The sequence below is a fragment of the Weissella minor genome (genome assembly GCF_001437425.1).
GTDB lineage: Bacteria > Bacillota > Bacilli > Lactobacillales > Lactobacillaceae > Weissella > Weissella minor.
The window spans coordinates 219,863-277,533 of the sequence record NZ_JQCD01000024.1; the positions used below are offsets into that span (position 1 = coordinate 219,863).

Consider the following 57,671-nt stretch of genomic DNA (forward strand, 5'->3'; position numbering starts at 1 on the left):
AAGCAGACGACACCTGTTAAGCCAGTGCAACAGCAAAAGCAAGTGAAGCCAGCACCAAAGAAGCAGACAACACCTGTTAAGCCAGTGCAACAAAAGCAAGTGAAGCCAGCTGCAAACCAAGTCGTACTCGCATCATTAGCTAAGCCAGTACAACAAGAGCAAGTGAAGTCAGCTGACTTCCAGGCAGAACAAGTGCAAGCAACAGCGGTGAAGCCAGTTGATTCAAAGGTACAAACATCAACGACACCGAAGTTTATGAAGGTCAATGCAACTGTTGCATCACAGCCTGAAGTTGTGACCAACGAGGCAGCCGATTTCAATACTGTAAATCAAGCGGCAGTGCAAACTTCAGCGCTTCCATTGAATTCATCAATTAGTTATTCATATACAGATCAACAAATTGCAAATGCACAGTTTATTTACAATTATTTCTTGTCACTTGGTTGGACACCAAATGCAATTGCTGGTCTTTTGGCTAATATGATGGCGGCAAGCTATTTGAACCCAGTCTTTACTGATGGCGTTGGTTATGGTCTATTGCAATGGACGTCTACAGATGATTTGATTGCTTGGACGCAAGCTAAGGGATATGATTATCAAACCCTTTCAGGTCAATGTGCCTATATTCAACATATGATGACGACTAAGGTAACATCATTTGAGAATGAAAATGAAAAAATGAGTAGTGTTGATTACACTGAATCAAAGCAGTCACCTGCTGAATTAGCCGTTATTTTTAGAAATAATTATGATGGTCTAAAAAGCACAGATGATGCACAACTTAGTGCAGATGCTGATTACTGGTATCAACTATTCGCAATTTAAGTAACAGGAATAATCATTCAATTTTGGATGATTATTTTTGCGATATTGCATTATTTAGTAACATGAGATCAAAGGTCTAATGTTTAGGGGCGAATTTGTAAGCGAAAAACGCGACTGATTGATAGAAAATTTGATTTTGATAGCAGGATAAAAGCATTCACGTTTAAGTGGATGCTTTTTATTATGTTAAAATCTATGGGTGCTTTTTTAAAAAATTAAAACAAGGTATAATGATAGTATGTTATGCAGATAGGGGAATTTAAAGTGTCAGAAATATTTGAAGCAGGGCAAAGTGTTACACTAAATCAGATTTTAGAAAACAAAGAGTGGCGTGTGTACCAACAAAACAAATTGGAACAACAATTTCCAAATAAAACGATTGTCAGTGTAAAGTTAAATATTCCTGGTGAAATTAAGCAGAGCCCAGCGATTGAGCTCATATTTAAAACGGGAGTGAATATTCTTGATAGAGTGTATGATGATGTCACATTAGCTAAAGAAAGCTATATCACGCGCATAACAGGTCCAGAAACTTTTTATGTGATTGACGCATCATTACGGGATACTAAAACATTAGCAATTGAATTTGAAGAGGCTAGTAAATTAGGGCGTTTGTTTGATGTAGATGTGATGTCAACAGAAGACCAAGGGCACCAATTATCGCGAACCGAGTTGGGATTTGATGTTCGACGCTGCTTTGTTTGTGGGGAACCCGCAAAAGTATGTGCTCGGACACAAAAACATGCTAAAGCTGAAATGATTGATACTTTGAATACACTTTACGATGAGATTGAGGCAAGTAATTGATGGGACAAGTTGATTTGGTACAAGTGGCACAAAAAGCGTTACTTTATGAAGTAACGGTGAATCCTAAGCCAGGATTGGTAGATCCGCAGAGTCAAGGTGCGCACACGGACATGGATGTCTTTACTTTTATAGACAGTTCAGTCAGTCTTTTACCTTATTTTCAAGAAGCTGTACAATTAGGTGAAACATTTAACGATAAGGGTGATTTAACACAGCTCTTTGATGTATTGCGATTAGCCGGGCAACAAGCTGAAAATGATATGTTTAATGCGACAAATGGGGTAAATACGCATAAAGGTGCGATTTTTTCATTAGGTATTTTAGTTTGTGCGACAGCGTATTTACAAGCACAGTCAATACCAGTCACAACAGATCAATTGCGGATGACCGTACAGGCGATGTTAGTTGGCATGAGCGATCATGATTTTGCAAAAATTAAGCAAAAGCCAGTGGATCAGCTAACTGCTGGTGAACGACAATTTTTAAAATATGGCGCGACCGGAATTAGAGGCCAAGCAGAAGCCGGATTCCCAATTGTCATGACATTAGCTGTACCGTTCTATCAGAAAACAAGTGGACCTTTGAATGAGCGCCTTTTAGATACTTTGATGATGCTATCAAGCGAGACGGAAGATTCTAATTTAATTAAACGTGCGGGAAGCTTGGATATATTACCTTGGTGGAAAGAGCAAGTTGCACAGTATTTTAAATTGGGTGGAAGCCAGACAGCTGAAGGTATGGATTTTCTAAGAAAGTTAGATGAGATTTGTATCGCTAAAAATTTGAGTTTAGGTGGATCAGCAGATTTATTGATATTGACTATCTTTGTCGCTAATGTGTTAACGAAATAAATAAAAAAGTCACGATTGTTTGCTTAGCGTAACAAACAATCGTGACTTTTTATTATTTAATATTTTGAATTAATAAATGAGCCACTTCGCGGGGTGAAAATGGATTCTGACCTGTAATTAATTGTCCATCTTGAATGGCAAATGGCTTATAAGCACGTTTCTTTAGGAAATTAGCACCACGTTGTTGAGCCAGTGTTTCGTTCATGAACGGTACTTTTTTAACCTTACCGCTCAAATATTCTTCAGCTGTTGTGAAACCAGTAATCTTTTTTCCAGCAATCAAAGGTTTACGATTATCATCTTGTAAAAAGAATAGGCCGGCAATTCCGTGACACACTGAAGTAATGTAACCACCATTTTTATAAATGGCCTCACTAATACGCTGTAAGTAAGGATTGTTTGGAAAATCCCACATAACTCCGTGACCACCTGTGTAATAAATGGCACTGTAATCATCTGGATTAATTTCTTTGGCTGGGATAGAATGCATTAATGCCCGTTCTTGGAAGTCTGAATCTTTATAGTAGCTTGTAATATTTTCATCAAGATAATTTAAACTTCTCGGATCGATCGGAACGTATCCACCATTGGGGCTTGTATAATCGACTTCAATGCCAACTTTAAATAACTCATCAATAAATTCAGTTGCTTCACCTAACCAGAGACCAGTGGCATCGTTTGTTTGACCATAAGTGGCAACATTAGTAAGGACAATTAGTACTTTTTTATTATTTGACATGGAAAATTCCTTTCAAAGTTAATCATGATGAAGAGTAGATTAGCCATTTGATGCTTCAACGGCATCAATAACTGCGGCACGGAACGCGTGTTGTTCTAGAGCGACAACACCCCGAATTGTTGAACCACCTGGTGTCGTTACTTGGTCTTTAAGCACATCGGGAGCGATGTTGGTTTCTTGCATTAAGCTGGCACTACCTTTAACCATGCTGGCGGCCGCTTGGTAAGCTAATTCGCGATTAAGACCGTTTTTGACTGCAGCATCACCTAATGCTGCCATGAAAACATCGACAAAGGCTGGTCCACAACCTGTCACTGTCCCGAAGATACCAAATTCACGTTCTGAAGTGATAAAGACATCACCAAGTTGTTGTAAGAAACTTTCAATTGGTTCTGAATCTGTAATGTATTCATTTAGTGCAACACCTAAAGTTCCGTGATTAACTGCAACTGGTGTGTTTGGCATGAGTAAGGCAACTGGTTGTTCAGGCAAAATGGCATTAATTTCAGCAAGTGAAATACCAGCAGCTGCTGAAAGAATAACCGTTTGAGCCGATAATGTTTTGAATTCTTGCATAACCGCTAGTGTAACCGGCGCTGGAGTTGTAAAAATGACAAAGTCTGGATTTGCATTAATGACGCTTTGATTGTCAGTGACCACTTCAATTTGATGTTCTTCTTGATAGGTAGTCATTGCATCATTTATACGATGATTACTAAGAATTAACTCTTCAGACTTCATTGTGTTTAAAAGACCATCAATAATGGCTTGGCCCATGTGACCAATTCCGATAATTCCAACTTTCATGCGTTAAATTCCTCCGTTAATAGGTTGATTATTAACTCATTGTAGCACAAGTATAGGGGATAGAATGGTGATGATTCTTGTTTGTGAGCGGCTTATTTTACAAGATTTCATATGTATTAAATATAAATAGCAAAAAATTTCAATTTGTCATTTAAAAGCCGAAATGTCGAAATAACGACATGTTGTTACGTATGCTTAATTTAACTGTTAACCATTACCATTATTCATAAGAAGATGGATGCTAAACTAGTTAGTGAATTAAAATACGAAAGAAATGGAGCGTAACGACAGCATGAATTTAATGGTCACTTTGGGGATGATGATTGTTTTACTTTCAGTAATGGGATTAAGTTTAATCAAAAAGTATAACCAGCAACATAAGCAACCAAAAATAAAAATTAACAATGGTGGCATTACACTTCATCAATTATTTAAGAAGTATCATTTTACAAATGAGATAGATTTAGCAAAATTGGACTTATTTATTTTAGAAATTGAACAAAACGATTTAAGCGGTGTGGTTGGCGATTTGAAAAGTAAAGCTACCGCAATTCAACAACAGGGGCAGGATGCTGATAAAATTGATCAAAAAGATTATTTAGATTTTGTACACAGCTACAATCATAAGAAAATTCAATTTGAGCGTGCACTCGATGTTCAAAAATCTGAAACAATAGATATTAAAAAATATTTGTTGGTCGGATTGTCATGTGGTATCTTACTGATTTCATTGTCAGCATTATCACGGATGTATGTTTTGGCCAGTGCTTGGATGCATATATAGAAGGAACGTAGGAAAGATGGCCTATGTTCTTTTTTTGTGGCCTTAAAAATGATGTACAATATAGACAGAATATATTTGAAATGAGGAAAGGTTATGGCATATTTGAGTACGAATGATCATGTACGTTTGTATTACGAAGATAATGAAGTTGCATCAGAACATGCGATAATTCTCATGCACGGATTTGGCGGCAATCATGCAGAGTTTATTAATCAGGTTGCGAATCTAACCGAATCAGGTTATCGGGTTATTAGTTACGACCATCGTAATCATGGTTTATCAGATCGAACCTTTCAAGGGTTGCGAGTGAGTCGCTTAGCCACGGATTTAAATAATTTAATCAATGAATTGCAACTAAAGTCAGTTGATTTAATCGGTCATTCGATGGGGGCTTCTGTAATTTGGGCATATTTGTCCTTGTTTGGTGCTGAAAAAATTCAACATATTGTCACGATTGACCAATCACCCAAAGCTTTAAATACGGACGATTGGGCATTTGGTTTATTAGATGATACTTGGGCTAATGTGGCTTTTACGGCACGCAATGTGGAACATACCAAAATGACAGTTAAACGCTTGCCAGACAATGCTTATCAGGCAATTAGAGCGGTTCAAGCTGATCATGCTTTTAATTATGATCAAAATGAACCATTACTTTTGAATCATTTAGTGCAAGACTGGCGTGACGTGATCCATACTTACGCAGACGTGCCACAATTGTTTATAGCAGGTGGGGAGTCCCCGCTTTGGTCATGTGATTATGCGAAGACGTGTCAATATATCGCAAATGACCAAGCTGCAGTTACTGTGATTCCACATACAGGTCATTTACCACATGTTGAAGATCCAGATGCGGTTAATGCAGCATTAGCGACATTTTTATAATCTAGAAGTCAGCTGAATGAACAGCTGACTTTTTTTGTTTATTAACGTGAATCATTACACATTTTCTTTAATTCCCCAATTTAATCTTCTTTTTTTATAAAAAAAACTGGAAATCGATTTCATTAAAATGGAGAAAATGAAATTTATTGGACATGCATATAAGGTATTTAAATGTTTGTATTTGATTCTTTTGTGATTGTTTTTATAATAAAAAACATTGCCAATCGGTACCAATAAAAAGCTTGCATTATAAAAACAACGCGTTACAATATTAATTGTGAATAAGTTAACTAACTCGCTCAAGGAATTAATTATTTTATTCAATGATTAAACCAAATCAGAAAAAAAGCTTGTAAAAATCTTTTGAATAAAATCAAAATGGACACTTGAATTTTTAAAAATTTGGCTTATCATATTAATTGTAAACGTTTTCATAAAAACACTGATTATGTTGATTGGTGCCTATGAATTTTTGAAATATCATGGAGGATATATTTATGCGTGCTTTAGTATTAAATGGATTGAAGAAGTTAGACGTTGAAGATATTGAAAAGCCAGCCTTGGGTGCTGACGAAGTGCGAGTAGATACTGCTTATGCGGGTATCTGTGGAACTGACAAGGCTTTGTATGCTGGACTTCCAGGATCAGCTGATGCTGTGCCACCAATTGTGTTGGGACACGAAAATTCAGGTGTTATTTCAGAAGTTGGTGCCAATGTAACCGATTTCCAAGTTGGTGACCGTGTCACAGTTGACCCTAACATCTATGATGGTACTTGTGAATACTGTCGTACGGGTCGTCCAGAATTGTGTGACAACTTGTCAGCCGTTGGTGTCACACGTGATGGTGGTTTTGAAGAAAGCTTCACAGCACCTGTTTCAGTTGTTTACCACGTACCTGAGAATGTTTCACTACGTGCCGCAACTGTTACTGAACCAATTTCATGTGCCGTACACGGAATGAAGCTATTGAAGTTCACACCATACCAAAAGGCTTTGGTTATCGGTGATGGATTCATGGGTGAGCTATTTGTTCAATTGCTACAAGCCTATGGTGTTCACCAAGTTGACTTGGCTGGAATTGTTCAAGAAAAGCTTGACTTTAACAAGGAAAAGTTTGGTGTAACAAACACATTTAACACTGCAAATGGTGAAGAAATTCCTGCTGATTACGATGTTGTTATCGAAGCCGTTGGCTTGCCACAAACACAAGAACAAGCAATTGAAGCAACTAAGAAGGGTGCTCAAGTTATGATGTTCGGTGTTGGAGAACCAGACCAAAAGTTCTCAATGAACACATACGAAGTCTTCAAGAAGCAATTGACGATCCAAGGATCATTCATTAACCCACACGCATTTGAAGATTCATTAGCATTGCTTTCATCAGGTAAGTTGGATGTTGAACCATTGATTTCACATGAATTAGATTTGTCAGAAATCCAAAGCTATCTTGATGGTGAAATTTCAGGTGTATCAAAGGCGATTGCTAAGGTAAGTGGAGCTAAGTAATGACAGTAGAACAAGATGATACGAAGATATCAATGTCACAGTCAATCATGTACTTTGTGTTGTCCCTTGTGATTAACGCTTTAGGAAATGTATTGACAATTGTGACAAGTGCGCACGTACATCCCGGATTCTTAGGATCTGCGTATTGGACTGCTGCACAAACAAATTTGGGGAATGCCTTGGGTGTTAACTTATTCTGGACTTTCTTAGTATTTGGAATGTTAGTTTCATTATTGAATGCTGCTTTGGTTGGTAAGTTTAATCTCAAGCGTATTTTAGGTAACTTGATTTTCATGGTGCCGTTCTCAGCGTTGATTCAAGTGTTTGCTGATTTCTTCAATCCGCTTATGCCTGAAGCAACAACTTGGCCAATGATTACGCTATACATTATCGTCAATTTCTTTGGGGTATTTTGTATTGGTATTGCCATCTCAATCTATCAGCGTGTCAACTTAGTTTTGCACCCAGCGGATGATTTAATGCAAATCCTTCGTTTTAAGTATTGTAACGGTAATGCTGGTGTCGCGATGTGGATGTCATATATTCCACCTACCATTATGGCGATCGTTGCATTCTTCATTAATCACAAGTTTCAAAACTTTGGTTTGGGAACCGTCTTTGCCTTCTTGTTCCAAGGTGGCATTACCGGATGGGGTGATACCCATATTTTCCCTAACCTAAAGCATCAACGATTAGAAGTGGGAGATAATTAAAAATGGACGCAGTCGAAAAGTATACAACTGGTTTGCAACACGTTGGAATTCCAACACGTGATATGGCCGCAACAACTGAATTCTGGACTAAGCTTGGCTTTAACCTTAAGGGTGAGTTCAAAAACGGCGAAGCAACTGTTAAGTTCTTCGAATACAAAGGGCTTGTCATTGAAACATGGGAAGGTAGCGAAGAAGAAGCTAACCAAACCGTTGGTGCAATCAACCATATTTCATTGGACACAACTGATGCAGATGCTTTGTTCGCTGAATTCCAAAATGCTGACTTCAACTTATTAAATGATGAAGTACAACATCTACCATTCTGGGATAACGGTATTAAGTTCTTCAATATCCAAGGACCTAATCAAGAAGTTGTTGAGTTCTGTGAAATTGTTAAATAAGTGATATTAAACGCCGATTCATTTGAATTGGTGTTTTTTTTAACCATTTCCCTAATTTAATTTGTAATCATTCTAAATTAGAGTTAGAATAGAAATCAAATAAAGGAAGTCAAAGGGGAGGCACTTATGAAATTAACTGTAGAAAACTTGCAGATGAAATATGATCAAACGACTTTATTTGATAATGTGTCATTTAGCGTTCAAGATGATGATTGGTTAACGATTACTGGTGAGTCAGGAAGTGGAAAGAGCACGCTTTTGAAGATTATTGCGGGTTTGGTTGACGCTACTGCTGGAACGGTTAAATTAAATGATAAAGCGCAATGGGATTACGAAATTAGTGATTACCGGCAGCAAGTATCATATGCTGTTCAATCGGCACAATTGTTTGGGGAAACAATCAGAGACAATTTGGATTTGCCTTTTGTGGTGCGTGATCAAGAACCTGATGTTGAACGCCAGTTAACGCTCATGCACGCCATGGAGTTACCTGAAGATTATTTAGATAAGGATATTCATGAATTGTCTGGTGGTCAGAAGCAACGTGTGGGTGTGGCTCGAAATTTGATTTTTCCGCCTAAAGTATTGTTACTAGATGAAATTATGACTGGACTTGATGGCGCGACAAAAACAACGATTTGGGCCTTGATTAAGCAGATGCAAGAAAAGTATCATTTTGCAGTATTGTCAGTCACGCATGATAGCGATGAAATCAATCAAGCGCAGTGGATGATGCATGTGAATGATGGAAAGGTGGTTCTCGATGAGCACTAATATTGATGTCAGTAATTTATCATTAGTTTTATCTTTTGGTCTCGTTTTTATTTCTTTGGCGATTAGTTATCAACAAAAACTGAATCTCGAAAAGGAAACAATTATCTCAGTTGCCCGTTCGATTATTCAATTAATCATTGTTGGTTTCTTGTTAAAGTTTGTTTTTCAAGTTGACAATGTGTGGTTAACCTTATTGATGTCAGCTGTGATTATTTTCAATGCAGCACGTAATGCCAAATATCGTAGTCAAGGGATTCCAGGAGCATTTCAAATTGCCGCTGTTGGTTTAACGATTTCAACGGTCATTACAGTTGGTATTTTAGTCATGACGAAAGTGATTGAATTTGAACCCTATCAATTAATCCCAGTTACCGGAATGGTTGCTGGAAACTCAATGACCGCGATGGGATTAGTCTTCCGTAATTTAAATCAACAATTTAATGATCAACAGACGATTGTACAAGAGCGTCTTGCGTTAGGGGCAACACCAAAGTTAGCAACGGGTTCAATTGCTAAGGAAGCAATTCGAACGGGCATGCAACCAACAATTGATTCAGTTCGAACTTATGGATTAGTTTCGTTACCCGGCATGATGACTGGATTGATTATGGCTGGTGTTGATCCGATTCATGCGATTAAGTATCAAATTGTGGTTGTCTTTATGCTCCTTTCGGCAACTGGGATTGCATCTGTCTATGCGAGCTATTTAGCAACACGTAAGTTCTATAACCAACATTGGCAATTAGTATTACCCAATCAAAAGTAAGTATGGTATATTTTGATAAGCAATAGCTTGATTGCAGCAAGGAGGTACCATTGTGGCAACAAATGAAATTGAGCATGCAGTGGAACACATGCGAGAAGCTGGTTATAAAGTAACACCACAGCGTAAAGAAATTTTGTCATATTTAATTGGACATGAAACACATCCAACGGCTGAAATGATTTATCAAGATTTACAAGCCCAAGATAAGAACATTAGTTTAGCAACGGTTTATAATACGATTGAAATGCTATTGAAGACCCGCTTGGTTTTGGCCATCGATAGTGAAACCGATGGTAAAAGACATTATGATTATTTTGGACATCCACATTATCATGCTATCTGTACTAATTGTGGACGTATCGTGGATGGAACTGAATTTGATTTAAGTAATTTACCAAATATTGCGGCTAATGAAACCGGTTATTTAGTTAAGGCGTATGAAGTAACAGTTAAAGGGCTTTGCCCTGAATGTCAGTTAAAATTGGCAGAAAACGGTGAATTATAAGAAAAGCAACTGATTTTAAAATCAGTTGCTTTTTTAGTAGAATTTGGGAGTAGAAAAGTACGAACGCATTTACTTAGAAACAATGATGAAGGTGATACAAAAATGAATAAGTACATAACTGATGACGTTAGAGGTGACTGTTTGGTTTATTTGAAACCGATTTTGATATGGCGGAGATATTTTTCCATGCTATAACATGTCTGTTTTGTGCAAATATATTTTTATTTTATTTTCTATAAATTTGATATTGTTATTTATACATTGTTCTTCTTCATGTAATTTATCTAGTTGGTTAAATAGTAATTGAAGTCGTTTAGGTATAGTTGCATCCCCCTGATACCGAAGTACAGTATATTCACGCATATGTTTTATATCCATACCTGTTTTTTTTAATTTTATAATGAATTCAATCCACTCTAAATCTTTGTCTGTGTAGTATCTTTGATTGGAATCATTTCGTGCTGGAAAAATAAGTTTCTCTTTCTCATAAAATCTTAGGGTATCGATGCTTAAACCAGTTTTTTTGGAAAACACACCTATTGAATAAATTTGATTTGTCATGCAAATAAAACTCCTTTTCAAAAGTTTTTCTTTACCTTGAGTATACTCCAGGTTTTACAATCAGAATATCATGAAATATGAATGATTTACGAAGGATTTACAAGAAATGGAGAATGCTATGGAACGTAAGGAACAAACAGAACGGTTTAAAAAAGGTTCAGCTAATTTAGCGAAAATTGATGGTGTTGGCGGTCAAGCTGTAATTGATTCATTAGCGGGAGTTGGTGAAGACGTTGGAAAATATATTATTGAATTTGCTTTTGGAGATATTTATGGTCGTGATGCACTGAATTTTCAACAAAGAGAAATGATCACGATTACCAGTTTATTATCTCAAGGGGACACAGAACCGCAATTAGAAGTGCATATTAATGCCGCTTTAAATGTGGGATTAACGCAATCGGAAATTGTTGAAATATTTATTCAATGTATTCCATATGTAGGTTTCCCTAAAGTGTTAAACGCATTATTTGTTGCCCAAAAAGTATTTGATAAGCAAGATAATTAAGTATAAGAAAAGCAACTGATTTTAAAATCAGTTGCTTTTTTAGTAGTATTTGGGACATTAATATCAGTCTTTAATTTAGTTTCATTCTAATTTATGCTATAATAAAGATGTATTTTAATATTAACCCAAATGAAATAGACTTACTATTTGTATGTTAAAGCATGAAGTCTATTAATTGCCAAACAGTATGGGAGGACACGATTATGGTAGAAATAAATCCAGCAAAAGCACAAGATGTCTGGAAGGACATTGGACAACATGTTTCATTTGTAGTGTTGTCATTAACGCGGGAAAATCAAGCAGCTGCACAAGCCGGCATTCAAGAATTTGCAGATCGGTCACAAGCAATCATTCGGTCATTACGCATTCGCGCAGCTGATGATAGTTTAAAGGTTTCTATTGGCTTTAGTAACGAAGCTTGGGAATATTTGTTCCCAAATGCAGCGAAGCCTAAAGAACTTGAGACTTTTACGGGTGTGACGAGTCCAGAGTATAGCATGCCAGCAACTGCGGGAGATATATTCTTACATATTCGTGCCAAAACGGAAGCAACGGTGTATGAGGTGGTAACACAATATCGTAGATTCTTAAAAGATTTTACGACTGTTGTAGATGAAACTAAAGGTTTCCGTTATTTTGAAGGACGAGCAATTATTGGCTTCATTGATGGGACTGAGGCACCTGAAGTTCAGGATGCAGCTGAATATGCCATCATTGGGGATGAAGACCCTGATTTTGTGAACGGTTCATACGCCTTCGCTCAAAAATGGCAGCATGATATGGACTTTTGGAATCAACAAAAGACTGAAACACAAGAAAAAGCAGTTGGTCGTGAAAAGTTTACTGATTTAGAATTAGAAGATGAAGATAAATTTGCGAATGCGCATAATGAAGCCTCAAAATTTGAGCCAGATGGCGTCGAACAAAAAATTGTACGAATGAATGTACCTTTTTCAGATCCAGCTCAAGATGTAACCGGGACTTATTTTATAGGTTATGCGCGTTCATGGAATGTAACGAAGAATATGCTACAAAATATGGTTGATAACAGTGATTTTTTGTTAACTTTTTCAACATTATTAACTGGACAGCTTTACTTTATCCCATCGCGTGACTTATTGGATGCGATTGCTGAGGGTGAGTTAAACTAAAACAATTTAAGTATAAGAAACGAGATACATAATCTGTGATTATGTATCTTTTTTATATGAAAAAAATCTTGCACAAGTTAATGAAAACGGTTACACTTATTTTAGTGATTATTTGAAATAATAGTAGGAGACAGCAATATGATTACAAATATTTTAATTTTTCTTATCGCAATGCTGGCTGGAATGGAATCGGTTTTGGACGCTTGGGGCTTTAACCAACCGATTATTGCAGCTAGTTTGATTGGAATTGTGACTGGGCATCCAGTGGAAGGGCTAATGTTGGGTGGTTCACTTCAATTAGTTACTTTGGGTTGGATGAACGTTGGGGCCGCGATGGCGCCTGATGCGGCATTGGCTGCGGTTGCTGCCGGTATTTTGGTTACTGGTCCAACACAATTACCTGTGATGCAAGGAATTGCGCTAGCGATTCCTTTGGCTGTGGCGGGTCAAATGTTGACAATCTTTGTCCGTACATTGATGGTTTCATTTACCCATATGGCTGATGCGTATGCCGCCAAAGGGCAGGCACGTAAAATTGAAATTTTACATTTCACAGGCTTGTTCATTCAAGGATTACGTGTTGCAATCCCAGCGATGCTCATCTTAGCGTTGCCAGCTGAAACAATTACACAAGCAATTAATGCAATTCCATCTGTGATTACGAATGGTTTGCAAGTGGCTGGTGGATTCATTGTGATTGTTGGGTATGCCATGGTAGTTAATATGATGGCATCTAAAACACTTTGGCCTTATCTATTCTTGGGTTTTGGACTTTCAGCCATTACTTCTTTGAATTTGACGGCGATGGGTATTATTGGTGCCGCAATTGCCTTAATTATTGTGCAATTGACAAAGTTCAATACAACTGAAGTTGAAGAGCAGGCATCAATGGTGCCTGAGGATCAAATTGATCAGCCATTATTAACGAAGAGTGATCAATTGCATACATTCTTCCGTCAAGGTTTCTTGTTGGGATCATTCAACTATGAGCGTATGCAAAACATGGGTGTTGCTTACATTATGATGCCAACATTACGTCGTTTGTATAAGGACCAACCAGATGAATTCGCGGCTGGATTAAAGCGTCATTTGGAGTTCTTTAATACACATCCATATCTAGCTGCACCGATTATTGGTGTGACGATGGCGATGGAAGAGCAAAAGGCTAAGGGTGCACCAATCGATAATGCGACAATCAGCTCAGTTAAGGTTGGAATGATGGGACCAGTTGCTGGTGTCGGAGATCCACTATATTGGGGAACGCTACGACCAGTTATTGGTGCCTTAGCAGCTTCATTTGCGGCGCAAGGTTCAATGATTGGACCAATCTTATTCTTCGTTGCATGGAATATCATTCGTTTGGCAACCCTATGGTTTGGTCAAAAGTTTGGTTATCAACAAGGAACTAACATTGGGATGAACTTGTCTGGTGGCCTTATGCAAAAGGTTACACAAGGAGCCTCAATCATGGGTATGTTCATGATGGGAGTCTTGGTGCCACGTTGGACAACAATGAATTTTCCATTGGTCATTTCAAAAATCAAGAATGACCCACGAAATGTGATTAGCATGGATAGTGTGAACAATGTGCTCCAAAGTAACCATTTGACAGGTGATGACATTGTTAAACTATCACAACAATTAACGAGTGGAAAAGTTTTTGGTAATTTCCAAGTAACTACTTTAAATGATGTCTTTAATCAATTGATTCCTGGCTTAATGCCATTGCTTTCATTGTTTATTGTTATCTGGTTGCTCCGTAAGAATGTTTCACCAATTACGATTATCTTTGGTATTTTCGCGATTGGGATTCTGGGTTACGCCGTTGGTATATTCGGTGTTTAATCGGTCGCAACAAGTGTGTATATGATAGCTAAAATTAGAAAAACTTTGTGTAAGGCTGGCAGGTCCTTTACACAGAGTTTTTTTATTAGCCAATTAAGGTTTTGAGATTATAGTGTGAGTTGACAAAAAAGACATGTTAAAATAATTAGGAAAATAAGAACTGAACGGAGCAAAAGAACAAATGGCCAAGGTATATATTGTGGGTGCAAAACGCACGCCAATTGGAAAATTTGGTGGGAGTTTGGCGAGTGTGTCAGCTCAAAAATTAGGGGCGCTTGCAATCGACGCCGCCATTACGGAAGCTGATGCAACAAAACAGCTACCAATTGACCAAGTGTTGATGGGAAATGTGTTACAAGCTGGGCTAGGTCAAAATCCAGCCCGCCAAGCAAGTCAACTTGCTGGGCTGGGGGATGCTGTTCCGGCGATGACGTTAAATGACGTTTGTGGATCAGGCTTATCGGCTATAAATACAGCGGTTGCACTCATTAATGCAGGACAAGCTGACATCATGGTGGCAGGTGGTATGGAAAGTATGTCAAATGCACCATATGTACTAGATAAAGCTCGTTTTGGTTATCGCATGGGGGATGGTCAGTTAAAAGATACATTGCTTTCAGATGCATTAACTGATGCTGAAGGTGGTTTCCATATGGGAATCACAGCTGAAAATATTGCACGTGAGTATACGGTTAGTCGTGAAGATATGGATGAATTTGCATATCAGAGTCATCAAAAAGCTTTACAAGCAATCGAGACAGGGCATTTTGATCAGGAAATTACACCTGTGACAATTAAAACGAAAAAAGGTGAAGTGGTTGTTAATCAAGATGAAGGCCCACGTGCTGACACATCGATTGAAAAGTTACAGAAGTTACGTCCAACATTTGAAGATGATGGCACGGTGACTGCCGGGAATGCTTCCGGGATTAATGATGGGGCTGCAGCCGTTGTATTGGCAAGTGCCGCAGCCGTTGAAAAATATGATTTAACCCCCCTTGCAGAATGGGTTGATGCTAGTTTAGTTGGTTTGGATCCTATGCGAATGGGCGTGGGTCCGTATTATGCGATTCAAGCTTTAATGCAAAAACAACCGCATTTGGCGTTGTCCGATATTGATACTTTCGAATTAAATGAAGCTTTTGCAGCACAAGCATTGGCAACAAATCGCTTGTTAAAACTAGATGCATCACATGTAAATCCTCATGGTGGGGCTTTAGCATTGGGGCATCCAGTTGGTGCATCGGGTGCACGTGTTTTGGTAACATTGATTAATGAATTGAAGGCTGATTCATATGGGATTGCTGCCTTGTGTATTGGCGGTGGTATGGGCGTTTCAACGCTGGTTAAAAAGGTAAAATAATTTAATTGGTTGATGGTTAAAAGCAAGAAATCTGATCAAGATTTCTTGCTTTTTTAGAATCATTTAAGTTTTCCCCTTTAGTATATTTCTTATAAATAGTAAATGATTTAAACTTTTATGTGAAAAAACTAACAATAAATGGAGGCTTTTAACTTATGAAGGTTGCAGTAATCGGTGGAACTCACGCAGGTGTCTTTTCAGCTAAGCAAATTGTGGCAGAAGTACCGGGCGCAGAAGTGCATGTATTTGAAAAGAACGATACGGTATCATACCTATCATGTGGAACGGCATTATGGATTGGGGATAATGTTTCATCACCAGATCGTATGTTTTATGAATCACCTGAATCAATGAAAGAACAAGGGATTCATATGCATATGAATACTGAAGTGACGGCCGTTGATTTACAAGCAAAGTCACTTGAAATCAAGTCATTGGCTGATGATTCAACGCGTCAAGATACATTTGATAAGATTGTGATTACAACAGGATCAAAGACGCTAGTACCGCCAATTCCAGGTATTGACAGTGAAAAGATTTATATGAGTAAGAGCTGGAATGATGCGAAGCGTTTGAAGGAACGCACAGCTGATATCAAGAGTGCCATCGTAATCGGAGCTGGTTATATTGGTGCCGAATTAGCAGAACAATTGTCAATTAATGATAAAGAAGTGACAATGATCGATGCAGCTGAACGTGTTCTTGCGAATAATGTCTCACCAAAGTTATCTGGCATTGTGGCTCAAAAGTATGAAGATCATGGTGTGAAGTTGGTGATGAATGAAAAGGTTGTTGGCTTTGAAGACACAGCTGATGGCATTATCGTTAAAACTGATGCCGGAAGTTACGAAGCTGAATTAGCGATTTTGGGAATTGGTTTCCGTCCTAACACTGACCTAGTGGCTGATCAATTAGACACGATGGATAATGGGGCAATTAAGACCAACGAATATATGCAAACTTCAGTTGAAGATGTTTATGCTGCTGGTGATTCAACAGCTGTCTTCTATAACCCAACGCAAGCGTATGATTATATTCCGCTAGCAACTAATGCGGTCCGTCAAGGAATGTTAGTTGGACGTAATATTGAAAAGCCAACAATTGCTTACCAAGGAACACAAGCAAGTTCAGCAGTTGAATTGTATGAAACTGCAATTGGAACAACTGGAATTACAAGTGTTGAAGGTGCAACGGCCAAGGGCATTGATGCCGACTCAATCTCAATTGAAGAAGATTACCGTCCTGACTTTATGCTATCAACGACTGAAGTTGTTGCTTCATTGGTTTGGGAAAAGGGAACTCGTCGTATTATTGGAGCTGAATTCTTGTCAGCGCATGACGTAACGCAAGCGGCCAATGTTATCTCATTAGCAATTGAAAACAAGATGACAATTGATCAACTGGCCATGAGTGACTTCTTCTTCCAACCTAACTTTAGCCAACCGATTAACTATATTTCTTCAGTAGCTATGGCTGCTGTTGCCAAAGTTTAATTTTTTTCGGAAAACTGCCTCTTGGGCAGTTTTTTTTGTTATGATAATAAGAGTTATTTATATATATAGAGAAAAGGGAGTCATATTAATATGCAAACAGTAACAAGAGCGGAGATAAAAGCTGAAGCTAAAGGCTTTTTGATGAAATTTTATGTGTATAATTTGCAATTATTCTTAATTCCAATCTTAACGATGTTTTTGATGAACGTTTCAACTGATACAAATAGATGGGGCGTTGCGTTAGTTGGATTTCTGATTACGGTAGTTAATTTTATTACAACTAAAAGTATGCAATATGTGACATTGGATAATTTACGTGCTGGTCAACCAACTGGTGCGCCTATTTCACAACAAATGGAAATGACCAAGAAAAAGTATTTTTTTGGTGTTTTGATGATTAGCTTGCTGTCATATATCTATTTGTTTTTTTGGACCTTATTGTTGGTGATACCAGGTATCGTTAAGTCATTCTCTTATTCACAAGCATTGAATTTGTACAAGGATTCAGTAGATGCTGGTCAACCTTTAGGCTATAACGAAGCGATTACGAAAAGTCGTGAGTTGATGAACGGACATAAAGTAGACATGTTGGTTTTGTATCTAAGTTTTATTTTATGGGGGCTAGCAGTTCTCTTTACACTTGGTCTAGCTATGTTCTTTGTTTATCCTTATTACACAATCACTGTGCAAAACTTCTATTTGCATCTTTTGAGAGAGAAAAATTTTGAACCAACAACAAGGATTGTTGATGTTCAAGTTTTAGGTGATGATACGAATGAATTTGAATAATAAAAGTGACTTGTCCGAGGACAAGTCTTTTTTTTATTACAGAAAAAATTTTACTTTACGGATTGATTACATTTTTATGGTTGGTTTAACTTAAAAGAAAAAAAGAATCATGAATAGTGAAAGTGGTTCATAGTTGCTATAGACAGTTGTACGCACGATTAAACGAAATTATATTTTAAACGAAATATGACTAAAAGAACTTTTAATTATATGTATATTAAATACAAATTATTTTTATTAGAATTTTAAAAATATTTATTTGTGTGTATTTGTTTGAAATCCGAACGTGAGTTTGTTAACATATATAGCCATACAGTAAATTAAACAACCATTACGCTTAAACGATGATTTGGCGGAGATGGAAAGGGGTTTGTATTGTTATGAAGGAACAGAAGAAAATAGGACTGTTTCAGATCGTCATGCTCGCGCTTGGCGCTTTGATTGGATCAGGTTGGTTATTTGGTTCATGGGAGGCAACGAAGGTTGCTGGTCCAGCTGCAATTATTTCATGGGTAATTGGAGCGATTGTTATTGGTGTCATTGCCTATAATTATGTTGAATTAGGGACAATGTTCCCACAATCGGGTGGGATGAGTAAATATGCCCAGATTACACACGGTTCGTTATTAGGATTTATGGCTGCTTGGGCTAATTGGGTTTCTTTGATTGCTTTAATTCCGATTGAAGCAATTGCAGCTGTTCAATATATGAGTTCATGGCCGTGGAGCTGGGCTTCTTGGACGCATGGATTCTTTAGTAACACGAAATTAACATTGACTGGTTATGTTGCGGTGATTATCTTTATTTTGATTTTTACATTGCTTAACTACTGGTCAGTTAATTTATTAACACGTTTCACAAGTTTTATCTCAGTGTTTAAGATTGGAATTCCAGTCTTAGTTATTGTCATGTTCACAATGAGTGGTTTCCATCCAGAAAACTATGGACAATCAATTTCAGAGTTCATGCCATATGGAACGGCACCGATTTTCGCGGCCACAACCGTAGCTGGAATTATTTTCTCATTCAATGCTTTCCAGACAGTGATTAACATGGGAAGCGAAATTAAAAAGCCTGAACGTAACATTGGTTTAGGAATTGCCATCTCACTTGGAATTACCACGGTGTTGTATGTCGTTTTGCAAAGTACGTATATTACATCATTGGATCCAGCATTCATCGCCGAGCATGGTTGGCACGGCATCAATTTCCAATCACCATTTGCTGATTTAGCAACATTATTGGGATTGCACTGGTTGTCAGTCTTGCTATACATGGACGCATTTGTCTCACCATTTGGAACAGGGGTTTCATTTGCTGCGACAGCGAGCCGTACTTTAGCAGCGATGGTTTCTAATAACCATATGCCAAAGTTCTTAGGTAAGATTAATGACCAATATGGTATTCCACGAATTGCGATGGCCGTTAATGCCATCTTAAGTGTCATCTTAGTTTTGATTTTCCCATCATGGACAGCTTTGGCTAGTGTGATTTCAACATCAACCTTAATTGCTTACCTAACTGGTCCGGTTTCAGTTATGAGTTTGCGTAAGGATGGTAAGGATTTGCGTCGTCCATTTAAGGGTAAGTTGATGCCAGTAATGGCACCATTGGCCTTTATCTTGGCTTCACTTGCAACGTACTGGGCAATGTTCCCAACGACACTTGAAGTGATTGTCGTGATTATTTTAGGACTACCATTCTATTTCTTCTATGAAAAGAAATTGGGTTATCCAAATACAAAGAAGGCATTCAAGAGTAGTGCTTGGATGTTAGCATATCTACCATTTATTTCATTGATTTCATACATCGGTTCACATGAATTTAACGGATTGAATTGGATTCATTATCCATGGGATTTTGTTGTGATTATTATTGCATCATTATTCTTCTATAACTGGGGTGTTCGTACATCATTCCAAGGCCGTTATTTCAATGAAGCGGTTGAATTAAACAAAACAGTTGTCCTTGAAGACGACTAAAAAAAGAACTCTGTTCAGAAATTGAACAGAGTTCTTTTTTATTTATTGGACTTGAGTGATACGACCATCAACGAGTTCGTAGATATGATCGGCGTATTCCTTTAAACGGACATCATGTGTCACTGTTACAACGGCACGTTGCTGCTTTTTAGCGATATCTTGGAATAATTGACCAACTTGCATCACACGATCACTATCAAGTGCAGCCGTGGGTTCATCGGCAAGTAAAACACTTGGATTTGCATACAGGGCGCGAGCAATTGCCACACGTTGTGCTTGTCCACCAGATAATTCTTTAGGATATTGATACATTAAATCTTGAATCCCTAATTCAGCAATAACTGATTCAAAATCATCTTTGCTGATATTATCCTTGGGCTTTACTTGGTCAACTAATGTAAATTGGTCGGCCACGGTTAGATAGGGGACCAAATTGTAAGATTGTAAAACGAAGCCAATTTCATTCAAACGTAAGTTTTCGCGTTTTTTCTTTGAAAGGTCTTGAATGTTTTGGTTATTGATTTGAACTTGACCACTCGTGGGTGTTTGTAAACCACCTAAAATCGTTAAGAGCGTGCTTTTACCAGAACCTGATGGACCTAGAATCAAATTAAATTCGCCGGCGGCAGTTGAAAAATTAATATCTTGTAAGGCATGGACTTTATTTTGACCACTACCAAAAGTTTTTTCAATATTATTTAAGGTGAGTGTTGTCATAATTAGCCTCCGATGACCGTAACAGGGTCAATTTTTGAAATGATACGCATGGGAATGAGGGCACCAAGTAATCCAGTGATAAGCATCCCCACAGCAATGAGACTCATAAGTGGAATATCAAAATAAACAGGAACAGCATCAGGAATGAAAAAGGCTGTTAATGTTGTTAATCCAGCACCGATGGCGACAGAGATAACCATAATCAGTAGCGTTTCATTAAACGTATTCAAAATTAAATAACGGTTAGGGATGCCTTGCGCACGTAGTACCGCTAGATTAGGTAATTTTTGAATCGTCAGGATATATAGGAAAATTGTGACGACAATCAATGAGATGAGAATCAAGAAACTAATCATAAACGTGAACGTTAGAATTTGGGCCTGATAACCGGGCAAATTATTCATGTAATCTTTTAAATTATAAGCCTTGAGTTGATCTGATGCTGCTTTTAATTGCGTGTCGTTTTTAGAAATAATCCCACTGGCTTTAAATTGATCGGTGACGCCTTTAATTGGCGCCCAATTATCTAGGTTTCCATAAACAACGGGGGCCATGTTGTAAAGCGCATCGTCGGTAATCCCAACAACTTTGTAGCTTGTATCGTCGAGCCCAATTTTGATTTTGTCGTTGAGTTTAAAGTTATCTAGTGTGTCAGCGATAATGACTTCGTGATTGTTTTTAGGCAGATGCCCAGACGAAAGTTTGAGATCTTGATAGATATAATCTTGATCGCGTAAACCAATATATTGGACAGAATCACGACTTGCATCACCATCTGCTTTGACATTAGCTGGTGTAATCCCGACCAAAGCCTCTGATTTGGTCAAATTTTGCTTATCAATATCGCTTTTTTGCATGAGTGATTGTCCCATATTTCCATTCGCATCTTTTGTCATTAAAGCGCTTTGCGTATGCCATTTCTCAATGGCGGCCGTATTTTGATGGGCTAACCCTAAAGCTAGGGCACTAATGATAAAAATTAAAAAAGAAATGAGTCCAATGACCGCAATAATTAGACTGTAACGAACTTTATCATACTTAATTTCATTTATGGCTAAAAACATCAGCAGCCTCCTGTTCTGATAAACGTTGGCTTAATTGGGTGAGTGTTTCTAAAATGGCATCGTTGTTCTCTGGGTATGCAAAGCGTTCTTGCGTTAGACGATGTGTACTTACCATTGCTAGCCAGTTAGTGACATCTTGATTGGTTGACGCATCATTTAAGAAGGGGAGTGTCTGTGGATAGTGGTTAAATAATTCTGGATTATGCGCCCGTAAAATTCCTTCGTTAACTTGGAAATATTTATCCAAAAAATCATAATAAGGATTATTTGGTAAATCGTTAATAAAATCAATCGTTCCTTGGAAAGGATCGCGTGTATGCATGTGATGGACACTAATTAAAACTTCTTGCAGGCTCCAGGCATAGGCATCATATAAATCATCAAAGTAGGTGTAAAAAGATCCACGTGAAATGCCGGCCTTCTTAACGATGCGGGCGACTTGCGCTTGATCTAAACTATATTCTGAAAATTCCTCAATCAAGGTCTCTTTTAAAAATTGTCTTTTTTCGGGCTTTAAATTACTAAAAGTAGCTGATACCATCTTTTTTCTCCTTTAATTAACTGCTATTAACTATTATTTTGGACTTGAACTGACAACGTGTCAATGCTGTTTTTGCACTTCCTAAAAATTAGGATATAATAGGTTATAAATTTTTTTTTATGAATAGGGGGCAGATGACATGACTGCGAATAAACATGAAGATAAAAATGCTGTAAAGCTACATCATGTTAAGAAGACATATGACCAGGAAGTGGTTGTAAAAGATTTATCGTTAGCTGTTGACGTGGGTGAATTTTTCGTCCTTGTTGGTGCTAGCGGTAGTGGTAAAACCACAACATTAAAGATGATTAATCGGCTTGTTCAACCTGAATCAGGACAAGTTTTTGTACAAGGTACTGATATCGCCCAGCAACCATTGAATGATTTAAGACATCGGATTGGGTATGTTTTGCAAAGTAGTGCTTTATTTCCGAATATGACGGTTTTTGAAAATGCAGCTGTAACTTTAAATGCAGTTGGTGTTTCCAATAAACAGGCGCAGCAACGGATTGAAACGTTGTTAACGGAAGTCGGATTAGATCCAGAACGTTATCTTAATCGTTATCCAGATGCACTTTCAGGTGGCGAAAAGCAGCGGGTTGGGATTGTCAGAGCATTAGCTGCTGAACCAGATTTAATTTTGATGGATGAACCCTTCAGTGCGCTAGATCCCATTTCTCGTAAACAATTGCAAAACTTAATCAGTGAAATTCATCAACGTTATCAAACAACAATTATTTTTGTGACGCATGATATGAATGAGGCTTTGCGTTTAGGTGACCGGATTGCTGTGATGCATGCCGGCGAGTTATTGCAAGTAGGTCGTCCTGAACAAATCGTGCAACATCCAGCAAATTCCGAAGTACGTGCGCTCTTTGAAGGGCAAACAAATGCCGCATCGATTGCTGATTTGGTTGCACAAGGTTACTATCAAGTTGAGCAGCAGGGTGAGTATCAAGCATTAGAGCTTGATGCCACTTTGTCAACGTTAGCGCAAATGCTGGTTACGGACTCAGCTGTATTAGTGGATCGACAGTATTTAATTACCGTCGATGATTATTTGCGTTATATGGCGCAAAATTAAGGTGGTCAACATGCTAAAACTCTTACAAGAGCAACAACAAACGATTATTTCAGCACTCGGGCACCATATCTTTTTATCAATTATTTCAGTCAGTATTGCCGCGCTTATTGCCATTCCACTTGCCATTTTATTGATGAATCATCGGCGTATCGGAGAAATCATGTTGCAAGTCACTGGGATCGTCCAAACAATCCCCAGTCTAGCGATTCTGGGGCTCTTAATTCCTTTTGTTGGGATTGGCACGGTTCCAGCGGTTATTGCCTTAGTCCTATATGCGTTAATGCCAATTTTTCAAAATACTTATGCAGGATTGACTCAAATTGATTCAGAATTACTAGAGGCTTCAGAAGCCTTTGGATTAAGTTGGTCGTATAAGTTATTTAAAATTCGATTGCCTTTGGCCTTACCTTTGATTTTTTCAGGATTAAGAATTGCAATGGTTATGGTGATTGGAACCGCAACTTTGGCGGCATTAATCGGTGGTGGCGGTTTAGGGACTTTTATCATGCAAGGTATTCAGAATAACGACAACCAACAATTGTTGATTGGCGCGACGCTTTCTGCTTTGTTAGCCATCATTTTTTCAATTTGTTTGCAGGCTTTAAGCCACTTGTCCGTGAAAAAATTAACAGTTGGCTTGGTGACATTCTTAACCCTAGGCATCGGTTTAATGGGTTATCAGTTTTATCAAACCCAACAAAATAATAAAATTGTGATAGCTGGAAAATTGGGAAGTGAACCCGAAATTTTGATGAATATGTATCAAGAATTGATTCAAGCCGATCATCCAGAGATTGAGGTTGAATTAAAGCCGAATTTTGGAAATACAAGCTTCTTATATCGCGCTTTGCAAAATGACCAGGTCGATGTGTATCCAGAATTTACAGGAACCGTGTTACAAAATTTATATCCACAAAAATTGAAGAGTCATGAACCTGCTGAGGTTTATACACAAGCCAAACAAGTGCTACAAGCAAAAGATGGCTTTACTTACTTAGAACCAATGGCGTATGAAAATCGCTATGCACTAGCAGTCGACCAAGAAACTGCAAAGACTTATCATTTGAAGACTATTTCGGATTTGGCAAAGGTAAGTTCTGAACTATCGGCTGCCTTTGATAATGATTTTTATACACAGGCTGATGGATTTGGGGGATTGAAGCAAGCATATGGATTAGATTTGAAGGATATTAAACGAGTTGAACCAAGTCTACGATATGAAGCACTAAAGAATAATCAAGTGCAAGTGACGGACGTTTATACGACGGATCCGCAGATTAAAGCGCAGCATTTAGTGGTCTTAACGGACGATAAACAATTTTTCCCACCATACCAAGGTGCACCACTCCTTAATGCACGTGTGATGCAGACCCACCCTGAAATTGTCGCTAGCTTAAACAAATTAGCAGGTAAAATTAGTGCTGAAGACATGGTCGATATGAATTATCAGGTGACAATTGAGCATAAAAAGGCGCATACCGTTGCTAAAAACTATCTCAAAGAAAAAAAGTTGTTACCTTAATCACAAAACAGTGAATTTAAATTGAAATATATTTAATTTTAATGTAATATATTTTCTGGGAGGAGATGTTTTTGGCAAGTGATGCAGAAATTATTTTTTCATACATGCTTCAATTTATTGCGACTATGAATGTTTACGGATTTTTATAATCTTTTTGATAAGTAATCAAGTTTTGATGGATAGTGTTCTAAATGACAGCATTTATTATGGTTCCATGAAAAATCTTGTTAAGCAATAAACAAACATCCCAAGCAGAAGCATTAAAAATACCTTGATGTAAAGGAGTAATTGGATATGGATGCACTTAAGTCAATTTGGGCCGCTTATAAAGGACCGATTATTGGTGGTGGGGCCGGTTTTGTTATCGCCTTACTATTAATCCAGTTCGGATTTTTTAAGACCCTATTAATTGCAATTTTATCGGCTGTTGGTGTTGGGATTGGAACTTATCTTCAACGTACTGGCTATCTAGGCAATCAACGTAATTAATAAGCACAAAATTATTTGGAGGAAATTATAATGGCAAATACAGAAGTTAAAGAAGCAACTGGTAAGTTATCTTTTGATGACAAAGTCATTCAAAAGATTGTGGGCATTTCATTAAATCAAATTGATGGATTACTAACAGTTAATGGTGGTTTTTTCTCAAATATGGCAAAAAGCATTGTTAATACTGACGACGTAACCGCAGGTATTAATACTGAAGTTGGCCAAAAGCAAGTTGCGATTGATATGCAAATTGTCGTGGAATACGGTAAGGATATCCATGCTTTGTTTAAGGAAATGAAGCAATTAGTTACCAAAGAAGTAAAGTCAATGACAGGACTTGATGTTGTTGAATTCAACGTTGATGTGATTGATATTAAGTCACGCGCTGAATATGAAGCGGATAGCGAATCATTACAAGATAAGGTATCAAGTTCATTCAAAAAGAGTGATGATGACACGCAAGAAGAGGCCACTACGCAAGAAGTCGCTAAGCCTAAGGCACGTGTTCAATAAAAATAAACTGAATTAACCCACAATGAAGGTTCATTGTGGGTTTTTGTATAAAAGAGTAAGCATGACGATGATAAGGAGCGTGAAGCATGACAAATGAATTTGATGTGGTCTATATTGGAAGTGGTCAAGCAACGTGGAATGGGGCGGTACCATTAGCCAAAAAAGGATTTAAATTAGCAGTCGTTGAAGAAGCATTATTTGGTGGGGTTTGTTCAAATTATGGGTGTAACGCAAAAATTGTGTTGGACCATCCAGTGGAGTTAAGTCGCCAAATTGAGGCGATGCAACAACGTGGCGTTGAAGGGTCTATTGATATTAATTGGCGCGATTTAATGGCCCATAAGCATGAATTAATTGATCCCCAATCAATGCATAACGAGCATCGCTTAACAAATGAAGGCATTCAAGTGTACAAAGGTCATGGCACGTTTGTTGATGCACACACGGTTATGGTTAATGATGAAAGAATTACTGCGGATAAATTTGTGATTGCGACTGGCCAACGACCTCATCGTTTGACTTTTACTGGTGATGAACTGGTGCATGATTCAACAGATTTCTTGTCATTACCTGATATGCCAGAACATGTGACGATTTTAGGTGGAGGCTATATTGCGCTTGAATTTGCCACAATTGCAAATGCAGTGGGCGCAAAAGTGGATATTATTACGCGTTCTGGTAACTATTTACGTGGCTTCCCGCAAGAATACGTAAATTTGGTTGTTGCTGATTTAAAGGCACGCGGTGTTCGCTTTATTCCAAGTCAAAGTGTGACCGCAGTTGAGAAAATGGCTGATTCAGATCAATTACGGGTTAAGGGACAAAATGGACTGGAGCTTGTAACCGATTATGTTTTGGATGCGACGGGACGTCAACCAAATCATGATCAGCTGAATTTAGATGCAGTTGGGGTAGCGACGACGGATAAAGGAATTCCGGTTAATGAGTATTTGCAAACAAATGTTGAAAATATTTATGCGGCGGGAGATATTGTTGACCACGCCTTACCTAAAACGACACCTGTTGCAGCCTTTGATTCACGTTATCTTTGTGCACGCTTTGCAGGCGAGACAACTGAACCAATTGATTATCCAGCCATTTCAACAGTTGTCTTTACTTCACCAAGAATTGCTCAAGTTGGCGTAACTGTTAATGAAGCATTAGCCCAACCGGACCGTTATACGCTACAAAAAGTGGACTTTCAAAGTGATTGGTTCCGTCAGGTTGGTAATGAAACGAGTGCCTATATGACCCTTATCTTTGATCAAGAAGATGTCTTAGTGGGTGCAGCAGAAATGAGTCATCAAGCTGTTAATAGTATTAATACTTTTGTGCCAATCATTGAATTAGGTTTGAAGCGTCATGAGTTACAACGCTTCATTTACTTGTTCCCATCAATTGAATACACGGGGCAACGTCGCCTATAAACTGATGGATACGTGTGGTTTCCTACACCAATCAAAGTGTGGTATAACTATTAGGTAGAATAATAGTTTGGAGAATATAAAATGATTACAATTAAGTCACCCCGTGAAATTGAGGGGATGCAAAAGTCTGGTGAATTGTTGGCTAATATGCATATTGCCTTGCGTGATTACATCAAAGCTGGTCTTTCAACAATGGATATTGAAAACTTCTGTCGTAAGTACATTGAAGACCGTGGTGGTCGTCCGGCGGAACTGGGGTTTGAAGGTTATAAGTATGCAACATGTGTCGCTGTTAACGAAGAAGTGGCCCATGCCGTTCCAAGTAAAAAGCGCATTTTGAAGAATGGTGATCTAGTGAAAGTTGATACAGTGATTGACTTAGATGGTTATTATTCTGATTCAGCTTGGGCTTATGCCATTGGCGATGTAACGCCTGAAGTACAAAATTTGATGGATGTTACCCACGAAGCGCTTTATCGTGGAATTGACCAAGCGCAAGTTGGTAATCGTATTGGTGATATTGGAAATGCCATTCAAAGTTACATTGATACGACAGGTTATGGTAACGTTCGTGACTACATTGGTCATGGTATTCAACCAACGATGCATGAAGATCCGGCAGTACCACATTATGGTGTGGCTGGACACGGAACGCGTTTGAAAGAAGGGATGACAATTACCATTGAACCAATGATTAATATGGGGACATGGGAAGTTAACCCACCACGTGCTGATGATGGTTGGACTGTCGAAACAGCAGATGGTTCATGGTCATGTCAATATGAGCATACTTTGGTGATTACCAAGGATGGTCCTAAGATTTTGACAAGTCAAGATCCTGATTTTGATGCTAAATATCGATTGAATAAATAATGAAAAGACCGCGCTAAGCGGTCTTTTTATTTTACAATAAAGCAAACAAATAAAGGTTAGCAGTGCCAAATATGATTAAAAACAGAACAATCTCTAGAAATGTTTTGATTTTGTTCCTTTTTTGGTTTATAGTATGTACAAATTACATTGCCAAATCTGAAAGGAAAACATATGCTGCACATTGTTAACGCACACATTCTTAATGTTTTTAACCAAACATTTGAAAAAACCGAACTTTGGATTGAATCAGGAAAAATTTACCTGCGTGGTACCAGTTCCGAATTGGTCGCTGATGAAACATATGATGCCAAGGGCCAATATCTTGTTCCAGGACTAATCGATGCCCACATGCATATTGAAAGTAGTCTGTTACGTCCGGCTGAACTTGGACGTGTCTTAGCAGCGCATGGCGTAACAAGTGCCGTCGCCGACCCACACGAATTAGCCAGCGTTTCGGGGACCCAAGGATTAGATTATATGTTGGCAGATGCGCGGAAATCACCCGTCCGTTTTTCATTCATGTTGCCTTCCTCTGTCCCCGCAACAGCATTTGAACATGCAGGCGCCATTTTGCAGGCACAGGATTTAGAACCATTTTATGCGCAACCTGAAGTAAATGGTTTAGCTGAAGTGATGGATTATCCAGCCGTGATGAATGGTGATCCAGACATGTTGCGTAAGATTTCTGATGCAAAAAAACATGGTAAACATGTGGACGGGCATGCTGCTGGTCTAACGCGAGAACAATTAGCAGTGTATCGGAAGTATGGCATTACAACAGATCATGAGGCCACGAGTGTTCAAGAAGCGCAAGCACGTTTAGATGCAGGCATGTCGGTCTTAATTCGACAGGGTACGGTTGAAGCGGACGAATTGGCACTATTACCAGCAGTGAATACCACGAACCAGCAGGCATTTAGTTTTGCAACTGATGATAAAAGTGTCAATGATCTTGTGGAACATGGTTCGATTGATGAAAGTGTACAGATGGCAATTGCGGCAGGTTTGTCACCAGAACAAGCTTATAGCATGGCTAGCTATCATGCCGCATTAGCTGAGCGATTAACAGATATTGGTGCATTAACAGATGGTTATTATGCTGACTTGGTAGTACTCCAAGATAAAAATCATTTCAAACCCCAACACGTTATGATTAATGGTGCTTGGGTGGATGAACAACCAGTGGAAACAGCCGAACGTCATGATATGCCATTGAATTTCACTTTTAATCAGCATGACTTAGTCTTACCAATTCAGGCAAATCAAAAGGCCCATGTGATTAAAGTAATGCCACATCATATTACGACCGAACATGAAATCACAGAAGTGCCCACAAAAGATGACCAGTTTGTATCAGATGATGTGTATAATAAAATGGTCGTTATCGAACGATATCATGATTTGGGACATGCCTTAGGGATTATTAATGGTTTGGGATTGCGTAAAGGTGCGATTGGGCAGACCGTTGCTCATGATTCACATAATGTGATTATTGCTGGGGCAGATGATACGGCCATGCAGCTTGCGGCGGATACTTTACGTGACATGCAGGGCGGACAAGTGGTTGTTATTGATGAAAATCATATTGTTACCTTACCGCTTGAAATTGGTGGCTTGATGTCAAACCAACCCTATGAGCAAGTTTATGAACGGGTTCAAGCGTTGAAAAATGCGTTCCATGAAATTAGTGATATTAACTTTGATCCTTTCTTAACGCTTTCATTTATGGCCTTGCCAGTGATTCCAAGTTTGAAATTGACAGATCAAGGGTTGTTTGATTTTGAAAAATTTACGTTTATTGATTTAGTAGAATAGAGGTGCATGATGTCAGAATTTTTATTGGGGGCTTCAGTTCAAGTACAAGTTTCCGGATTAGAACAAACACCAGGTTTAATTGTGGGCTATGACCAGGGGACGGGGATGTATACAGTTCGTTTTGAAGGTGGTCAAACAGGAAACTATCACGCACACCAACTGAAAAATTGGTGTACTTGTGATATATAAAGTCATTGTTAAGCATTAAAATAGGTAAGTGCCATATAAGCTGGTGCTTGCCTTTTTGATTGCACTAAAAAACGCCATAATGTTAGATTATGGCGTTTTTCAAATTAATATAAGACTTTATAGATTAATGATGCATTTTTATTTGTATGTCCATGAATTTTAATCGGATCATTAGCTAAGTGATAATTTTCAGTAGAAACAATATCAAGTGGTTGTGGCTGATTCGTATCATTTACGATACGAAGTTCATATACACCGGCTGGAAGTTTACCTTCATAAATGTAATCAGCATCATGTTTGGTAAGTTTATAGCTTTGCTTGTGTTTTAAATTCTCAAATGTGACATCAATTTCTGAACTCGTGTGGACTTGGAGCGAAATCTTATTAGCAGTTCCATTTAATGTGATTCGTTGTGAAACGACACTGTTTGGATCGATATTTGTCATTTTTGCACCATATTGTGGTGATAATTGACTACGTTGGGCGGCAGCCACGTGTGTTGTTGGGAAGTGAACACTAATACTCTTAGCACCAATGATTAGACTAATCATCGCGATAGTCGGAAAGGCGACGGAATGCCAACGCTCATGCGAAGAGACATGTTTAAGGACGACTGGCGCAGGGACAGCTGCGACGGCGAACAGAACAAGCGGTAAGATAATTTGACCATAGCGTGGTTCAGTTTCCCAAACAAAGGTATGGAAGCCCATATAACCCAGAATCGTGATGACTGTAATGAGACTCACAACTTCAGCTTGTGTTTTAAATTCAGGCCGCCATGACCAGAGACGATAGATTAAGCAACCAAATAACAAAATCGTGGCAACTTGATACATTAGGCTGACACTAACATTGTAAAAACCACTGTGCTTTTGAACCCAGTGAGGTGCTTCGCGCAAGCCACCATTATAGTAATTTTGTGGATAGGCGGCATTTAAGAAGACTGCGAGTTTATTGAACCATTGTTTCATTAAGCCGATTGGGCCAAGATCTTTAATGCGCGTCACAATCAGCTTTTTTTGATCTTCAGTTCGTGCAGCTTTATCAGGTAGTTCGAGTTCTCGCGCAATGTCTTTACCATTGTACATCCCGGCTGTTTCTGGGTTTAGACCCATTGCCATCCATGACACACTAGGTAATTCATATTTCTCGTTTGTTTGATATTGCGTTTCATGAAAAATCGCTTGTTTAGCAGGAACGCTTAGGCCGAAACCAATAAAAATAAGTAGGGTTGGTAGAATCAGTTTAACGAATGTATGTTGTTTTTTAAGCATTAAAATTGCAAATACAATCAGAATGGCCGGAACCATGACAATGATATTTGGCTTGAGGAGTTGGGCGACTGTTGCAATGAATACAAGCAATAGGCCCATGAACCAACGTTTGTTGACTGAATAATCCGACCAGAAAAAGAAGATTCTAAAGATAATCAATAGCAGTAACAATGAAGGCAAATCAGAATAAAAGACTTGTAGAAAGTAGGTATATGCAAAAGGCGTTAACGCCATAAATGCCAGACCGCCTAACAGGATGCGACGATTTTGATGACTGATTTGATACATCGTTTTCAACATAAGACCAATGAATACGTCTAAAGTAAGCATTGATAGGATGTGCAGGGCTAAATTAGTCGTAATCCCAAATAATTGTGTGAATTTAAGCCACAGTGATAAGAAATAGGCAATGGATACATTATTGGGATAACGCCAGAAATAAGTACTTTGCCAGTCGCTAACACCATGACTTAAGGCATCCGCTTGTGATAGCACGCGATAAGGGTCATGATAAATAGTTACCGGAAGGAACCGCAAAATAAGGATTTGGATGACTACCATACCGATTAGTGTGATCATCACAATTAATCTAAGTTGTTTTTTTGAGAGCTGGTCAATCAAAGGTAATAAACTCCGAATGCCAATCCAAGTTAGGCCCGTTATTGCAAGAGTTACCCAGACGATATGCCTGTTTACAGTAAATGAACCAATTAAATTACTAATAATACCAATTGCTAATGCGAATACTAATAATCGCGCGAAAATTGAATGTTTGACAGTTTGCATAAGTCATTCCTTGTGTAATTTTTTGATAATTAAAATATATATTTTAAATACAGTATTGTATTGTAACAGTCTTTTGTAGATTTTGTAAATCATCCAAATAAAACTTTACTTTTGCCTTTAATAATTAGCTTAAAATGAGAGAACACAGGCTGATTGGCGTGTGCCTTTAATCTACACTTATGTTTAAGTGTTATAATACAACAATAATAAAAAATAATTATAAATGAATAAGAATGTGAGGGAGCATTATGGCTTTTATGACCCTAAGAGATATTAAGAAATCTTATTATCTTGGGACTGAAGAATTTCCAGTTTTAAAGGGAATTGATCTGGATTTTGAGTTGGGAGAATTTGTTTCAATTCTTGGAGAATCAGGTGGTGGAAAATCTACCTTGATGAATATTATTGGTGGCTTAGATCGTGAGTTTGACGGAACAGTGTCAATCAATGGGACGACTTTAGATCACAAAGCAGAACAGAGTCTCGATGAATATCGGCGAGCAACAATTGGCTACATCTATCAATCATACAATTTAATTAGTCATTTGTCAGTGCTAGATAACGTCCTAGTTTCATTAGATATGACAACGTTGTCGCGCTCAGAACGTGAAGAGCGTGCTAAGCAGTTATTGACTGAGGTTGGTTTGCAGGATCAAATTGAGAAGTTTCCGAACCAATTATCAGGTGGTCAAAAGCAACGTGTTGCGATTGCTCGTGCATTAGCAAAAGATCCAAAGATTATTATTGCTGATGAGCCGACTGGTGCTTTGGACTCAGAGAATACAAAAGAAGTGCTGGAAATTTTAAATAATATTGCGGCACAAGGTAAGTTAGTCATTGCGGTGACCCATTCACAGATTGTGGCTGAAGCCGGAACCCGAATTGTGCATCTTGCTGATGGAAAAATTGATGGTGATAATCGGATTAAGGATGCTTATCCTTTACCTGACAAAATGGAAGAGGTTGGGTCACAACCATTATCAGCCGTTGCAAGTTATGGGAATGCATTTAAGCATTTCAAGCATAGTTGGGGCCGGAATGCGTTAATTATTATTGGAACGGCCATTGGGTTATTTGCGGTCTTGTTGTTCGGTGGTCTTGGAAACGGGGTCAAAGATTATATCAATGACCAAGTAAATTCATTGGTCAATCCACGTTCTGTTAATGTCATGCGTTATAGTGATGATGATGCTGATCCAACGGCGCAATTCACAAACCCGCAATACATTACAGATAATGAAGTGAACCGTCTATCAAAGGTGAAAAACTCTGGAACGGTTGAACCAGGTATTCAACTTTCAAGTGTTAAAACTGATGGTGTGACTTCAAAGCAAGTGACAATGTCACAAGTGCAATCATGGACGAGCGCGATTACAGACGACAGCCTAAAGGCTGGTTCAAAGCCTAAGGCCGGTGAGATTGTTGTCGACAAAAATACAGTTGCAAAGAAGTATAGCGACAAAAATTGGAAGTCGATTGTTGGTAAAGAAGTGACTTTGAATTACACGGGAATGAACGATAAAGGTGTTCCGGTTGTCGTAAAGGAAAAACTAAAGGTTTCAGGTGTGATTGAATCAACAGCTGGTGCGAATAATTTAGTTAATTATCAAACAACCAAGCAAGCATTATCTAAGGCCGGCGCTGTATCAGATGCGAACTTTGTTTCGATGATGGTTAAGGATCGTGATGATGTTAATCAAGTGCAAAAAGATGTGCAAGCATTAAAGGATAATAAGGGTGAACGTCTATTTACAGCCATGACGGTTGGGTCAATGCTAGGTCAAATTAACACGATTGTTGACTTAGCGACTTATGTTTTGTCATTGATTGCCGCCATTTCATTGATTGTTTCTGCATTGATGATTATCGTAACGATGTATATGTCAGTGTCAGAGCGTACCAAGGAAATTGGAATCTTACGTGCTTTGGGTGAATCAAAGAAGGATATTCGTCGTTTGTTCACGAGTGAATCATTGATGATTGGACTTTCAGCAGCTGGATTGGCGATTGTCCTTGGATATGGATTAGGGGCCCTTGTAAACTCTGCTTTGTACAAGGTCGCAAGCTTTAATATGGTCCAGATTCATCCGTCAAACGTGATTACAGTCATTGTTTTGGCAATCATTATTTCGTTCTTGGCAGCATTGCTACCAGCACGACGGGCTTCAAAGTTGAACCCAATTGATGCTTTGTCAGCAGATTAATGCTTGCATTATATTTTAGGGTAAGCTACAATACAAATAATTTATAACAAGTGAGGTAATGTCCATTGAAGAATTAAGCTAATATTTCAAAATTTGTAATCCCTCTTTGAGGGGTGGTCTATGCAATTTTGAGGATTAGTGATTCTTTATTGGCGGCATTGTACGCTCAAATGAAGGCACCAGTCTGTTTAATTGCAGACTGGTGTTTTTTTTGGAGGTTATATGTCGAAAATAGAAATTAAAAACATGTCGTTTGGGTATGCGGGCCAAACGCTTTTATTTGAAAATGTTAGTATTAATTTGGATACAGATTGGCGTTTAGGCCTAGTAGGACGTAATGGCCGTGGTAAAACAACACTCTTGGATTTAATGAGTGGGGCCATTGAGCCTAAGTCGGGTAAAATGACGCTTCATGAACCCGTTCATTATTTTCCAAAAATGATTGAAAATGAAAATCAATTTGTTAATGATATTGTGTTGGCGTATGTTGATGCGACGGATTTATGGCGTGTTGAACGCGAATTGTCATTATTGGGGATGCAAGCAGATGACTTTATGTGGCGCATATTCGCATCATTATCAGGGGGAGAACAGACCAAAGTCTTGTTAGCAATTGCCTTTGCGGATGATAAACAGTATGTGGTTTTGGATGAACCGACGAATCACTCAGATTTGGCAACACGGCAACAAATTGTTGGGTATTTAAACCAAAAAAAAGGGTATTTAGTTGTGAGTCATGATCGCTCATTTTTGAATCAAGTGACGGACCATACTTTATCAATTGAAAAAAGCCAATTACGCTTATATCAAGGCAATTTTGAGGTGTATGAAGACGAGAAAAATTTGCGGGACCAACGCGAAATTGACGAAAATGAAAAAATTAAGCATGATGTTAAACGGCTAACGGCTGTGGCAAATCAAAAAGCAATCTTTTCTAAAAGACGTGAAAGTACATTAACGGGAAATCCAAATCAATTTGGTAGTAAGGTTCATGAAGATAAGGGATTTGCCTCTGCGCGAGCAGCACGCGTGATGAAAAAAGCGAAGGAGGTTGAAAAGCGACGTGACGCAGAAATTACGCATAAAGAAACGCTCCTAAAGGATATTGAAACCACTAAGCAATTAAAATTGGTGGTAGAACAGTCACACCATCAAGTGAAAGTTAAAGCAAAAGACTTTACGTTGCAATATGGCGATCGGCCATTATTTAAACCTGTGTCATTTGAATTAAAGACGGGAGAAATTATTGCGATTACTGGACGGAATGGCGTTGGAAAGTCGTCGTTGCTGCATGCATTATTAGGTGATTTTAGGGGTGAGCAACTGGGAGATTTAAACTTGGCGCCCGTTAGTACGAGTGTTGTTCGCCAAGATACGCAGCGGTTGAACGGAACTTTAGCAGAATATGGTGAAGCCAATCAATTGGATTGGAGTCAATTTTTAAGTACTTTACGTAAACTTGGCTTTGATCGTGCGACATTTGATGTGCGTTTAGAAGATATGAGTCGGGGCCAGCAGAAGCGGGTCGAGTTAGCAAAGTCATTAGTGACCCCGGCAGAATTGTTTATTTGGGATGAACCCCTTAACTATTTGGATGTCTTTAATCAAGAACAACTCGAGCAGGTTATCCAAATGGTCCAACCGACTATGCTGATTATTGAGCATGATGCAACCTTCTTGGAAAACATTCATGCAGAGAACATCATTTTAGAAAGCTACTAAACAGTATTAAAGCCCTCGTTTGTCAGTTAGGTAAACGAGGGCTTTAATTTTTTCATATGTAGTAAGTATTATTTCATCAGGATAAAAATTTTTTAAAATCAATATATATACCTTTATGTTCTTTAGAAAATTTGTTTTAATAAAATTTATAAAAAAGGGGGGCAAAATGAAAGCATTATTTAAATTGGAATTACGTCAGGCATTTATCTCAAGGAATAGTTTAATCGTTTTTGCTATATTTATTGGACTTGCGTTTGTCTTTGGAAGATATGTGGACTTTTTAAGTCCGAGTGATTTATTGAATAGTTTATTTTTAATCTATTTATTTATTGGAATGATTGTTGCGAGTTCATTATTTTCAGGTATTATCTCAAATGAAATTGAAACGCAAACGATTCGTTATGTTGTTCCATATCAATCGAGAGGGCATATTCTGATTGTCAAATATGTTACAGTTTTAATCTATTTCTTTATTTTAATTGGAAGCTCAATTTTAACCGTACTTGCTTTAAGAAGAGATGCTTCAATTCCGGTACAATCATTATTGTTTATCATAGGAGCCTACATTTATAGTGCTAATTTAATTGTATTAATTTCGGTTTTATGTAAGACAGAAAAGAAAAGTATTATTAGTGCCATTTTGGTTAGTATCATGCTACCTACTTTTAGCATTATGAATATGTTGAAACCATCTATTATTTTCAAAGGACTAAATAAATTAACACCGTATGCGTATATTGATAAATCAAATGGTTTTTTGATCTTAATTGGTCTAGCTGTGTTTATGGGTGTGATAACCATTTTTGTGTTTAATCGAAAGGAAGTTTAGGATGATTGAATTAGAAAATGTATCAAAAAATTTTAAAGATAAACAAGTGATTAAACAGGTTAGTCTGGAAATTCAAAATGGTAAAATCACAACAATTGTTGGTGAAAATGGTGCTGGAAAATCAACAATTATTGGATTGATTTGTGGCTACTATTTTTTAACTTCAGGAAAAATTACTGGCAAACAAGTATCAGTTATGCCAGATGCGGACAATATGCCGATAAACATGACTGGACATAATTTTTTATCGTTTATGTGCGACCTTAAAGGGGCATCGATGCAGCAAGCGCTAGAATTATCTGCGGAATTGGGCATTGAGCAAGCTCTGAATAAAAAAATTAAGACCTACTCGTTTGGTATGAAGAAAAAATTGAGCTTTATTCAGGCATATGTAGGTGAATCATATGATGCGTACATTTTTGATGAGCCAACGTCGGGAGTTGATGTGCCATCTGCATATACGATGATGGCATTAATTCGAAAATTAAAGTCATCTAATCAAGCCGTTCTTTTGACGTCACATAATATGGACGAATTAGAACGGGTTGGTGATTATTTTTATATTTTAAAAGCAGGTTCAATTGCTCGTCAGGGGACATTAAAAGAAGTTACCGAGCTTGGATTAGCTAATAGAAGATATATGATTGATGTTTCGGTGGATATGAAAGAGCAATTAAAGCATTTCATGGAAAGTGCTGGTATTAAGATAGTTTCTGAGAATGAAAGTTATATAGAAATCGAAATTATGAATCATATGGATATATCTGAAATAATGAAACCATTACTCAATGCAGACATTACGATTAATGGTTTTTGGGAAGAGCGGAGCCATTTGGCAAATGTAGCATTTTAACACGGATATAAAGGAGGGCGTATGAGTTTTATTGTATTTCTGTTAGCTGTTTTGTTGCTTGGGGGATTTCAATATATGATGGGGAGAAAACGAAAGGCTATTCTTGGTGCTATCTTACCAATCGGTGTGGTGCTATTTTGGCTTGTTTTATTCTTGACTGGAAATATTTCATTGACGTCCATTGGTGATATTGTTTCACCGTTGCTATTATTTGTGGGGTTAATTTTTCTTTATGCTGATGGTGAAGCACGGGTCAAATAGGTCATACTAAAAAAGCCAAGAACCAATTTCGTATTGGTTCTTGGCTTTTTAAATTACGTTTCAGGAGTATGAAATTTTTCAAGGCGATAAAGCTGTTCAGCATCAGGTTCAGATTGATTACCTTTAATCTGATAGCCCATTGCTTCATAGAAGGGACGTCCGGTAATGGAAGCTGGAATCTCAATCCGATGGGCTTGCTTGAAATAATCATCTTGTTCAAGTGTGTCGATTAATAAGAGTCCAAATCCTTGATGTTGATATTCAGGTAGGATGAAGATGCTAAATAAACTTGCTTCTCCAGCAACATCCCAATAGGGACCAATTGCACCAGTCCCAATAATTTGGTCAGCCAATTCCATTACGTAAAAATGAGTGGCTTGGGCTTTTTCAAGGAAATAAGCGGCTGTTAAGCGCGCTAAATCAGCCTCAATATAGTCGCTTGAATAATCAACTGCGTTTGAAGTCCGCATCGTTTTGGCAACGATGGCAGCAACATTTTCAGCATCACGGGGGTCAAATAGACGAAAGGTTGGTTTTTCAGGCATATCTATGACCTCCAAAATTAATTATTGTTGATATGAAGCAATCAAAGCTTTGATGACTTCGATGTGTTGACGATAATCTGATAGACGAATATTTTCATTAGGGGCATGATCGAGATTATTTGTGTATCCAATCCCTAGTGCGGCAATTGGGGCATTGACGACATCATGTACATAATACATTGGACCGGTACCAGCAGCAGTAGGCGCCACGACCGGTTCAGTATCATACACTTTTTCGACACTTTTTACGACACGTGTGATTTCAGGATCAGACATATCGCTACGATAACCGGGTTGGCCCAGCGTCTTTGTGAGCGTGATATCGTCAAACCCTTGGTCACTTAGGTAACTTTGAATTTGATTAAATGTTTTGTCTGGATCCATGCCAGGCACTAAGCGGGCTTCCAACTTTGCTTCTGCACGAGCCGGTAAAACGGTCTTAACACCAGCACCTTGCCAACCTGACGTGATTCCCTCAATGCTGAGAGTCGGTTCAAAGAAATAGGTTTGTTTAAAGTCCTTACCATTTTTGTCTGTTAGTAATGGGGCTTCAATCCCAAATTGTTTAATGAACTTTGATCGTTGAAGGGGATAATTTGCAATTAAGGCACGTTCGCGGTCATTTGGCGTTTGGACATCATCGTAGAATCCAGGCACTAAGATGTGACCTTCCGTATCAAATAGGGTTGCTAAGGCTTGCGTTAGGCGCCATGCAGCCGAATCAGTGACTGCAGCTAGTGATGAATGCAGGTCCTTTTTAGCAGTTTCAACTGATAGGGTAAAAGTCACAATTCCCTTGGTACCACCCATAATTTCTACTTGGTCTTCATGATTCTTTTGACCAGACTCCCAAATAATTAAGTCACCTTGTAATTCATCTGCATGCAAAGCGAGATAGTCATCTAGGTTACGTGAAGCAGTTTCTTCAGAACCTTCTTCTAAGAAGATAATATTTACAGGAAGTTCTTGATTATGTTCATCTAGATACTCAGCAACGGCAGTCAAACGTGCTGTTAAATTACCTTTATCGTCATTAACGCCACGACCATATAATTTGTCACCATTTTGTGTTAATGTCCATGGATCAGACTTCCATAAATCGAAAGGTTCAGCGGGTTGGACATCATAGTGGTTATATAGGATGAGCGTTTGGGCATCAGGCTTTGGACTTTGAATCTTACCAAATACAAGTGGGGCAAAGTAGGTATCGTCATAGGTTACCTCAGCCCCTAAATCCTCAAGCGCAGTTGCAATGCGTTTTGCCGCTTCAGGTAAATAAGCTTCCTTTGCGGAAACACTTGGGATTGCAATGAGTTCTTTTAATAGGTCAAGATAGTCATTTTGAATTGTCATAAAAACTCCTTTAGTTTCAAATAAAAAAGCTGCTCGTGACCGCAACCATAGGTGTTGGGTCAGAAGCAGCTATATTAATAGTTACGGTACCATTCTGAGCATTGGATTTGTTACCAAATTCCACTCGTCAACCATCAATGCCAGGCATTAATGGTGTGCTTTTATAACGGTAGCCACCCCGTTGCATGCTCAATTTAGTCACATGCACCAATTACAGGCCATTTTCATACACACGCATCTGTTAGTTTCCATCAACCACTAACTTTCTGGCTAAACGCGAACGCATTACTTTCCTGATCACTTTGTTTAGATATTAATTACATAATACAACGTCATTGATAAAAGTCAAATGAAATTCTCATATTTTTTTAATTTTCATGCGCTTGTTTCCAAGCTTGGCCTCGTTGTAGGGCAAAATCATGCAATGAATTCGCAACAAGATGCGGTAAGAGCTGCTGGGAAAGGGTCGAAACTGGAGCTTCGATATTTTCAGTCATATAATTGATGGCATCTTGCCAACTTTGCTGTTGGGCGTCATCGTCAACTAAATCAGTTAATGCTTGCATATGCGCCAAAAGATGTTTGAATTCATCTTGTAATGCAGTTGGAAGTGCTACATTCGGATGCTGCAGCGCAACGAGGTCATTATTGGCCTTGCTTTGTTGCATCGTGGTTTCAAGTTTATCTTCAGGGAAATAGATGGCTTCAAAGATTAACAATTCTAATACGCTTAAAGCGCGGGGGCTAATGCCGTCAGTTGAGAAGGGGTCAATATCAAAAATTCTGAATTCTAGATAATTAACGCAGGTCTTAGCTGGCGCTTGGTCCGCTTGATATTGTTTGACACGGACGGGACCATAATATTCACTTTGATCGTATAATTTCCCGCTAGCAACTAATTGTTGGATATCTTGTAAAAAGGCTGATAGTGACGTAAATGTCGGCTGAATGTCTGCATAATTGTCAAAACCAACCGAACTAGAACGCCATGAACGCACCGGTTCAGTTAAATCTGGGCGTTGTTGCAATAAATGATCGGCAGCTTGATTTTCAGAAACTAAGCTGGCCCCAAACAAATAGGTGATTAGCCAACGGTATTTTGAAACCTGTTTTAGAATTTGAAAATAAACCGCATCACAATCTTGATAGGCCATATTTTGGGTGAGCCAACTTAGCGCATCAGAAGATAGTGAAAAATTCACGTGGATGCCTGTCATAATATGTTGATAGTAACCATATCGATCAATTAAGACGCGACGATATTCACCATACCAAGGACGTTCAAAGTGTGTATCTAAATAAGTTAAATCATTTTCAGATAAATAAGGTGGCATTGAAAGTGGCCAAATAATTTCATCTGGTGCTAGTTGCGCCGTTAGTGTTTTTTGTAAGGTATGTAATTGGTTTAATGCATCGGCACTTGTATCATTTGGGTCAGTTACCAATTCTTCTTGGCTTTCGGAAAAGTCAGTTTGAAAGTTAGCTTGCGTCCGACGATCGCCTAAAGCGACGGGATGGGGATGCTGTGATAGATGACCATCCGGCATTTGGACACGATGTTCTTCAATCTCTAAGCCAAGATGGTTAATCAATTGATTAATTGTTAAGTGATCTGGTAAAACGGAATTAATTCGTGAAATCATAATGGACACCTCCAAACATGCTTAAAGCGTTTGCATGTATTATAGCGGGGTTTTCACAGAAATGAAATGGGTAATTAAATATTTTTTCACAATGAGTATGAATTGTTTTTACATATGAACCAAAATACAAAATTATTGAAACGTTTAATCAATTGGTGCAGGTAGGTTTGGGATGGTTAGGTTAAACAGCTGTTGAACCTGTTCAAAATTGAACTCAGGATGTGTACTAATTGTCAGGGCAAAGTTTAGAATGTTTTGAGCGAGTAAGGTTGCTAAGATGGTTTGATGGTCAAAATCATGTTCTCGAATATTGAGAATGTTGAGCACTTCACCGCTTAAAATATGAACCATTAAGTTGGTCGATTGACTCCAGGCCATTAATTGGAACAGCAAAGGGTTGTTTCTGATTTCAGTGACGATGGCCTGACTGCCAGTTTCGAAGTTTAAGGTCGTGACTGAATCAATGCGTTGGTGAAAGTCATTAATTAAGATTAAGAGTTGCACGGTGATAATGTCAGTCAAATCTTGATGATGACGATAAAAGGTAGTGCGGCCAACGTGAGCATAGTGACAAACTTGCGTCACGGTTAGTTCAGTAAATGAGTGTTTTTCTTCATAAAAATGAATCAGGGCGGCATATAATTTTTTCTGCGTTTCGATTGTACGCGCATCAATTTTTAATTGGGTATCTAATAAAATCTTAGGCATAAAACACTTTCGGAACAGAATGATACGTATTGTTCCGGAAATTCCTTTCTTAGGGACTTGTTTCTTTGTATTATAAAGCATGTACTTAGACGGAGGTAACTAATATGAAAACAATCGCAATTGAAGAACACCTTGAAATTAAGGCAATCACTGATGGCATTAATACTGCAGTCGGTACAGCTAGTGCCCCAAAGGTTAATCCTGAAATGCAAACGTACATGAAAAATGAATTACCAAGTCCAACTGTGATGCAAGACATCGCAGAAGAACGGTTACCATTTATGGACAAAAATGAGATTGATGTTCAGATTTTATCATTTGGAAATGCATCACCGCAAAATTTGGAACCTGAATATGCAATTCCCTTGTCACAACAGGCCAATGATGAATTGGCCAAAATTGTGGCACAACATCCCGGTCGGTTTGCAGCGTTGGCAGTATTGCCTGTTGGTGATCCAAATGCAGCCGCACAAGAATTAGAACGCGCTGTGACGCAATTGGGATTAAAAGGCGTTCTATTAAAAGGAAATTATCAAAATCGGTATTTTGATGATCCTTATTTTAAGCCCATTTTTGCGATGGCCAGTAAATTAGATGTACCAGTCTATTTCCACCCATCATTTGTCCCTGAGAATATCACGAACCAATATTATAGTCGTGGGGAATGGTCAGATTTAGTATCTGGTATTCTTTCTACCGCGGGCTTTGGTTGGCATATTGATGTTGGGATTCAAGTTTTACGAATGGTTTTGTCAGGTATTTTTGATGAATATCCTAACTTAAAGCTGATTTCTGGGCATTGGGGTGAGATGATTCCGATGTTCTTGGAACGCTTTGATGATGAATTTAATGCTTATGACACGTTAAAGCAACCAGTGTCACATTATTTCCAACAAAACATCTATTTTTCACCGAGTGGTATTCTAACGGATGCGCAGATGAAGTTTATGCTTGATGAGGTTGGTGCTGATCATCTGATGTATTCAGTCGATTATCCCTATAAGACACCTGCAAATACCAAAGATTATATGCAACACCTAAAAGATCAAGCAATTTTGACGACCGAAGAAGCTGAAAAAATTGCGTATCGCAATGCTGAAAACATTTTTCACTTAAATTAAAGGAGGACATATTATGTCATTAAATGCACAAGAAATGGAAAACACACGTTATGAATTAGCCGAAAACTTCCGCCGGACTGGTTTAACTGAGCAACAAGTAGCGGATGATTTAGGGATTAGTTTGACAAAATTACAAAATGTGATGACGTTGAATCAACGTTCATTGGAGGATCCTTGGATTCTACGTAATTATTTGCTTGAAAAAGTTGAAGAGAATGGAGAGATGGTGGTGCCGTTCAGTGCGCTTGCAGGAGATTGGCACCGTCACTGGTTCTTGAACAGCCGTAAAATTGACTCAGGAAAAATGTCATCGGGTGATTTCTAAGACATTCAACTAAATATAGGTAGTTTATGGTCAGTATATCGATTCGATATACTGGCTTTTTGTTTGTTCATAAAATCAACACAGAAAGTTGTTTTTCTCATAAAAAAGAAATTTAAGTAAAAAAACAAGGCGATTTTAAAATTAAATCAAACCTCAAAAAGGCTATGCAATAGTGCTTGTATTGTTTTTAACCGATTTTTTACTAAAAAAAGACTTGCAATTATGCTCTCATTATTAGAAAATACTAATAATTTAATAACGTGGTTAGGAGATACATATATGGTTGGTGATGATTTACTAAATGCGAATAAAGTGACCGTTTCTTTTTTAATTGATGGGGAGTGGCAAACGGGGATTTACGATGTGGATCTCGATATTGCCCATGGTGAGGTTTTAGCCTTAGTGGGTGAATCAGGTTCTGGAAAAAGTACCTTTGCGACTTCAGTGATTGGCTTACATAATCCCAATCAAACAAAAGTAACCGGTAGTATTACGCTTGATGGCAAAGAGCTGATTGATTTGCCCGATGAAGAACAAAATAAGATTCGTGGAGAAAAAATCGGGATGGTCTTTCAAGACCCACTTGCAGCTTTAAACCCATTAATGAAGATTGGTCAACAAATTCAAGAAGCTTTAGATATTCACGATGTTTATCAAAAGGATCAATATTATGATCGTGTGATTGAGCTGTTGAATGATGTCGGCATTGTAAATCCACAACGAACTGCTAATCAATATCCGCATGAACTTTCAGGGGGAATGCGTCAACGTGTCATTATTGCATTGGCCATTGCGAACGACCCAGATTTAATTATTGCTGATGAACCAACAACTGCTTTGGATACGACCATCCAAGCCCAAATTCTAGATGTTTTGCTTGAAATTCGTGATCGTAAGGATACCGGAATTTTACTAATCACCCATGATTTAGGGGTGGTTGCGGAAGTCGCTGACTCAGTTGCCGTGATGTATGCGGGACAAATTGTTGAAAAGGCACCGGTACAAGAATTATTTGAGAATCCACTACATCCCTATACACGTTCGCTATTGCGTTCTAATCCGAAAGCAGAACAAGCGGATGATGAACTTTATGTCATTCCAGGAACAGTTCCAGCGCTTTCAGAAATGGATCATCATAAAGATTTGTTTTTGCAACGTGTGCCATGGATGCAAGATCAAGCAGATGAGGATATCTCAGATGACTTAGTAGAAGCGAAGCCACAACATTTTGTACGTGGTAATGCATGGAAGACATTCGAATTTCAAGATGAAAAAGGATAATGACATATGGCAGATGAAATTTTAAGACTTGAAGGTTTAAAGGTTCACTATCCAATTCGTTCAGGATTTTGGAATCGTGTAACCGATAATGTTAAGGCGGTTGATGGTGTTGACCTAAACCTAAAGCAAGGTGAGACCCTTGGATTAGTCGGTGAGTCAGGTTCTGGAAAATCAACTCTTGGTAAAGTGATTGTTGGTTTGGAAGACATGACTGAAGGCGATTTAATCTATCAAAATGAAGATTTAAATTCAGCGGCTGAACGACGTCGTGTTAAATACAATAAAGATGTACAAATGATTTTCCAAGATTCATTGTCATCATTGAATCCACGTAAGACAATTTATGAAATTATTGCGGAACCGATTCGTAATTTTGATCCTATGGATCCGGTTGATGAAGATAAGCGTGTGCGTGAATTATTGGATATCGTGGGCTTGCCGCAACGAACAGTTTTCCAATATCCTTTCCAGTTTTCAGGGGGACAACGTCAACGTATTGGAATTGCACGTGCATTAGCAACGAACCCACGTTTGATTGTGGCTGATGAACCTGTTTCTGCATTGGACTTATCAGTGCAGGCGCAAGTATTGAACTTTATGAAAAAAATTCAAAAGGAATTAGGCATTTCATATTTGTTTATTTCCCACGACCTTGGGGTTGTGCGTCACATGACCGACAATATTGCGGTGATGCATCACGGGCGTTTAGTTGAAAAAGGAACCCGTGAAGACATCTTTGAAAATCCACAACATATTTATACGAAGCGTTTGTTAGCAGCGATTCCATCTGTGAATGTATCGGAACGTGCTGAAAATCGCGCACGTCGTAAGCAAATTGAGCAAGAATTTGATGACCGTTTTAATGAATTTTACGATGGCGAAGGGATGCCATTGCCATTAGTTCAGTTATCAGAGACGCATTATGCCGCCTTGCCAAAGCAAAGTGAAAAGGAGTAAGAAGTATGTGGAAAGTTATTATTAGAAGATTGTTAATCATGATTCCACAACTTTTTATTTTAAGTGTGATGGTCTTTATGTTAGCAAAAATGATGCCAGGTGACCCATTTGGTGGTTTGATTGGTCCAAATACGGATCCTAAGCAAATTGAAGCTTTACGAGAAGCTGCTGGATTAAATGATCCTTGGTGGCAACAGTATATCAATTGGATTCAAAATGCCTTCCATGGTGATTTTGGAATGTCATACACGATGAAGCAACCCGTAACCACTTTGATTGGTAGCCGTATGGTGAATACTTTCTGGCTTTCATTGTTAGCGATGATTCTGACGTATCTTTTGGCAATTCCAATGGCCATTTCAGCCGCTCGTCGTGAAGGTTCATGGTGGGACCGGGTGCTATTGATTTATAATTCTGTGACTTTTGGAATTCCAGCCTATGTTGTTTACTTACTATTTATTTTCATCTTTGGATTTACACTTGGCTGGTTCCCAACCGGTGGAACAGTTAGTCCAAGTGCGACAGGTTTCTTCCCAGTGTTAATGAGTAAGATTTATCATATGATTTTGCCAGCCGTTACAATGGCTTTGCTTGGAACAACGGCAATTTTTACATACCTACGTTCCGGAATTTTAGATGAACAAGGGCAAGATTATGTGAAAACAGCACGTGCTAAAGGGGTAACGGAAAATCGTGTCTTTAGCCGTCATATTTTACGAAATGCTTTGTTGCCAATTGCCGCTAACTTTGGTTTCGTGATTACTGGTTTACTTGGTGGTGCTATCTTTGCTGAAACAATTTTTGGTTACCCGGGATTGGGTCAATTGTTTATCACTGCAATTACAAGTCGTGACTATTCAGTCATTACAGCCTTGATTTTATTTAATGGTTTGTTGGCTTTGTTTGGTGCAATGCTATCAGATATTATCATGGCGATTGTTGACCCAAGAATTCGAATTGAGTAGGAGAGAAAACCATGCGAAAAAAGTTAAAAATTAAAGAAAATGTTGGCAATGGTGGTCTTCTCAAACGCACAATGATTCGTGAATTTAAAAAGGACAGCCTAGCCCGCTATTCACTGTATACGTTAATTGGTATTTTATTGGTCGTGTTTATTGGCGCATTATTCATTCCGCGCGCAAGTTATGTGGATGTGAATATTATTGATCAATACCTAGCTCCCATGACTGATGGCCATATTCTAGGAACGGATAATGGTGGTCATGACATCATTGCCATGCTTTTGGTCAGTGCACGTAATTCATTAGTTATTGCCTTGGCCGTGACATTTATTACTTTTGTCTTTGGAACTATTTTAGGGACGATTACCGCTTACTATGGTGGAAAAGTTGATATGATCATTATGCGTATGACTGATTTTATTATGATTTTGCCAGTTTTAATGATCATCATCGTGTTAGTGACGATTGTGCCAAAATATAATGCAGGAACATTGATTATCTTGATGAGTGCTTTTTATTGGATTGGGACAATGCGTCTGGTTCGTTCACGTGTTTTAACTGAATCACAACGCGATTATGTGAAAGCATCAAAAACTTCTGGAACGTCTGACATTAAAATCATGTTCCGGGAAATTTTACCTAATATTACGTCATTATTGATTGCGGAAGCGACATTGAGTTTTGCAGGAAATATTGGCTTAGAGACAGGACTTAGTTTCTTAGGATTTGGCTTGCCAGCTGGAACGCCTTCATTAGGAACAATGATTAATGAAGCAACAAACCCTGAAACGATGACGGCGATGCCATGGACTTGGGTGCCAGCAGCGATTGTGATTTTGATTGTTGTTTTGTCAATTATCTTCGTGGGGCAAGCCTTGCGTCGTGTGGCGGACCAACGTCAATCTGTTTAATGAGAAAAAAATTAGAAATAATGCTTGCATTATTAGAATTAGATTTGTATAATAACTTTATTAGATAACTTTAATTTTTAAGGAGTAGAACATATGAGTAAAGGAAAATGGATTGCCGGATTAACGGTAGCCGCTGTTGTACTGGGCGGTGGTGCATATGCTTATCACGCCTCACAAAATAATTCAACTGGTTCTGATGGAAAAGTTGGAGATTTGAATATTGCCTATAAAAATGATAAATCAGTTAAAAAGGGTGGCAACTTGAATGTTGCTTACGAAACTGACGTACCATTTAAGGCGCAATTCGAGTCAGGTCTATCAGACGACAATACAATGTCAACAATGGCTGGCCCTTCTGGTGGTGCCCTATTTAATATTGATAGTGAATTCAATATTAAAAAGGGTGGCCCTGCTGACATTGAATTTGATCGAGATGATAAAACTGCAACGATTACCTTGCGTGATAATCTAAAGTGGTCTGATGGGAAACCTGTTACAGCTAAAGATTACGAATTTGGCTATGAGATTATTGCAAATCCAGAATACGGGTCATCTCGTTGGTCAGACTCTTTAGCTAATATTGAAGGTATGGAAGAATATCATAAGGGTAAGGCCAAAGATATTTCTGGAATTACTTTCCCTGATGGTGAAGATGGTAAGAAGATTGTCCTTAAGTTTAAGGAAAACAAGCCCGGCTTTAAGCATTCTGGAAATGGATATTTCCTTGAATCTGCCTCACCATATCACTATTTGAAGGATGTTGAGCCTAAGAAGCTAGCGTCTGATCCAAAGACGACGACGAAGCCACTTGTATATGGTGCCTTCAAGCCTGAAAAGGTCGTTTCTGGAGAGTCAATTTACTATACACGTAATGAACATTATTGGGGTAAGAAGCCAAATCTAGACTCAATTACGTATACAACAGTTGACCCTTCAAAGACGGTTGCTTCATTGAAGTCTGGAAAGTATGATATTGTTAACCAACCTGCAGCAAGTATTTATCCACAAGTTAAAAAGCTTGATAACGTTGAGATTACAGGACAACAACAATTGTATATTTCATTATTGAACTTCAATTTGGGTCATTATGACACAAAGAAGTCTGAAAACGTGCAAGACCGTGATACACCATTACAAGATAAGCGCGTTCGTCAGGCCATTGGATATGCGCGTAATGTTGATGCAGTTAATGATAAGTTCAATAATGGTTTGCAAACACGTGCCAACACGTTGATTCCACCAGTATTTAGTGACTATACGGCTAAGGATGTGAAGGGTTATCCTGAAGATATCGATAAGGCCAACAAGTTGCTTGATGACGCTGGCTGGAAGTGGGATAAGGACCATGAGTTCCGTGAGAAGGACGGTAAGCGTCTAGAATTGACTTATATGGCACGTCAAAGTGATGGTAATTCAGAAGCCATTGCCAAGAACTACATGCAACAATGGAAGAAAATTGGAGCAGATGTTAAGTTGTATAAGGGTCGTTTGACTGACTTTAATACGTATGTCCAAATTACAAGCGCTCCTGAATCAGGTGATTGGGATATTACCGATGCAGCTTGGAGCTTGTCATCAGACCCATCACAGGTTGATTTGTTTGGTAAGGGTGCTCAATACAACAGTGGTCACTTTACAAGTCCTGAATTAACAAAGAAGTTGAACAAGATTGATTCACCTGATATCAAGAATGACAAGGAACGTGCTGAGGCATTCAAGGATTACCAAGAATACATGAATGACGAAGCTTACGTCATCCCAACGTCATTCCGTACTGATTACACACCAGTTAACAAGCGTGTTGCTAATTGGACGATGGATTATGGTGAAAGTGAAGGTTGGTCAAAGCTTGGTGTTACTGCTGATAAGGCTGAAAAGTAAGCTTAGTACCATGAAAAAAGACATAAATAATGACGCAAACGACTGTGCGATGATTATTTAACTAAAACCCGTTTTCGGTTAAGTCCGAAGACGGGTTTTTGTTGTAAAAATGACAAATAAAAAAAGCAACGCAAGCACGGCGTTGCTTTTTTATTTTAGATACGTGTTAATGTCAACTGGCTTTGATCTAATTGAAGCGTATAGGTAATATCTTGATTACCGCGGATTGTAGTCTCAAAGTCGGTCGCATAGATGACTAGCCCTAATTGATGGCCAGCTGGAATGCGATAGTAAGTTGGTTGTAAAGTGACATCAAATTGATTAAATTCACCAGGAACTAAGTCATTCACTTGATAGTTATTCTGTTGATTTTGTAAGTTAATATGGCCTTTACTAATCATTTTGAATGGTGTGACTTCACTAGCTAAGGTGAATTCAGTCAAATCATCCTTACGCCAGTCAAATGCACCACTCAAAGCATGCTTGGCGAGTAAGGTAGGTGTAGGATTAAAGCGTTTTGCTGAACCAAAGTCCACCAGTTGGAAGCTCAATAAGCCCACTGAATTGTTAACCGCGACCTTAACTGATACTTGCGGTGCGCCGTCAAGTACCCAATCGGATTCAAGGGGAGCGGTCTTAAAGGTCAGACGTTTACCTGCCAATGGATTATCTGAACGGTCAGTATCCAATAAATCATGGTGCCAGGCTGACAAATGCTGCGTATAATCTTTGAATTGGGCATCAGCTAATTGGTCATTGAATGATTGCTGGGCTTTGGTAACACTGCTTGCTGACGACAATTGGTTGTCTGCGGTTAATTGCAAAATTTCTTGCGTATCCGTGTCAGCTTGCCAGTCGTTAGCAGTATGCCAAGTTTCCGGAGTCACATTGTCTTGAATGACGACATCAGGTAATTGGGTATCAGCGCCATTATCGACATCAAATAATTTATAGCTTAACCATAGATTCATCATATCCGTGAAGTCTAATGAACGGAAATTATTGATATAAATATGCTGACCCTGGTGCAAAATTAACTTTTTGGCCACGGGTACAGCTTTGAGCGCCTGCCAAAGATTAAACACATGGCGGGGCTTAACATTCCAGTCATTAAGGCCATGCACCATCACAATATCGGCCTTAATATTTTTCACGTTGTTAAGATAGTTACGGCCGTCCCAATAAGCTGAGTAATCGCCACTTTCACGATCTTGACGTTTTGCAAGTTGCGCGAGGGTTGCGTCAAACATGGCTTTACTGTTTAGATAGTCACCAGCATCCTGACGTCGACTAAAGACTTCGCCAGCTAAGACGTCCATGTCTTCGCCTTGGAAAGTATCCGGAGCGGCGACCAGGCCACCATCGCGATAATAGTCATACCAGCTTGAAATCGCGGCTTCTGAAATAATCGTTTTAAGCCCATCGACACCGGTTGTCGCAGCGGCTGTCGCCAAAGTCCCTAGATATGAGCGACCAGTCATGGCAATATGACGATTTGACCACCACGCTTTGATTTCAATATTATCAGTTTTATTGGTAAAGGCAGGGCGTTGTCCGTTTAACCATTCAATAATCGCAACGGTGGATGTTGTTTCATCCGGACCACCAGTGTCCCGGCTACCATCTGAATCACGTGTTCCAATTCCAGAAGCGTAGACCACCGCAAAACCACGACTGAGGAAGTAATCATTAAGCGTATAGTTTTGTTCTTCGGCGAAATATTCGGAAGCCGTCTCAGCTTGACCGGCTGGGATGCGTGAATCCGGTAAGGTCTCCGTTTCATCGACGGCCGCAACATCGGCTGCCGTTAGCTGATTTGCTGCTTTCTTTGCCAAAGGAAAATCAACTTGATGGGTTAGCGCATCGCCCCAAGCATCGTTGATGCCTTGATTGTATGGGCTGGCCGTATACAGGACAGGGGCTTGGTAACCAGCATTGGTGGCAGCGGGACGTAAGATTTCCGCTTTAAGAAGATCGCGATGACCATCATGATCCGTATCTAATGGGGCTTCGACATAAACAACTTCACGAATTAAAGTATGCGGGTCAAAGACTGCTTGTGCTTTACCATTGAAGAAAATCGGTGCCTGCGTTTTTTCATAAAATGGGACAAAATACCCCGTTTGGGTGAGGTAATCTAGATAGTTCTGCCCATTTTTAGTATGAGTGGTTAACAATTGGTACCATGCGTGGGCAACATCGTTACCGGTTTTGAATTCAGATACATCAAAACTTGGTAAATTTAATGTGGGATAGGCATCTAATGGTGCGTCAAGCGCAAAGTCGGCTGGCTCTTCAAACTGTAAGAGTTGTAGACTTAAGCGAGCAAAAATGTCTGGGGTCAAAGGGGTTTCATCATGAAAAAAATCATAGAGGGTCTGATTAGGGGTTGCTAATAATTGTTTAAAGCGATGATCAAGACCACTTTGGGTTGTGGTGAGCGGGGCAAAGGCACGCGCTAATAAATCAACTAACTGTGCTTTTGGCGCATTTAATTCGGGTGCTGTGCCATCAAGGAAGGCAATCTGTTGTAATTCAAGTAGTTCTTGTTCACGGCTAATGTGAATTTGTCCAAATTGATTATTTTTCATAAAGCTGAGTACTCCATTCATTGAATTAACCTGATTATACGCTTTTTTTTGTTGATGGATGGGGGATAAAACATCTTTTATTGGAAAGTTATGAAAAAAAGGAAGCACTACAATTTTGTAGCACTTCCTTTTTTATTTAAAGCCTAAACGTTGACTGTATCATCATCTTCACTAGATACATGTTGATCAATGCTGTCATTGAGCGCAGCATCTTTCTTTTCAGCATAATCAATTAATTTATCATGCCACTTGGCAGCTTCATCAGCTTCATCGGGATTAGCAATTCCGACTGGATCATCTGATTCAAAAGCTTCGTCTAGTTCAGCAATTGTGATGTCATCATCTAAGACAGTGCGCTTATACATGACATTTTCCATTTCGTCTGATGCTTTAGTGGTAATGTCCTCAATTTTTGTCGCATACTTATCATCGATTTTAGCACCCTCGGCTTCTGTCACTGAACCAGAAGCTACGAAAGCTTTAAGATCTTTTTCATAATCAGCGTAGGCGTCATCCAAATCAGCTGTTGCATCCTTATAGACGGCGTCATATGAATTATAAGAAGTCTTAAAATCAGATTCATCATACATTTTTTGACGTAGCACTGAAGCATCTTCTGTAAGTAGATGGAGTGGGGTAGTTTGGTAGAAGACTTGTGAACCAATTGAGAAGACAAAGCCAACAATGGCTAAAATTAGGCCAGATTTAGCCATATTGGTTAGCCGATTATGATTAACAAAACCAAAAATCATAATGAGCACAAAACTGATTAAAGCGACGATTGTCGCAAATAAATTGGCATATGGGAAAAAACTTAAAGCGATTGCTAAGCTAGCAAGGATAATGGCAATGATGCTCAAGGGCTTGTAACGTAGTTCTGTTGTTTGGGTAGTCATGAATTACTCCTGTTGTGTTGACCGGACATACAACCGGTATGAAATTTTTATTAAAGGGTGACCTTTGTAGAAACTTTAAATGATTATACATGAAAAAAGGGATGATTGGCATCATCCCAGTAAGTTTTAATTATATTCGTATTTATTTTTAATGTTGTGGATGTTCATGATGATTTGAAATGATTGAAGCGCCAATCGCCACAACCAGACATAAAATAATGACTAATAGGGACGTCGTATTACTGATTTCAAAGTTGGCCCCAATCGAAGCACTAATTTCATTGGCAATCATCTTGAATCCGATGAAAGAAAGAATTGCGGCTAAACCATATTTAATATATTTGAACAAAGGCAAGATTAACGACAAGGCCGCATAGAATGATCGTAGTCCCATTAGCGCGAAAATATTTGATGTAATGACCACAAAGGTATCCTGTGTGACGGCTAGTGAGGCTGGAATTGAATCAAAAGCAAACATAATGTCTGAAATTTCAATAAAAATCAATGCGAGCATAAATTGCGTCACATACGTTTTACCATTGTCTTTAATGAAAAAATGGGACCCAGTTTCGATTTCTTTAATCGGCAAAACTTTATTTAAAAAGCGAATAACTTTGTTGTCTGATAAATCATCGTCTTCATCTTGACTGAAGAACATTTTAATTCCGGCGTAGAGTAGGAATGCCCCTAAAACGTACATTAACCATTGGAAGCGTGACAAAATGGCTGCACCAGACAGAATAAAAATGACCCGTAAGATGATGGCCGTGAAAACACCCCAAAAAAGAACGCGGTGTTGATACTTTTGATCAATGTTGAAAAATGCAAAGACCAAGATGAATACAAATAAATTATCCAAACTCAGGGATAGTTCAAGGGTATAGGTGGTTAAATAATCAATCGTTGCGGTATGGCCACCAAGGTGATAAATAATAAATGCAAATAGTAAGGCTAAAGTAATCCATAAGGTACTTGCAGACAAGGAACGCTTAATTGTTGGTTCGACATTTTCACGGTTAAAGACCTTTAAGTCTAAGAACAGCATCACAATGACAAATACGAAAAAGCCAATCCAATAAAAGGGGGAAACTGACATAATTTATTTCAACTTTCTATATATGAATAATATTTTTAATCTTGGGCTTATTATACAGCTATTTTGTGAATTAAACAGGTTACTTTAGCTCAATTTAACCTATGCTCGGTATGATGCGCGTTATTTATCAAATGGGGGACAAAAATGCGTAAACAACAGAATCGATTAATCGGGCTAACGCTTTTATGTACGATTGGTTTTATAACGATAATGGCGGGCGTCGTCAGGCATAGCCCAATTATTAATCAAATTGATCAGGCAATCATTAATGGGGTGCAACGATTGCCTTTTGACAATGGCTTTAAAGTGATGACCGATTTTGGTAGCCCAGAACTGAATACCTTGTTAGCACTAGGCATCAGTATCTATGTGGCCTTGAAAGATAAAATGCTGGCCATTTATTTATTTAGCTTATATTTTGTCGGAGCTGGATTGGCATATGTCATGAAGGCGCTTGTGCAAAGACCACGACCGGTTGTCGCATCAGTACACTTTGATGGCTATAGTTTCCCAAGTGGCCATGCGATAACAACGATTTTACTGGTCATGCTTGTCTGTATCTTCGCACAACAGTATTTAAAAGCGAAAACGATGCAGCTTCTTTTAATCGGCTTCGGAAGTGTGTGGGTATTCATAATTGGGGCATCAAGAGTCTATTTGCATGCACACTTTCCAACGGACGTTTTAGCCAGCTGGTGTTTAGCGATGGCAGTATGGGGCGGAGTGACTGTGCTTAAGCAAGCCTACTTAAATCGAACTTGAAACGTTTTACTTAAGCCTCGTTAAAGGCAGCTTTGAAATAATTAGTCTATCGAAAATATATTTTTAAGGAGACACTAAAAGTGCCAGAAGAAAAAGACCCTATATCCAGATCTAACTCGATTTATGAATTATCAGTTACCAAGGTGCTCGAGACATTTAAGACCTCGACACCAGCGGGACTAAATCATGACGTTGCCAAAGCACGGCTTGAGGCAAATGGTTTTAATGAATTGGAGGCTAAAGTGACGCCAAAATGGCGACTATTCCTGAACCAATTCAACAATATCATTGTCTATATTCTAATCTTTGCGGCGGTCTTAACCTTTTTGATGCAACATTATTCGGATTCAATTGTTATTACGATTGTGATTTTGATTAATGCCTTTATCGGATATGCACAAGAAGTTAATGCCAGTAATGCGTTAGAGGAAATCAAGAACTTGCTGTCGGCGGAAGCCAATGTTTATCGTGAGGGTGAACGTCAAAAGATTGCAGCACGAGAATTGGTTGTCGGTGATTTAGTTTATTTGGAAGCAGGTGACAATGTCCCTGCTGATTTACGTTTGATTGATGCGGACAATTTACGTATTCAAGAATCAGCATTGACCGGAGAAGCTGACTCGGTTGAAAAGCAATTTATGCCACTATCTGCGCAAACGCCATTGGCGGAGCAGACGAACATGGCATTTGCTTCAACCGGTGTGACAAACGGAAGTGGACTTGGTGTGGTTGTTGCTACGGGAACATCGACTGAAATTGGAAAGATTTCAACCAGCGTTCAAGATGTTAAGGAACAAAAGTCGCCTTTGACACGTGAATTGGACCAATTAGGAACGGGAATTTCATGGTTTATTATCGTTAGTGCCGTGATTCTTTTTGCACTAGGTTGGTTCTTAAATATTTATTCATTACCGGTGTTAGCAATGGCCATCGTGACCATGGTGGTTGGGTCAATGCCTGAAGGGTTACCCGCCGCAACGTCAATTATTTTAGCGACCGGGGTTCAGAAGCTAACCAAGCAAAATGCGATTGTTAAAACGCTACCTGCTGCTGAAACTTTAGGTGCAATCGACATCATTGCGTCCGACAAAACCGGAACATTGACTAAAAATGAAATGACGATTCAAGATATTTTGGTTGATGGACAACAATACGCAGTTTCAGGAACGGGTTACGCACCTGATGGTACGATTAGTGCCTCAGGAAAAAAAGTTGATGTTGGACAAGACACGAAGTTAGCAGAATTTTTGCTGATGGGGCAACAAGCTAATGACACGGTATTGACAGAAACTGAACTTGGTTGGACGGTAAATGGTGAGCCAACCGACGCAGCCTTTATCACCGCATATTACAAAGCTTTTGGAATAAATGATCCTGAATTAACAGAACTTGATCGAATTCCTTTTGACTCGGATTATCGTTATCTAGCAAAATTAATTCAATTGGCAGATGGTACGCGGGTGACAGCCATTAAGGGGGCACCAGATGTACTGTTAGCATTGGCTGCGATTCAAGACCCGGATTTTGATCGTGCTTATTGGTTAGACCAAGTTTTGACATTGGCTAAGCAAGGAAAGCGAGTGATTGTCGTTGGAACTGTTCCAATGTCAGCAGATGAGACTGAAATATCGCATGAACTGGTCCAAGAACGTGGAATCAAATTCCTAGGATTAGCGGCAATTACTGATCCACCACGTCCAGAAGTCATTGAAGCGATTGCTGAAATGCGTCATGCTGGAATCAAAGTTAAAATGATTACAGGTGACAGTGTTGAAACAGCAAGTGCAATTGGACGTCAATTAGGCTTAGCAGATGATATTAAGGCCTTAACTGGTAAAGAAGTGGATGCGATGTCCCTTGAAGAATTGGCACAACAAGTTGAACAATATGATATCTTTGCGCGAACAACACCGCAAAATAAGTTGAAAATTGTGAAAGCTTACCAACAAAATGGTAATGTGACAGCGATGATTGGGGATGGTGTCAATGATGCGCCAGCATTGAAACAAGCTGATATTGGTGTTGCGATGGGAGTCAAAGGGACTGACGTTGCGAAGGATTCGGCTGATATGATTTTGGCAAATGATGATTTCTCAACGATTAAAGTCGCAATTGAACAAGGGCGTCGTTTATACGACAATATTAAAAAGACAATCTTGTTCTTGTTACCAACTAGTTTTGCGGAAGGTTTGATTGTTGCGATTAGTATCTTGATGAGTCAACCGATGCCTTTAACACCAACGCAATTGCTTTGGATTAACATGGTGTCGGCAATTACGATTCAATTAGCGTTCATTTTTGAACCGGCGGAACCAGGACTCATGGATCGAGCACCACGTCCAAAGAATGATCGTTTGATGCACAAACAAGATGTCTGGCAGATGACCTATGTGAGTGTGATTATTGCCGGAATGGGATT

54 protein-coding genes (1 of these 54 cut by a window edge) are annotated in these 57,671 nt (G+C 38.7%); 40 read left to right on the forward strand and 14 right to left on the reverse strand.

Translation table 11 applies throughout. From position 1 onward, the window contains the following. From IV67_RS09430 to citG, 3 genes are all read left to right on the forward strand, one after another. Positions 1 to 825, forward strand: an 825-nt coding sequence (locus IV67_RS09430; RefSeq protein WP_236698252.1) for a phage tail tip lysozyme, incomplete at its 5' end; no start/stop codon positions are given. A gap of 264 nt (positions 826 to 1,089) precedes the next feature. Further along, positions 1,090 to 1,632 (forward strand): citrate lyase holo-[acyl-carrier protein] synthase, encoded by a 543-nt coding sequence (citX, locus tag IV67_RS09435; protein ID WP_057787567.1) that lies wholly within the window; start codon positions 1,090 to 1,092, stop codon positions 1,630 to 1,632. After that, positions 1,632 to 2,483 carry a triphosphoribosyl-dephospho-CoA synthase CitG gene (gene citG, locus IV67_RS09440; protein ID WP_057787569.1) on the forward strand — a complete coding sequence of 284 codons (852 nt, stop codon included), beginning with the start codon at positions 1,632 to 1,634 and terminating at the stop codon, positions 2,481 to 2,483. The genes citX and citG overlap by 1 nt, the downstream gene beginning before the upstream one ends. Before the next feature lie 52 nt (positions 2,484 to 2,535). Here the strand turns inward: citG and IV67_RS04560 are convergent, their stop codons facing one another. Next, positions 2,536 to 3,222, reverse strand: a complete 687-nt coding sequence (locus IV67_RS04560) for a type 1 glutamine amidotransferase domain-containing protein (protein WP_057787571.1) — start codon at positions 3,220 to 3,222, stop codon at positions 2,536 to 2,538. Between the two features lie 39 nt (positions 3,223 to 3,261). Continuing rightward, the gene (proC, locus tag IV67_RS04565) at positions 3,262 to 4,029 is read right to left on the reverse strand and encodes a pyrroline-5-carboxylate reductase (protein WP_057787573.1); all 768 of its coding nucleotides are present in this window, start codon (positions 4,027 to 4,029) and stop codon (positions 3,262 to 3,264) included. Positions 4,030 to 4,321: 292 nt separating this feature from the next. Here proC and IV67_RS04570 point away from each other — a divergent pair, with 292 nt between their 5' ends. From IV67_RS04570 to IV67_RS04605, 8 genes are all read left to right on the forward strand, one after another. Beyond that, a complete protein-coding gene (locus tag IV67_RS04570; protein WP_057787575.1) occupies positions 4,322 to 4,813 on the forward strand; it encodes a hypothetical protein in 492 nt (163 codons plus the stop codon). A 93-nt stretch (positions 4,814 to 4,906) separates the two neighbouring features. Next, positions 4,907 to 5,698, forward strand: coding sequence for an alpha/beta fold hydrolase (locus IV67_RS04575; protein ID WP_057787577.1), 792 nt, complete (start codon positions 4,907 to 4,909; stop codon positions 5,696 to 5,698). 497 nt (positions 5,699 to 6,195) lie between these two features. Then, positions 6,196 to 7,206: a zinc-dependent alcohol dehydrogenase family protein gene (locus tag IV67_RS04580; RefSeq protein ID WP_057787579.1), complete on the forward strand. Its 1,011-nt coding sequence runs from the start codon at positions 6,196 to 6,198 to the stop codon at positions 7,204 to 7,206. Continuing rightward, entirely contained in the window at positions 7,206 to 7,919 is a 714-nt protein-coding gene (locus IV67_RS04585; RefSeq protein ID WP_057787581.1) for a DUF6198 family protein, read from the forward strand. Before IV67_RS04580 ends, IV67_RS04585 begins: the two co-directional genes overlap by 1 nt. 2 nt (positions 7,920 to 7,921) lie before the next feature. Further along, a complete protein-coding gene (locus IV67_RS04590) occupies positions 7,922 to 8,320 on the forward strand; it encodes a VOC family protein (RefSeq protein ID WP_057787583.1) in 399 nt (132 codons plus the stop codon). A 126-nt stretch (positions 8,321 to 8,446) separates the two neighbouring features. Further along, positions 8,447 to 9,094: an ABC transporter ATP-binding protein gene (locus IV67_RS04595; RefSeq protein ID WP_057787585.1), complete on the forward strand. Its 648-nt coding sequence runs from the start codon at positions 8,447 to 8,449 to the stop codon at positions 9,092 to 9,094. After that, positions 9,084 to 9,860 carry an ABC transporter permease gene (locus IV67_RS04600; protein ID WP_057787587.1) on the forward strand — a complete coding sequence of 259 codons (777 nt, stop codon included), beginning with the start codon at positions 9,084 to 9,086 and terminating at the stop codon, positions 9,858 to 9,860. The genes IV67_RS04595 and IV67_RS04600 overlap by 11 nt, the downstream gene beginning before the upstream one ends. 52 nt (positions 9,861 to 9,912) lie before the next feature. After that, positions 9,913 to 10,365, forward strand: coding sequence for a Fur family transcriptional regulator (locus tag IV67_RS04605; protein ID WP_057787589.1), 453 nt, complete (start codon positions 9,913 to 9,915; stop codon positions 10,363 to 10,365). 189 nt (positions 10,366 to 10,554) lie between these two features. Here IV67_RS04605 and IV67_RS04610 read toward each other — a convergent pair whose 3' ends face one another. Then, positions 10,555 to 10,926, reverse strand: coding sequence for a MerR family transcriptional regulator (locus IV67_RS04610; RefSeq protein WP_057787591.1), 372 nt, complete (start codon positions 10,924 to 10,926; stop codon positions 10,555 to 10,557). A gap of 118 nt (positions 10,927 to 11,044) precedes the next feature. Here IV67_RS04610 and IV67_RS04615 point away from each other — a divergent pair, with 118 nt between their 5' ends. The 7 genes from IV67_RS04615 to IV67_RS04645 all read left to right on the forward strand — a co-directional run bounded on the left by IV67_RS04615 (position 11,045) and on the right by IV67_RS04645 (position 20,057). Further along, entirely contained in the window at positions 11,045 to 11,434 is a 390-nt protein-coding gene (locus IV67_RS04615; RefSeq protein WP_057787593.1) for a carboxymuconolactone decarboxylase family protein, read from the forward strand. A gap of 203 nt (positions 11,435 to 11,637) precedes the next feature. Beyond that, complete coding sequence (locus IV67_RS04620) at positions 11,638 to 12,585, forward strand: Dyp-type peroxidase (protein WP_057787595.1); 948 nt, start codon at positions 11,638 to 11,640, stop codon at positions 12,583 to 12,585. Positions 12,586 to 12,723: 138 nt separating this feature from the next. Beyond that, complete coding sequence (locus IV67_RS09555) at positions 12,724 to 14,430, forward strand: mannose/fructose/sorbose family PTS transporter subunit IIC (protein ID WP_083486671.1); 1,707 nt, start codon at positions 12,724 to 12,726, stop codon at positions 14,428 to 14,430. 181 nt (positions 14,431 to 14,611) lie between these two features. Beyond that, positions 14,612 to 15,793 (forward strand): thiolase family protein, encoded by a 1,182-nt coding sequence (locus IV67_RS04630; RefSeq protein ID WP_057787597.1) that lies wholly within the window; start codon positions 14,612 to 14,614, stop codon positions 15,791 to 15,793. 155 nt (positions 15,794 to 15,948) lie between these two features. Then, positions 15,949 to 17,286 (forward strand): FAD-dependent oxidoreductase, encoded by a 1,338-nt coding sequence (locus tag IV67_RS04635; protein WP_057787599.1) that lies wholly within the window; start codon positions 15,949 to 15,951, stop codon positions 17,284 to 17,286. Between the two features lie 90 nt (positions 17,287 to 17,376). After that, the gene (locus tag IV67_RS04640) at positions 17,377 to 18,075 is read left to right on the forward strand and encodes a DUF975 family protein (protein WP_057787601.1); all 699 of its coding nucleotides are present in this window, start codon (positions 17,377 to 17,379) and stop codon (positions 18,073 to 18,075) included. 380 nt (positions 18,076 to 18,455) lie between these two features. Further along, entirely contained in the window at positions 18,456 to 20,057 is a 1,602-nt protein-coding gene (locus tag IV67_RS04645) for an APC family permease (RefSeq protein WP_057787603.1), read from the forward strand. 42 nt (positions 20,058 to 20,099) lie between these two features. Here the strand turns inward: IV67_RS04645 and IV67_RS04650 are convergent, their stop codons facing one another. Genes IV67_RS04650 through IV67_RS04660 form a run of 3 tightly spaced genes read right to left on the reverse strand, consistent with a single transcriptional unit; the run spans position 20,100 to position 22,379 of the window. Next, positions 20,100 to 20,774, reverse strand: a complete 675-nt coding sequence (locus tag IV67_RS04650) for an ABC transporter ATP-binding protein (protein WP_057787605.1) — start codon at positions 20,772 to 20,774, stop codon at positions 20,100 to 20,102. A gap of 2 nt (positions 20,775 to 20,776) precedes the next feature. After that, on the reverse strand, positions 20,777 to 21,838 hold the full coding sequence (locus IV67_RS04655) for an ABC transporter permease (protein WP_057787607.1): 1,062 nt from the start codon (positions 21,836 to 21,838) through the stop codon (positions 20,777 to 20,779). Next, complete coding sequence (locus IV67_RS04660; protein ID WP_057787609.1) at positions 21,819 to 22,379, reverse strand: TetR/AcrR family transcriptional regulator; 561 nt, start codon at positions 22,377 to 22,379, stop codon at positions 21,819 to 21,821. The genes IV67_RS04655 and IV67_RS04660 overlap by 20 nt, the downstream gene beginning before the upstream one ends. A gap of 139 nt (positions 22,380 to 22,518) precedes the next feature. Here IV67_RS04660 and IV67_RS04665 point away from each other — a divergent pair, with 139 nt between their 5' ends. From IV67_RS04665 to IV67_RS04700, 8 genes are all read left to right on the forward strand, one after another. Then, positions 22,519 to 23,463 carry an ATP-binding cassette domain-containing protein gene (locus tag IV67_RS04665; protein WP_057787610.1) on the forward strand — a complete coding sequence of 315 codons (945 nt, stop codon included), beginning with the start codon at positions 22,519 to 22,521 and terminating at the stop codon, positions 23,461 to 23,463. A gap of 10 nt (positions 23,464 to 23,473) precedes the next feature. After that, a complete protein-coding gene (locus IV67_RS04670; protein WP_057787612.1) occupies positions 23,474 to 24,985 on the forward strand; it encodes an ABC transporter permease/substrate-binding protein in 1,512 nt (503 codons plus the stop codon). A gap of 294 nt (positions 24,986 to 25,279) precedes the next feature. Then, positions 25,280 to 25,474 (forward strand): DUF2273 domain-containing protein, encoded by a 195-nt coding sequence (locus IV67_RS04675; RefSeq protein WP_057787614.1) that lies wholly within the window; start codon positions 25,280 to 25,282, stop codon positions 25,472 to 25,474. Between the two features lie 30 nt (positions 25,475 to 25,504). Next, entirely contained in the window at positions 25,505 to 25,987 is a 483-nt protein-coding gene (locus tag IV67_RS04680; protein WP_057787616.1) for an Asp23/Gls24 family envelope stress response protein, read from the forward strand. Positions 25,988 to 26,073: 86 nt separating this feature from the next. After that, on the forward strand, positions 26,074 to 27,414 hold the full coding sequence (locus IV67_RS04685; protein WP_057787618.1) for a dihydrolipoyl dehydrogenase family protein: 1,341 nt from the start codon (positions 26,074 to 26,076) through the stop codon (positions 27,412 to 27,414). Positions 27,415 to 27,495: 81 nt separating this feature from the next. Next, the gene (gene map / locus IV67_RS04690; protein ID WP_057787620.1) at positions 27,496 to 28,287 is read left to right on the forward strand and encodes a type I methionyl aminopeptidase; all 792 of its coding nucleotides are present in this window, start codon (positions 27,496 to 27,498) and stop codon (positions 28,285 to 28,287) included. A 171-nt stretch (positions 28,288 to 28,458) separates the two neighbouring features. Then, complete coding sequence (gene ade / locus IV67_RS04695; RefSeq protein ID WP_057787622.1) at positions 28,459 to 30,102, forward strand: adenine deaminase; 1,644 nt, start codon at positions 28,459 to 28,461, stop codon at positions 30,100 to 30,102. 9 nt (positions 30,103 to 30,111) lie between these two features. Continuing rightward, positions 30,112 to 30,291: a hypothetical protein gene (locus tag IV67_RS04700; RefSeq protein WP_057787624.1), complete on the forward strand. Its 180-nt coding sequence runs from the start codon at positions 30,112 to 30,114 to the stop codon at positions 30,289 to 30,291. A gap of 104 nt (positions 30,292 to 30,395) precedes the next feature. Here IV67_RS04700 and IV67_RS04705 read toward each other — a convergent pair whose 3' ends face one another. After that, on the reverse strand, positions 30,396 to 32,351 hold the full coding sequence (locus IV67_RS04705) for a hypothetical protein (protein WP_057787626.1): 1,956 nt from the start codon (positions 32,349 to 32,351) through the stop codon (positions 30,396 to 30,398). 248 nt (positions 32,352 to 32,599) lie between these two features. On the opposite strand from IV67_RS04705, the gene IV67_RS04710 reads away from it, so the two are divergent. The 5 genes from IV67_RS04710 to IV67_RS04730 all read left to right on the forward strand — a co-directional run bounded on the left by IV67_RS04710 (position 32,600) and on the right by IV67_RS04730 (position 38,220). Further along, positions 32,600 to 34,555, forward strand: coding sequence for an ABC transporter ATP-binding protein/permease (locus IV67_RS04710; protein WP_057787628.1), 1,956 nt, complete (start codon positions 32,600 to 32,602; stop codon positions 34,553 to 34,555). A 222-nt stretch (positions 34,556 to 34,777) separates the two neighbouring features. Further along, the gene (abc-f, locus tag IV67_RS04715) at positions 34,778 to 36,277 is read left to right on the forward strand and encodes a ribosomal protection-like ABC-F family protein (RefSeq protein WP_057787630.1); all 1,500 of its coding nucleotides are present in this window, start codon (positions 34,778 to 34,780) and stop codon (positions 36,275 to 36,277) included. Positions 36,278 to 36,443: 166 nt separating this feature from the next. Further along, the gene (locus tag IV67_RS04720; protein ID WP_057787632.1) at positions 36,444 to 37,106 is read left to right on the forward strand and encodes a hypothetical protein; all 663 of its coding nucleotides are present in this window, start codon (positions 36,444 to 36,446) and stop codon (positions 37,104 to 37,106) included. 1 nt (position 37,107) lies between these two features. Further along, entirely contained in the window at positions 37,108 to 37,959 is an 852-nt protein-coding gene (locus tag IV67_RS04725; RefSeq protein WP_057787635.1) for an ABC transporter ATP-binding protein, read from the forward strand. Between the two features lie 21 nt (positions 37,960 to 37,980). Beyond that, the gene (locus IV67_RS04730) at positions 37,981 to 38,220 is read left to right on the forward strand and encodes a hypothetical protein (RefSeq protein WP_057787636.1); all 240 of its coding nucleotides are present in this window, start codon (positions 37,981 to 37,983) and stop codon (positions 38,218 to 38,220) included. Positions 38,221 to 38,273: 53 nt separating this feature from the next. Here the strand turns inward: IV67_RS04730 and IV67_RS04735 are convergent, their stop codons facing one another. The 4 genes from IV67_RS04735 to IV67_RS04750 form a co-directional block, all read right to left on the reverse strand. Beyond that, positions 38,274 to 38,765, reverse strand: a complete 492-nt coding sequence (locus IV67_RS04735; RefSeq protein ID WP_057787638.1) for a GNAT family N-acetyltransferase — start codon at positions 38,763 to 38,765, stop codon at positions 38,274 to 38,276. Positions 38,766 to 38,786: 21 nt separating this feature from the next. Then, positions 38,787 to 40,118 carry a M20/M25/M40 family metallo-hydrolase gene (locus tag IV67_RS04740; RefSeq protein WP_057787640.1) on the reverse strand — a complete coding sequence of 444 codons (1,332 nt, stop codon included), beginning with the start codon at positions 40,116 to 40,118 and terminating at the stop codon, positions 38,787 to 38,789. 368 nt (positions 40,119 to 40,486) lie between these two features. Next, positions 40,487 to 41,761 (reverse strand): hypothetical protein, encoded by a 1,275-nt coding sequence (locus IV67_RS04745; protein WP_057787641.1) that lies wholly within the window; start codon positions 41,759 to 41,761, stop codon positions 40,487 to 40,489. Positions 41,762 to 41,905: 144 nt separating this feature from the next. Next, a complete protein-coding gene (locus IV67_RS04750; protein WP_057787643.1) occupies positions 41,906 to 42,469 on the reverse strand; it encodes a TetR/AcrR family transcriptional regulator in 564 nt (187 codons plus the stop codon). Positions 42,470 to 42,573: 104 nt separating this feature from the next. Between IV67_RS04750 and IV67_RS04755 the strand changes: the two genes are divergently transcribed. The 7 genes from IV67_RS04755 to IV67_RS04785 all read left to right on the forward strand — a co-directional run bounded on the left by IV67_RS04755 (position 42,574) and on the right by IV67_RS04785 (position 49,907). Next, on the forward strand, positions 42,574 to 43,590 hold the full coding sequence (locus IV67_RS04755) for an amidohydrolase family protein (protein WP_057787645.1): 1,017 nt from the start codon (positions 42,574 to 42,576) through the stop codon (positions 43,588 to 43,590). Positions 43,591 to 43,603: 13 nt separating this feature from the next. Next, positions 43,604 to 43,915: a DUF2316 family protein gene (locus tag IV67_RS04760; RefSeq protein WP_057787646.1), complete on the forward strand. Its 312-nt coding sequence runs from the start codon at positions 43,604 to 43,606 to the stop codon at positions 43,913 to 43,915. Between the two features lie 279 nt (positions 43,916 to 44,194). Next, a complete protein-coding gene (locus IV67_RS04765; protein ID WP_057787648.1) occupies positions 44,195 to 45,196 on the forward strand; it encodes an ABC transporter ATP-binding protein in 1,002 nt (333 codons plus the stop codon). Between the two features lie 6 nt (positions 45,197 to 45,202). Next, positions 45,203 to 46,153, forward strand: coding sequence for an ATP-binding cassette domain-containing protein (locus tag IV67_RS04770; RefSeq protein ID WP_057787650.1), 951 nt, complete (start codon positions 45,203 to 45,205; stop codon positions 46,151 to 46,153). Positions 46,154 to 46,158: 5 nt separating this feature from the next. Continuing rightward, on the forward strand, positions 46,159 to 47,118 hold the full coding sequence (gene oppB, locus IV67_RS04775; RefSeq protein WP_057787652.1) for a murein tripeptide/oligopeptide ABC transporter permease OppB: 960 nt from the start codon (positions 46,159 to 46,161) through the stop codon (positions 47,116 to 47,118). A 71-nt stretch (positions 47,119 to 47,189) separates the two neighbouring features. Then, the gene (locus IV67_RS04780; RefSeq protein ID WP_420031180.1) at positions 47,190 to 48,026 is read left to right on the forward strand and encodes an ABC transporter permease; all 837 of its coding nucleotides are present in this window, start codon (positions 47,190 to 47,192) and stop codon (positions 48,024 to 48,026) included. Positions 48,027 to 48,119: 93 nt separating this feature from the next. Continuing rightward, positions 48,120 to 49,907 (forward strand): oligopeptide ABC transporter substrate-binding protein, encoded by a 1,788-nt coding sequence (locus tag IV67_RS04785; RefSeq protein ID WP_057787655.1) that lies wholly within the window; start codon positions 48,120 to 48,122, stop codon positions 49,905 to 49,907. Between the two features lie 155 nt (positions 49,908 to 50,062). Here the strand turns inward: IV67_RS04785 and IV67_RS04790 are convergent, their stop codons facing one another. The 3 genes from IV67_RS04790 to IV67_RS04800 all read right to left on the reverse strand — a co-directional run bounded on the left by IV67_RS04790 (position 50,063) and on the right by IV67_RS04800 (position 54,490). After that, positions 50,063 to 52,498 carry a Xaa-Pro dipeptidyl-peptidase gene (locus tag IV67_RS04790; protein WP_057787657.1) on the reverse strand — a complete coding sequence of 812 codons (2,436 nt, stop codon included), beginning with the start codon at positions 52,496 to 52,498 and terminating at the stop codon, positions 50,063 to 50,065. Positions 52,499 to 52,641: 143 nt separating this feature from the next. Continuing rightward, entirely contained in the window at positions 52,642 to 53,394 is a 753-nt protein-coding gene (locus IV67_RS04795) for a hypothetical protein (RefSeq protein ID WP_057787659.1), read from the reverse strand. Positions 53,395 to 53,542: 148 nt separating this feature from the next. Continuing rightward, positions 53,543 to 54,490, reverse strand: a complete 948-nt coding sequence (locus IV67_RS04800; protein ID WP_057787661.1) for a TerC/Alx family metal homeostasis membrane protein — start codon at positions 54,488 to 54,490, stop codon at positions 53,543 to 53,545. A gap of 144 nt (positions 54,491 to 54,634) precedes the next feature. On the opposite strand from IV67_RS04800, the gene IV67_RS04805 reads away from it, so the two are divergent. Continuing rightward, positions 54,635 to 55,252, forward strand: a complete 618-nt coding sequence (locus tag IV67_RS04805; protein ID WP_057787663.1) for a phosphatase PAP2 family protein — start codon at positions 54,635 to 54,637, stop codon at positions 55,250 to 55,252. Between the two features lie 80 nt (positions 55,253 to 55,332). Next, positions 55,333 to 57,671: the 5' portion of an HAD-IC family P-type ATPase gene (locus IV67_RS04810; RefSeq protein WP_057787665.1), read on the forward strand. Its footprint extends 355 nt past the window's final position; the window shows 2,339 of its 2,694 coding nt (coding positions 1-2,339); it begins with the start codon at positions 55,333 to 55,335; the stop codon falls past the right edge of the window.

Excerpts from the sequence above, each read along its gene's own strand:
- IV67_RS04635 (WP_057787599.1), top strand. The coding sequence starts at position 15,949 with ATGAAGGTTGCAGTAATCGGTGGAACTCACGCAGGTGTCTTTTCAGCT.
- IV67_RS04645 (WP_057787603.1), top strand. The coding sequence starts at position 18,456 with ATGAAGGAACAGAAGAAAATAGGACTGTTTCAGATCGTCATGCTCGCG.
- IV67_RS04770 (WP_057787650.1), top strand. The coding sequence starts at position 45,203 with ATGGCAGATGAAATTTTAAGACTTGAAGGTTTAAAGGTTCACTATCCA.
- IV67_RS04615 (WP_057787593.1), top strand. The coding sequence starts at position 11,045 with ATGGAACGTAAGGAACAAACAGAACGGTTTAAAAAAGGTTCAGCTAAT.
- IV67_RS04720 (WP_057787632.1), top strand. The coding sequence starts at position 36,444 with ATGAAAGCATTATTTAAATTGGAATTACGTCAGGCATTTATCTCAAGG.
- IV67_RS04560 (WP_057787571.1), bottom strand. The coding sequence starts at position 3,222 with ATGTCAAATAATAAAAAAGTACTAATTGTCCTTACTAATGTTGCCACT.
- IV67_RS04610 (WP_057787591.1), bottom strand. The coding sequence starts at position 10,926 with ATGACAAATCAAATTTATTCAATAGGTGTGTTTTCCAAAAAAACTGGT.
- IV67_RS04795 (WP_057787659.1), bottom strand. The coding sequence starts at position 53,394 with ATGACTACCCAAACAACAGAACTACGTTACAAGCCCTTGAGCATCATT.
- IV67_RS04730 (WP_057787636.1), top strand. The coding sequence starts at position 37,981 with ATGAGTTTTATTGTATTTCTGTTAGCTGTTTTGTTGCTTGGGGGATTT.
- IV67_RS04685 (WP_057787618.1), top strand. The coding sequence starts at position 26,074 with ATGACAAATGAATTTGATGTGGTCTATATTGGAAGTGGTCAAGCAACG.
- IV67_RS04750 (WP_057787643.1), bottom strand. The coding sequence starts at position 42,469 with ATGCCTAAGATTTTATTAGATACCCAATTAAAAATTGATGCGCGTACA.
- IV67_RS04760 (WP_057787646.1), top strand. The coding sequence starts at position 43,604 with ATGTCATTAAATGCACAAGAAATGGAAAACACACGTTATGAATTAGCC.
- IV67_RS04570 (WP_057787575.1), top strand. The coding sequence starts at position 4,322 with ATGAATTTAATGGTCACTTTGGGGATGATGATTGTTTTACTTTCAGTA.
- IV67_RS04745 (WP_057787641.1), bottom strand. The coding sequence starts at position 41,761 with ATGATTTCACGAATTAATTCCGTTTTACCAGATCACTTAACAATTAAT.
- IV67_RS04680 (WP_057787616.1), top strand. The coding sequence starts at position 25,505 with ATGGCAAATACAGAAGTTAAAGAAGCAACTGGTAAGTTATCTTTTGAT.
- IV67_RS04585 (WP_057787581.1), top strand. The coding sequence starts at position 7,206 with ATGACAGTAGAACAAGATGATACGAAGATATCAATGTCACAGTCAATC.
- IV67_RS04800 (WP_057787661.1), bottom strand. The coding sequence starts at position 54,490 with ATGTCAGTTTCCCCCTTTTATTGGATTGGCTTTTTCGTATTTGTCATT.
- IV67_RS04580 (WP_057787579.1), top strand. The coding sequence starts at position 6,196 with ATGCGTGCTTTAGTATTAAATGGATTGAAGAAGTTAGACGTTGAAGAT.
- IV67_RS04780 (WP_420031180.1), top strand. The coding sequence starts at position 47,190 with ATGATTCGTGAATTTAAAAAGGACAGCCTAGCCCGCTATTCACTGTAT.
- IV67_RS04785 (WP_057787655.1), top strand. The coding sequence starts at position 48,120 with ATGAGTAAAGGAAAATGGATTGCCGGATTAACGGTAGCCGCTGTTGTA.
- IV67_RS04575 (WP_057787577.1), top strand. The coding sequence starts at position 4,907 with ATGGCATATTTGAGTACGAATGATCATGTACGTTTGTATTACGAAGAT.
- IV67_RS04765 (WP_057787648.1), top strand. The coding sequence starts at position 44,195 with ATGGTTGGTGATGATTTACTAAATGCGAATAAAGTGACCGTTTCTTTT.
- abc-f (WP_057787630.1), top strand. The coding sequence starts at position 34,778 with ATGTCGAAAATAGAAATTAAAAACATGTCGTTTGGGTATGCGGGCCAA.
- IV67_RS04660 (WP_057787609.1), bottom strand. The coding sequence starts at position 22,379 with ATGGTATCAGCTACTTTTAGTAATTTAAAGCCCGAAAAAAGACAATTT.
- IV67_RS04640 (WP_057787601.1), top strand. The coding sequence starts at position 17,377 with ATGCAAACAGTAACAAGAGCGGAGATAAAAGCTGAAGCTAAAGGCTTT.
- IV67_RS04630 (WP_057787597.1), top strand. The coding sequence starts at position 14,612 with ATGGCCAAGGTATATATTGTGGGTGCAAAACGCACGCCAATTGGAAAA.
- map (WP_057787620.1), top strand. The coding sequence starts at position 27,496 with ATGATTACAATTAAGTCACCCCGTGAAATTGAGGGGATGCAAAAGTCT.
- IV67_RS04595 (WP_057787585.1), top strand. The coding sequence starts at position 8,447 with ATGAAATTAACTGTAGAAAACTTGCAGATGAAATATGATCAAACGACT.
- IV67_RS04735 (WP_057787638.1), bottom strand. The coding sequence starts at position 38,765 with ATGCCTGAAAAACCAACCTTTCGTCTATTTGACCCCCGTGATGCTGAA.
- IV67_RS09555 (WP_083486671.1), top strand. The coding sequence starts at position 12,724 with ATGATTACAAATATTTTAATTTTTCTTATCGCAATGCTGGCTGGAATG.
- IV67_RS04740 (WP_057787640.1), bottom strand. The coding sequence starts at position 40,118 with ATGACAATTCAAAATGACTATCTTGACCTATTAAAAGAACTCATTGCA.
- IV67_RS04590 (WP_057787583.1), top strand. The coding sequence starts at position 7,922 with ATGGACGCAGTCGAAAAGTATACAACTGGTTTGCAACACGTTGGAATT.
- IV67_RS04725 (WP_057787635.1), top strand. The coding sequence starts at position 37,108 with ATGATTGAATTAGAAAATGTATCAAAAAATTTTAAAGATAAACAAGTG.
- IV67_RS04675 (WP_057787614.1), top strand. The coding sequence starts at position 25,280 with ATGGATGCACTTAAGTCAATTTGGGCCGCTTATAAAGGACCGATTATT.
- IV67_RS04755 (WP_057787645.1), top strand. The coding sequence starts at position 42,574 with ATGAAAACAATCGCAATTGAAGAACACCTTGAAATTAAGGCAATCACT.
- IV67_RS04705 (WP_057787626.1), bottom strand. The coding sequence starts at position 32,351 with ATGCAAACTGTCAAACATTCAATTTTCGCGCGATTATTAGTATTCGCA.
- IV67_RS04790 (WP_057787657.1), bottom strand. The coding sequence starts at position 52,498 with ATGAAAAATAATCAATTTGGACAAATTCACATTAGCCGTGAACAAGAA.
- IV67_RS04670 (WP_057787612.1), top strand. The coding sequence starts at position 23,474 with ATGCTAAAACTCTTACAAGAGCAACAACAAACGATTATTTCAGCACTC.
- IV67_RS04710 (WP_057787628.1), top strand. The coding sequence starts at position 32,600 with ATGGCTTTTATGACCCTAAGAGATATTAAGAAATCTTATTATCTTGGG.
- proC (WP_057787573.1), bottom strand. The coding sequence starts at position 4,029 with ATGAAAGTTGGAATTATCGGAATTGGTCACATGGGCCAAGCCATTATT.
- citG (WP_057787569.1), top strand. The coding sequence starts at position 1,632 with ATGGGACAAGTTGATTTGGTACAAGTGGCACAAAAAGCGTTACTTTAT.
- IV67_RS04650 (WP_057787605.1), bottom strand. The coding sequence starts at position 20,774 with ATGACAACACTCACCTTAAATAATATTGAAAAAACTTTTGGTAGTGGT.
- IV67_RS04620 (WP_057787595.1), top strand. The coding sequence starts at position 11,638 with ATGGTAGAAATAAATCCAGCAAAAGCACAAGATGTCTGGAAGGACATT.
- IV67_RS04700 (WP_057787624.1), top strand. The coding sequence starts at position 30,112 with ATGTCAGAATTTTTATTGGGGGCTTCAGTTCAAGTACAAGTTTCCGGA.
- IV67_RS04655 (WP_057787607.1), bottom strand. The coding sequence starts at position 21,838 with ATGTTTTTAGCCATAAATGAAATTAAGTATGATAAAGTTCGTTACAGT.
- IV67_RS04600 (WP_057787587.1), top strand. The coding sequence starts at position 9,084 with ATGAGCACTAATATTGATGTCAGTAATTTATCATTAGTTTTATCTTTT.
- ade (WP_057787622.1), top strand. The coding sequence starts at position 28,459 with ATGCTGCACATTGTTAACGCACACATTCTTAATGTTTTTAACCAAACA.
- IV67_RS04665 (WP_057787610.1), top strand. The coding sequence starts at position 22,519 with ATGACTGCGAATAAACATGAAGATAAAAATGCTGTAAAGCTACATCAT.
- oppB (WP_057787652.1), top strand. The coding sequence starts at position 46,159 with ATGTGGAAAGTTATTATTAGAAGATTGTTAATCATGATTCCACAACTT.
- IV67_RS04805 (WP_057787663.1), top strand. The coding sequence starts at position 54,635 with ATGCGTAAACAACAGAATCGATTAATCGGGCTAACGCTTTTATGTACG.